This is a genomic window from Halorubrum kocurii JCM 14978, assembly GCF_000337355.1.
Lineage (GTDB): Archaea > Halobacteriota > Halobacteria > Halobacteriales > Haloferacaceae > Halorubrum > Halorubrum kocurii.
The window spans coordinates 1-43,861 of the sequence record NZ_AOJH01000081.1 but is presented as its reverse complement, the minus strand read 5'-3'; the positions used below and the strand labels follow the sequence as shown (position 1 = coordinate 43,861).

Sequence of the window (43,861 nt, the reverse complement as noted above, 5' to 3'; positions counted from 1 at the left end):
GTGGCTGTGCTGCTGTGTCGCTCATTGTCGTGGTGGTGTTCGGTGGTGCATCTCGCGGGTGTGAGAGTCGGTCGGTCCGAACGCCGGGTCGCCGGGCGAGAAACGGCTCGCCCGCGGGCGTTCGTCGATGCGTGGCGTCGGTGAGGAAGGGGTGGTGTAGGGGGTTATACCCCTACAATAATCGGCGCGACGGCTCCGGCGACGTCGGCTGTCGTCGGGACCGCGGTGTGCCGTCGCATCTCGGCTCGACCAACGCGACCGGGGTATAAATCCCTGTCGGGGAGCGGAACCGGCGACCCGATTCCGGGCGGCAGATCGGGTCGAGACCCCCCGCGGCGCCGCGTCAGACGGCGGTCGCTCGGCGGGCTCCCCGTCCAGGGAGGCGGCCATCAGATCCTGACCTCCTCCTCGTCCTCGCGGTCGATGTCCGCCTCCTCGGCGAACCGCTCGACGTCGCCGGCGGTCACCTGGCGCTTGCCGGAGCCGTACTCCTTGACGCGCTTAGTGATGCGCCGGACCTCGCTGTCCGTCGGGTCGAAGCCGGCCTCCACCAGGTGCTTGCGCACGCTGTGGGTGCCCGTGTGTTTGCCGAGGACGAACTCGCGTTCGGCCCCGACCATCTCCGGGGTCATCACGCCGGTCTCGAACGTGTCGGCGTTCTCGATGACGCCGGCCGCGTGGATGCCCGACTCGTGGGCGAACGCGTTCCGCCCGGTGACGGGCTTGTTCGCCGGCACCGGGATGTCCGAGGCCTCCTCGACGATCCGGGCCAGCTTGGTGATCTGGGTCGTGTCGATGCCGGTGTCGACGCCGTACACCGATTCGACCGCCATCACGACCTCCTCGTAGGCGGCGTTGCCGGCGCGCTCGCCGATCCCGTTGACCGACACCTGCGCCTGCTCTGCCCCGTTTTCGAAGCCGGTGACCGCGTTCGCCGCGGCCATGCCGAAGTCGTCGTGGGTGTGGACGTCGACGCGAGCGTCGGTGGCCTCGACGACGGCCTTCACCGTCTTCCCGAAGCTGGTCGGCATCGCCACGCCGCACGTGTCCGGGATGTTGATCCAGTCGGTGCCCGCGTCGCTGACCGCCTCGACGATCTCCCGCAGGTAGTCGGGGTCGGTCCGCGTCGCGTCCATCGGCGAGAACATGCACTCGACGCCGGCGTCTTTCACCTGCTCGACGGCGTCGACGGCGCGCTGTTTCGCCTCCTGCCGGGTCGCGTGCATCGAGTCCTCCAGCTGTACGTCGCTGGTGGAGACGAACACGTGGACCATCTCGACCCCGGAGTCGATGGCGGCGTCGATGTCGCCCTCGACGACCCGGGCCAGTCCGCAGACGGTGGTGTCCGTCGCGGCGGCGATGTCGCTTACCGCCTCGAACTCCGCGTCCGAGTTCACCGGGAACCCCGCCTCGATGACGTGGGTGTTCATGTCGTCCAGCGTCGCCGCTATGCGGCGTTTCTCGTCGTAGCTGAACGACGTGCGCGGTGACTGTTCACCGTCTCGTAACGTCGTGTCGAAGATCCGGACAGGACCGATATCGATGTTAGAAGCTATCGTGCCCTGGAAGAACTCGATCCGCCGGGGTGTCCGACGAAGCCTCCGTGATGTCTGTCATCGACTGTCGAAAGCACGGTCGAGAACTTAACACTTGTGCCGATCACAAAAACGACCCGCCGAGTGGACCTCACCGATCGAACGAAGAGTGCGAAAACCGCACGACACCAACGGGATGATATTACCTTAAACACATTATACACAAACCCAGACGATCGAGTGATGTGGTTTCGGAACCCGATTAATAAGGCTGATCGACGTTCGTTTCGTTCCGCTCGAGGGCGGCGCGCGGTCGCCGCGGGGTCTGCATGCGATCGAAGAACGCCGGTCGGCGCGGGATCCGCATGCGATCGAAGGCGCGAGTCGACGCGGGCGATCCGACCGGCTCTATCTCGGACTGCGCCTCAGTCGTCGTTCGTCCACGCGGAGAAGCCGCCCTCGATCAGCGTCTCGGACTGCCGGTCGATGTACTCGCGCTGGGTGTCGTGGACCGCAGTCTCGAAGTCGTCGCCGGCGTCGAGGCGCTCCCGGACGCGGTCCCGCTTCCAACTCGCCGGCGTCGTCCGGTTCGCCACCCGCCAGCGGAGCGGGGCGAGCCACGCCGCGGCCTCCTCGTCGGGACAGCCCGCCGTCCGCAGCCCCGCCTCCGCGTGGTCGAGGAGGTCGGTGTACAGCGCCTCGGTGTCGGTCGTCCGCTCGCCGTCGAGTCCGACCCACTCGATGTCGGCGTCGAGCCCGTCGGCGACCGCGGCGTAGAAGTTGTCTCGGGCGGTCTCCCAGTCGAGTCCGATGACGGGGTGCTCGCGCTGCGGGAGCGCCTGCATCAGCCCGGCGAACGCCCCCTGAAAGGCGATGGAGTCGCGGACGGTGGGCTGGCCGGGAATGGGGCGGAACTCGATCCGGGCGTTGGCGCTCGACCGGCTCGCGCCCTCGAAGACGGGGCGGACCCACCGCCAGTAGCTGCCGTGTTTCGTCCGGAACGTCGCGAACTCGTCGTCGAACCGGTCGGTGCCGTCGGGCTCGGGCATCGGGATGAGCGTCTCGTCGCCCGCGATCCGGTCGACCGCGGTCTCGACGTCGTGGAACTCCCGCGGGAACCGGACTTTGCCCTTCTCGGTCCGCGCGTTGAGAACGGACTCGAACACGTGGATCCGGTTCTCCGTCGCGCCCTCCGCGAGGACGCGCTCGCCGTCCCAGTCGTCGTCGTACAGCTCCGGCGGGAAGAAGGGGGAGTTGACCCCGAGCGCGAGCAGGGGGCCGGCGATCCGAAGCGCGTACCGGAAGTGCTCCGGAAGGGTCTCTGCCTGCCCGACCTGGTAGTGGGGCTGTATCGACGTGATGAGGCTCTCGGGCATCACCGTGTCCGCCTCGAGCGACACCCCCGGCGCCTCGACGACGGTCCCGCGCTGGCGGTCCTCGCCCGTGTTCGCCATCGCGTGGTACCGGACCGCGTCGCTCATGTTGACGGCGACGGTGATCCCGTCGACCTCGACGCTGTCGGTGAGGTACTCGCGCGCCGTCTCGCCCGCGGGCGGGATGGTCCAGAGGGCGTCCGAGACGAGCCGCATCCCCTCGACGCCGGCGGTGTTCTCCGCGGCCTCCAACCGCGCCCGGACCTCCGCGAGCTGCGCCCGGAGGCCGTGGTCAGAGAGCGGCTGGGGACTCGTCGACATCTCGGCGTTGTGGAGCCCGAGCTCCTTCTCGAACCCCATCAGCTCCAGCAGGCGACGGGGGACTCGCATCAGGGCGTACTCGCCGGCCCGGGACTCCTCGCTCCAGCGCCCGTCGGCGACCGCGTAGAACTCGTACTCGAAGCCGACGATCGACTGGTGGTTGTCGAAGGCGCCGTCGCGGAGCGCCTGCTTGACGACCTCCGCCTCCTCCTCGGTGCGGGCGTCGAACTCCTCGGGGTCGACCGCGAGTGCCTCGCGGACCCCGTCGGCGAGGGCGGACTCGGTGCTCATGGAACGGTCGACGACCCCGGCCGGTAAAAAGGCCTACGCCCGATCGGCGGCGTGGGAGCGGTCGGCACGCGGCGCGTCCGCGCCGATATCGACCCGTATCGGGGCGCTTTTGCCGAGCGACGGCCGACTGCGCGCATGGAGTTCGCAGCGTTCGCCGAGCGCGCGGAGCGACTGGCGGCCGAGCCCGGCGACATCGAGACGACTCGGCTCGTCGCGGACCTGCTCGCGGCCGCCGAGGGAGCCAGCGAAACCGACGACGACAGCGACGACAGCGACGAGCTCGCGACGGTAGCTCGGTTCCTGCTCGGCCGCGTCTTCCCGGCGCACGACACCCGGACGCTCGACGTGGGACCGGCCCTGTGTCGCGAGGCGATCGCCCGCGCCGCCGGGCCGAACGTGACCGCCGCCGACGTGGAGGAGCGGCTCGCCGAGGAGGGGGAGATCGGCGCGGTCGCCGCCGGGTTCGAGTTCGGCGGCCAGCGCGGGCTCGCCGCCTTCGGCGAGGGGCGCGATCGGCTCACCGTCGCCGCGGTCGACGCGGAGCTGCGCGAGCTGGCCGCCGCCGCCGGCGACGGCAGCGAGTCCCGCAAGCGAGACGCGCTGTTCGGGCTGTTCAATCGGTGCGAGGCCGCCGAGGCGAAGCTGCTCGCCCGCCTCGTCCTCGGCGAGATGCGACTCGGCGTCGGCGAGGGCGCCGTGCGCGACGCGATCGCGGAGGCCTTTCTCGCGGCCGACGGCGACGGTGAGGCCGGCGGCGACGAGGAGTGCGATGCCACCCCCGATAGCGACGCCGACGGCCCGACGCTCCGCGCAGGCGACGAAGCGGTCGGGGTCGTCGAACGCGCGCTGCAGGTGACCAACGACTACGGGCGCGTCGCGGTCCTCGCCCGCGACGAGGGCCTCGGCGGCCTGCGCGGTGAGGAGCTGGAGGTGGGTCGTCCGGTCCAGGCGATGCTCGCGCAGGCCGGATCGGCGACCGACGCGGTCGAGGCGTTCGGCGAGGTCGCCGTCGAGACGAAGTTCGACGGGGCGCGGGTGCAGGTCCACTACGTGCCCGAGTCCGGCGGCGAGGAAAGAGACAAGCTCGGCCCGCGGATCTACTCCCGGAACATGGACGACGTGACCGACGCGCTCCCGGAGGTCGCCGAGTACGTCGAGGCGCGCATCTCCGACCCGGTCATCCTCGACGCCGAGGTCGTCGCGGTCGACGACGACGGCGGTCCGCTCCCGTTTCAGGAGGTGTTGCGGCGCTTCCGGCGCAAACACGACGTGGACCGGATGCGCGAGGAGGTCGGGCTCCGGCTCCACGCGTTCGATTGCCTCCACGCGGACGGTAGGGACTTGCTCGACGAGCCGCTCCGCGCCCGCCACGACCGCCTCGTCGAGGCCCTCCCCGACGCGGCCGCAGGCGTCGAGTTCGCGGACGACCCGGCGGCGATCGAGGCGGCGGAGGCGGCCGCGCTCGACGCGGGGCACGAGGGCGTCATGCTGAAGAACCCCGAGTCGGCGTACACCCCCGGCGACCGCGGGCGGGACTGGCTCAAGCGCAAGCCCGACGTGGAGACCCTCGACGCCGTCGTGGTCGGCGCGGAGTGGGGCGAGGGGCGCCGCGCGGAGCTGTTCGGGACGTTCCTGCTCGCCGTGCGGGCGGGAGACGGCGAGTTCGCGACCATCGGGAAGGTTGCGACCGGACTCACCGACGAGGCGCTGGCCGACCTCACCGAGCGGCTCGAGCCCCACGTGGTGAGCGAGGACGGGACCGAGATCGGAATTCGCCCCGAGGTCGTCCTCGAGGTCGGCTACGAGGAGATCCAGACCTCGCCGACCTACTCGTCCGGCTACGCCCTCCGATTCCCCCGCTTCGTCGGTGTGCGCGAGGACAAGTCGGTCGACGGCGCCGACTCGCTGGAGCGCGTCGCCCGGCTCGCCGGCGACGGCGACGCGGAGTAGCCCCGCCGGAGCGTCGAGAGCCAGCCGGGGCAGACCGCGTCGGCCGAGCGCGGCTCCGCGCGCGAAACGGGCTTCACCGTCGGGCCCCTAGTGACGCTCATGCTAGGCCCGCTCGGGGACGCGGCGCGACGGCGGCTGACGGACGCGGCCGCGGCCCGGCTCGTCGAGGACGGGTACGAGGTCGAGTGTCCGGGGACGAGGGCTGAGCCGCCGGCGGTGGCGACCCGACGAGACGGCGATCCGCCGTTCGCGGTCGAGCCGCTCGCCCCGGACGACGCGACCGCGACAGTGATCGCCTCGCGGCTCGCTCACGCCATAGACCGCGACCGTCGCGCCTGTTTCGTGGTCGACGACGAGGCGACCGCAAAGACGGTCCGCTCGCTGCTCACCGACCCGCCGCTGCTCGTCGCCGAGCGCGGCGGTCGACGGACGTTCCACGCGGGTCCGGACCGGATCCCCGTCGCCGGCGGCGGATATGCCTGCGTCCGGTTCGACGGGCTCGGCGAGCCGACGTTCGCGTGGCGCGAGACCGACACACCGGCCGGACCGGTCCCCTCCGGCCCGGGCGTCGACACCGGCGGCGTCGACGAGGCGGGTCGGCCGGCCGTTCCCCGGCTGGTCTGCGAGGTCGACGGGCGGGTCGTCGCGGTCCTCGCGGGCGTCGAGAGCCTCCGGGAGCCCCCCACCGAGGCGTTCCCGTACGCCTACAGCCGACACGCCGACGACAAGCGGTTCCGGGTGCGGCGCGGCGACGACGGCGCGGTCACCGAGAGCGCTAGCGGCTTCGCGCCGATGCGGGCGGCGGGCTACGTGCCGATTCCGATGCCCATCGTTCCGGAACACGTCCTCGGCCCGGCGTTCGGACCCGATCGCGACGGCGGCGACACCGCCCGGTCCGACCTCGGCGACGCGTGGGACCTGCTCCGGGTCGACCCGGTCGACGCCGCATAGCCACCCTCAAGACGCCCGCCCCCGGATCGGGACCCATGACCGTTCGGTACGACGACTTCACTGTGGAGTGGCTCGGCTACGCGACGGCGCGACTGGAGCCGGAGGACGGCCCGGTAGCCTACACGGATCCGGGGCGATACGGCGTCCTCGACGACTACTGGGCGCGCGACGGCGACCTCGTCGTCGTCACCCACGACCACCACTACGACCCCGACGGAATCCGGTCGGTCGCGCGCGAGGACGCGACGCTCGTGATCTACGAGGCGGTCGACCCCGCGGGGATCGACCGCGACGTGGAGTCGATCGCGTCGCTCGCCGACGACTACGACGTGATCCGCGTGGACGACGAGGCCCGCGTCGACGTGTCGACCTCGGCCGGCGAGGTCACCGTCTGGTCGGTCGCCGCGTACAACGACCCCGAGGGGCCGAACGCCGGGCCGGACGGCTCGGTGACGCACCCGCGGGGACTCGGCTGCGGGTTCCTCCTCGGGCTCGGCGACCGCACCGTCTTCTGGCCCGGCGACTCCGACGCGCTCGACGGGTTCGCGGAGCTCGACGTCTCGGTCTTCCTCGCGAACATCGGCGGCGGGGGGATCGTCTCCGACCGCCACGCGAGCGCGGAGCTGGCGGAGGCGATGGACCCGGAGCTCGTCGTCCCGATCCACTACGACACCTTCGAACAGCTGGAGGCGGACGGCGAGGCGTTCGCGGGCGACGTGGCCGCGCGCTCGATCCCGGTCGCGCTCGACGCGCGCTCGGCGAACCAGTAGCGCTCCGAGGCGGCCCCACGGCGATCGCCGCTCGTCTGAGGGTGCGAAAAATTCGAGCGAAAGCCTCCCGCTTCGGCGCGGGAAGAGCGTCGAGGCGGGTCTAGGGCCGCCGCGCGATCAGTGTCGCCGCGAGCGCCGCGATCAGGGCGGCCACGACGCCGAAGCCGGGCGCTTGGCTCTCCGATCCGTTGTCACTGTCCGTCGTCCCATCTTCGCCGTCCGTTGTGCCGTCATCACCGTCGCTCGTCCCGTCATCACCGTCGCTCGTCCCGTCATCACCGTCGCTCGTCCCGTCATCACCGTCGCTCGTCCCGTCATAGCCGTCCGTCGTCTCCTCGCCGTCCGTCTGCAGCTCTTCGACCGCGGTCGACAGCGTCTCCGTCGACTCGATCACGCTGCGCGGGGCGGGCTGGTTGAGGTAGTTCACGTTCATCACGGCGTAGTTCCCCTCGGTGCCCGCGGTCGTGCTGGCGTACGGCTCCTCCTCGAGGATCCGCGCCTCCGGGTCGGTGACGAGGATGAGCTCGGGGTCGGTCTGGAGAATGACCTCGCTCGAGAGCTGCGGGTAGCCGTCGCCCTCCGAGGCCGCGACGTTGTTCACGCCGCCGATCTCCATGATCGAGTCGATGAAGGTGTTGTTCGCTGCGACGTAGCCGTCGCCGAGCGGGTACAGCGCGTTCGGGCGGTCGAGGTCGGCGGTCCGGCTCTCGGCGTCCGCGACCGCCTCGTTCATCTCCGCGTTCGTCTCGGCGGCGCCCTCGCAGTTCCCGACGAGCCGCCCGGTCGTCTCCGTCTTCTCAGCGATGTCCTCGACCGACGTCGCCGCGTCGAAGTGGTACACCGTGAGGTTCTGCGCGCGGAGGTTCTCGGCCACGCTCGCGGAGGACGCGTTCGGGACGAGCACGAGGTCCGGCTCGGTGTCGACGACGCGCTCGACGCTGACGCCGAACCCCTCGGCCGAGACGTTCGCCCGCTCGTCGGCCCCGTCGAGGTAGGCGGCGTACTGCGTCACGCCGACGACGCGGTCGCGCGCGCCGATCTCCCAGAGCGTCTGCGCCGCCGACGGGTTCGTCGTCGTGATCCGTTCGGGACGCTCGTCGAGGGTGACCGTCGTCCCTGTGGCGTCGGTCAGTTCGACGGGGAACTCGCACGCGTCGTCCGTCTGGCGGACGTCCGACCCGTCGGTCGGGCCCTCGATCGTCGGCGACTGGACCGTCGGCGACTGGACCGTCGGCGACTCCGTCGTCGGCTGTACACCCGCGGCCGGACCCGCGACGCCGCCCACGAGGGCGGTCGTCACGAGCAGGGCCATCGCGATGACGTACCTGTCTCGCATCGCATCGACGACGGCGCTCGTCCAATAAGTATTTACCTACTACAAGTTTTGTTGGAGAACGAATGAGTGCTTGGGGTCGATCCGCGGGCTGGTCCGCCGCGTTGGCGGCGGCGCTTGTCGCCGTGGTGGTCGCGAGCGCCGCGATCGGGCCCGTTCGAATTCCGCCGATTGAGGTGGTGAAAGCAGTGTTGAACGCGGTCGTCGTCCCGGCCGGCGTCGAGACGACCCCGCAGTGGGTCGGGCCCCTGATGCTCCCGAGCGTCGACCTCGCGTATCGGTCCCCGTTCGCGTTTCCCGTCAACGGGGTGCACGAGCAGATCGTCGTCGGCGTCCGGCTCCCGCGGATCCTCATGGCCGCGCTCGTGGGGTTCGCGCTCGCGGCCGCCGGCACGGTGATGCAGGGGTTCTTCCGGAATCCGATGGCGGACCCGTCGATCATCGGGGTCTCTTCGGGCGCGGCGGTCGGCGCGGTCGCGTTCATCGTCTTCCCCGTCGCGCTGTCGGCGACCCTGACGCTCCCGGTCGTCGGCGCGGTCGACCTGGCCCTCTCGCACGGCGCCGGCGTGAGCCTCTTCGCGTTCGTCGGGGCCCTCGTCGCCGCCTTCGGCGTGTACGCCATCGCGACGCGGCACGGGCGGACCCCGGTCGCGACCCTGCTCCTCGCCGGCGTGGCCGTTCAGACGTTCCTCGGCGCGGTCATCTCGTACCTCCAGCTGCAGGCCGGCGAGTCGCTCCGCCGGATCGTCGCGTGGCTGATGGGCCACCTCTCCGGCGCCGCGTGGAGCGACGTCGCGGTCACCGCGGTCGTCGTGCCGCCGCTGTTCGGGGTTCTGTTGGTGTACGCTCGCGATCTCAACGTCATGCTGCTCGGCGAGGAGGAGGCGCGCGGCCTCGGCATCGCGGTCGAGCGCACCAAGCGGATCCTGCTCGGCGCCGCCGCGCTGATCACGGCCGCGGGCGTCGCCTTCGCCGGCGTCATCGGCTTCGTCGGCCTGATCGTTCCGCACATGCTCCGACTGGTCGTCGGTCCGGACCACCGCGTCCTGCTCCCGAGCGCCGCGCTCGCGGGCGGGTCATTCCTCGTCGCCGCCGACACGATCGCCCGCGCCGGGAGCACCGAGCTGCCGGTCGGGATCGTTACCGCGGCGGTGGGCGCACCGTTCTTCATCTACCTGCTCATGACTCGGGAGGTGCACGAGCTGTGACCGCCGAATCTCCGACCGTCAGCGGCTCGGAACGCTTCACGGGCGACGACCCGGCGCCCGGCACTGCCGACGACTCGGCGCCCGACACAGCCGACGACTCGGCGCCCGACACAGCCGACGACTCGGCGGCCTCCGCCGTCGACCCGGCCGGCGACACACCGCCGATCGAGGTCAGCGACCTGTCCGTCTCCTTCGGCGACGTCCCCGTTGTCTCGGGCGTCGACCTCCGAGTCGAACGCGGGTCGCTCGTGGGGCTCGTCGGGCCGAACGGCGCGGGGAAGACGACCGTCCTCCGGGCGATCAAGGGGACGCTCTCACCCGACGCCGGCGAGGTCCGGCTCGACGGCGACCCCGCGGAATCGCTGTCCCCGCGCGAGGCCGGGCGACGGGTCGCCAGCGTCCCGCAGGGGACGAACCTCGCGTTCGACTTCCGGGTGCGACAGATCGTCGAGATGGGCCGGACGCCGCACCTCGGCCGGTTCGACGGTCACGGTCCCGACGACGAGCGCGCGGTCCGCGAGGCGATGGACGCGGCGGACGTCGCTCGCTTCGCCGACCGGGCGATCACCGAGGTCTCCGGCGGCGAGCGCCAGCGCGTCCTGCTGGCGCGGGCGCTGGCGCAGGAGACCCCGTCGCTGCTGCTCGACGAGCCGACGGCGAGCCTCGACGTGAACCACGCGGTCCGGACCCTCGAACTCGTCAGGCGCCTCGTCGACGACGGGCGCGCCGCGCTCGCAGCCATCCACGACCTCGACGTGGCCGCGCGGTACTGCGACGAGATCGTCGTCCTCGCCAACGGCGGCGTCCGAGCCGCCGGCCCGCCCGAGGCGGTGTTGACGGCAGAGACGCTCCGGGACGCGTTCGGCGCCGAGACGTTCGTCGGCGAGAACCCGGCGACGGGGTCGCCGACGGTCACCGCGTTCGACGAGGCCGACGGTGAGGGGCCGAGAGGCTCGCTCGGCTCGCGCCGCGTCCACGTCGTCGGGACGGGGCGACCGGCGGCGCGGGTCGTCGCGCGGCTGTCCGCGGCGGACCACGCCGTTTCCGTCGGCGTGGTCCCCGAGGGCGACGCGGCCGCCGGTGTCGCGGTCGACGCGGACGCTCCCGCCGTGACGGCGCCCCCCTTCGCGGCGGTCCCGCCCGAGCGACGGGACGAGGCGACCGCCCTCGCGCGGGAAGCCGAGGTGACGGTCGCGGTCGGGAAAACCGGGGAAACCGGGGAAGCCGAGGCGGAGTCGGCGAGCGAAAGCGAGGCGAACGCGGCGGTACTGGCGGCCAGCGACCGGATCGTCCGTATTAGCGGCGACGCCGACCGCGGGGTCGACGAGGACGAGCTGCTCGGCGCGGTGCACGGGGGGAGCGGGGGTGACTTGACCGGCGAGGGCGATCTGGCCGGTGAAGGCGATCAGGTCGGCGAGGCCGGCGACATCGACCTGCCCGATCGACGAGACTGACCGGAAAACTCCGCCGAGACGGTACCCGTCGCTAGCGGCGGTGAAAACGAGTATGAATGGCGGACAGGCGGGATAGCCCGGCGTTCCGGCGCGGGGTATCCCGGTTGCCTTCTCCACCCCGCGACCCGACGAGCGACGGGCGTTCGGCGATGGGCTGCTCGCTTCCGCGCCTGACCCGGTGTCGCCGACGAACCGCGACGGACCGCTCCTGCGAGCGGGCGTCGCGGACCGCTGTCCCCGGCGGACGAGGCTTCCACGTTGGCTCTCGGGGCCCGCGCCGGTCAGACCGGACGCACCCGCTGTTCGGTCCCCGCTAAAGACTACCTCACGGGTGACGAGCGGGGCCTAACCGCCCGACCTAGTCCACTTCAGGATACACGTCACCAACTTAAGGGCCTTTCGTTCGGAAGACATCGGCACGCGTTCGGGGTTCACCGACGGGAAGCGACGGGGAGCGACGCTATGCCAACAGCCCGCGGGCGTACGCCGCGGCGGCCACCGGTATCGGGACGGAGAGCGCGACGACGACGCGGGCGTGCCACACCAGCCAGAGGTTGTCGCGGAACATCGGGCTGGGCTCGATCCCCAGCGCCCACGTCACCGCGCTCAGGGTCGTCGCGACGCCGAGGACGACCGCGGCGCCGGCGAGCGTTCCGGGGTCGAGGTTCCCGCGCTCGACGGAGGCGATGACGACGACGCTGAGCAGCGCGAAGAGGGCGATTCCGGCCGCGCCGACGATCCCCGAGGCGTAGTAGTCGGCGAGCTGTGACGCGTACGCTCCCCCCGACAGGACCGCGTACGGCGCGGCGAGCGCGAGGACGGTGACGACGCCGGCGGCGATCCCCACCCGACGGGAGATGTCGCGGAACTCCATGTGCGAGGCTCGGTGAGGGACGGCGGTAAAAGGACCGGATCGAGGCGAGGCGCGAGGGAGGCGTCGCTGAGGACCAGCGCGCTCCCGTACCGTTTTGAGTCGCCGGCGCGGAACGGGATCCATGACACTCGACGTCGATCCGCCGGAGCCGCCAGAACTCGCCGCCGTGGACCCGAACGAGTACGAGGACGCGGAGGTCGCCGGCGGCGAGTACCGCCGCGACGAGCTGGAGGCGTTCCTGCGCGAGGGCGCCTGGGAGGAGGCGTTCGCGGAGTGGGCCGCGGGCAGCGACATGGACGAGGCGGACTGGCGGATCGCGCTCGACCTGGAGTTGGTCTCCCGGTTCGACTTCTTCTGGGACGACTTCGCCGACCGCGTCGGCTATCACGCCCCCGGACTCCCCGAAGACTGGAAGGAGCGCGACCTCCACCCGGAGCTCGACTCGTGGGGCACCGTCTCCGCTATTAACGCGGGGCTCACGGAGCTCGGACAGATCGTCTGCGAGACGCTGAAGGAGGAGTACATCGATTGGGAGGCCGAGTTCGAGGCGCCCGACGACCTACCGGACTTCGAGACGTAGCGCGGGACGCCCGCGACGCACCGCGGTGGGACCGCCCGGTGCGTTCCTCGACCACTCAGTGCCCCCAGAGGTTCCCGTCCGGGTCGTACCGCGCGTCCATGATGCGGTCCCACTGCGCGTCGGACATCTCGAGGTCGGTCGCGGCGACGTTCTCGGCGAGCTGGTCCGTCGTGCGCGCGCCCACGATGGGGACGCAAGTGAACTCGTCCCACTCGGTGAGCCACGCGAGCGCGGTCTGTGCCGGCGTCGCGTCGAGCTCGTCGGCGACCTCGCGGACCGCGTCCAGCACCTTCCAGCCGCGCTCGGAGAGGTAGAAGCGCTCGAACCGGTCGTCGAAGCTGGCCCGCGAGCCGTCCGGCGCGATCACCTGCTCGGGGTCGTCCGGGTCGGCGCGCTCGTACTTGCCCGTGAGGAACCCGCCGGCCAGCGGGGAGTACGGGCAGACGGCGAGGTCCTGATCGGCACACACGTCGAGGTACCCCTCGACGTCCTCGTAGTAGCCGGCGTGGTGGAGCGGCTGGACCACGTCGAACCGGGTGTAGTCGTTCGCGTCGGCGGTCCACAGCGCCTTCGTCAGCTGCCACGCCGCCATCGTCGACGCGCCGAGGTAGTGTACCTTCCCCTCCGAGACCAGCTCGTCGAGGACGCGCATCGTCTCCTCGATCGGCGTCTCCTCGTCCCAGCGGTGGATGTAGTAGACGTCGAGGTAGTCGGTGTCGAGCCGGTCGAGCGTCCCCTCGACCTGCGCTCGGATGTGCTTGCGGCCGAGCCCCGAGTCGTTGGGACCGGGCTCGCCGCGCCCGTCGAACGGGAAGTACACCTTCGAGGCGATCACGTAGTCCTCGCGGTCGCGGTCCGCGAGCCACTCGCCGATGTACTCCTCGCTCGTCCCGTTCGGCGTCCCGTACACGTTGGCGGTGTCGATGAAGTTGACCCCGTGGTCGGCCGCCGCGTCGAGGAGATCGTGCGCCTCCTCGCGGCCCGTCTCGACGACGCCGTTCGTTTCCCGCCCGAAGCGCCACGTCCCGAAGCAGAGCTCCGAGACGGTGAGTCCCGTGTTGCCGAGCCGTCGGTAGTCCATACGGGCGGGTCTCGGCCGCGGTTTATAAAGCGTGGCGGCAGCGGCGGTCGGCGCGGTCGATCGGCTGACCGGTCGGGGGAATCACCGCCTCGCCAATCCGTGCCACACAGACGCGTAACTCCGTCGTATTCAAATATCCGCGTCAAGACCGATCCGTATGGACGATATCGACGACCAGTATACGCCCGCGGACGTCGAGTCCGGGGTCGACGAATACTGGGACGACACCGGCGCCTACGAGGCGGCGAAGGAGGCGCACGCCGACGACCCGCCCTTCTTCTTCGTGGACGGCCCGCCGTACACCTCCGGGCAGATGCACCTCGGCACGGCGTGGAACAAGACGCTGAAGGACGCGATCATCCGCCACAAACGGATGACCGGCCACCGCGTCACCGACCGCCCGGGATACGACATGCACGGGCTCCCGATCGAGGTGAAAGTCGAGGAGGAGCTCGGCTTCGAGAACAAGCGGGACATCGAGGAGTACGGGATGGAGCCGTTCATCCAGAAGTGCAAGGAGTTCGCCCTGGAAAACCGGGCGGCGATGGACGAGGACTTCAAGTCCATCGGCGTGTGGATGGACTGGGAGGACCCCTACGAGACGATCGACCCCGAGTACATGGAGGCCGCGTGGTGGGCGTTCTCCGAGGTCGCCGAGAACGGGCTCGTCGAACAGGGGAAACGATCGATCTCGCAGTGCCCGCGGTGTGAGACCGGGCTCGCCAACAACGAGGTCGAGTACGAGGACGTCGAGGACCCTTCCACCTACGTCAAGTTCCCGCTCGCGGACCGCGAGGGAAGCCTCGTCATCTGGACGACGACGCCGTGGACGATCCCCGCGAACACCTTCGTCGCCGTCGACGAGGACCTCACCTACAACGCGGTCCGCGCCGAGAAGGGCGGCGAGAGCGAGCTCATCTACGTCGCCGAGGAGTGCGTCGAGGACGTGCTCGGCGAGGGGCGCTACGAGGAGTACGAGGTCGAGGCCGAGCTGACGGGCGCCGACCTCGTCGGCTGGGCGTACGACCACCCGCTCGCCGACCGCGTCGCCGAGTACCCGGACTTCGAGGGCGCCGGGCAGGTGTACGCCGCCGACTACGTCGAGGCCGACCGCACCGGCCTCGTTCACTCCGCGCCGGGCCACGGGGAAGAGGACTTCCACCGCGGCACAGAGCTCGGACTCGACATCTACTGTCCCGTCGGTCCCAACGGCGAGTTCACCGAGGCCGCTGGGGAGTACGCCGGCCAGTTCGTGCGCGACGCCAACGACGACATCGTCGACGACCTGGTCGCCGACGACCACATGCTCGCGCACGGCACCGTGGACCACAGCTACGGCCACTGCTGGCGCTGTGACACCGGGATCATCCAGCTGGTCACCGACCAGTGGTTCATCTCGATCACGGACGTGAAAGACGAGCTCCTCGAGAACATGGAGGACTCGGAGTGGCACCCGCAGTGGGCCCGAGACAACCGGTTCCGCGACTTCATCGAGGACGCGCCCGACTGGAACGTCTCCCGGCAGCGCTACTGGGGCGTGCCGATCCCGATCTGGGTGCCGGAGGACGCCGAGGCCGGGAACCTCGACGAGGACATGATCGTCATCGGCACGCGCGAGGAGCTCGCCGAGCGCGTCGAGGAGTACATCGACCCCGAGTCGATCGACCTCCACCGCCCCTCCGTCGACGGCCTGAGTATCGTCGAGGATGGGACCACCTACCGCCGCGTCGAGGACGTGTTCGACGTGTGGCTCGACTCCTCGGTCGCCAGCTGGGGCACGCTCGGGTACCCGAGCGACGAGACCGCCCACGACGAGCTGTGGCCCGCCGACTTCATCGTCGAAGCGCACGACCAGACCCGCGGCTGGTTCTGGTCCCAGCTCGGGATGGGAACCGCCGCAGTCGGCGAGATCCCATACGAAGAGGTGCTGATGCACGGGTTCGCCAACGACGAGGACGGTCGCAAGATGTCCAAGTCCGTCGGCAACATCGTCACCCCGGAGGAGGCTATCGAGCGCGCCGGCCGCGACCCCCTCCGCACCTACCTGCTGAGCCACGACCAGCAGGGGGTCGACCTCGCGTTCGAGTGGGACGGGCTCGGAGAGATCCAGGGGAAGCTCAACATCCTCTGGAACGTGTTCCGCTTCCCGCTGGAGTACATGGAGCTCGACGGCTACGACCCCGCCGACGCCTCCCTCGACGACGGCGAGCTCGAACTCGTCGACGAGTGGGTGCTCTCCCGGCTCCAGTCCGTGGAGGCCGAGGTCGAGGAGGCGTGGGCCGACTACCGCGTCAGCGACGCCGTCAACCCGGTGATCGAGTTCGTCACGCAGGACGTCTCGCGGTTCTACGTGAAGGCGGTCCGCGACCGCATGTGGGAAGAAGCCGACTCCGCCTCGAAGCGCGGCGCCTACGCGACCCTGGCAACCGTTCTCGACGAGGTAATCCGACTGCTCGCGCCGATCGCGCCGTACCTGACCGAGCGCATGTACCAGACCCTCGACGGCGAGGCCACCACCGTGCACCAGCTCGACTACCCCGAGCTGGACGAGGACCTTCGGGACTCCGAGCTGGAGCGCGACGTGGCCGTCCTCCGCGACGTGGAGGAGGCCGCGGCGAACGCCCGCCAGCAGGCCGGCCGCAAGCTCCGCTGGCCCGTGCCGCGCGTGATCGTCGAGAGCGACGACGACGAGGTGACCGCCGCTGTCGAGCGCCTCGCCGACCTGATCGGCGAGCGCGTCAACGCCCGCGCGGTGACCGTCACCGACGCGTTCGACGAACTGGTCGAGACCGCCGAGCCGCAGATGGGCGCGATCGGTCCGGCCTTCGGCGCGGACGCACAGAAAGTGATGAACGCGGTGCAGGGCGCGACCCGCGCCGCGGTCGAGGGCGGCGAGGTGACCGTCGACGGCGAGCCGGTCGAACTCGGCGACGAGATGGTCGAGTACGTCGCGGAGCCGCCGGAACACGTCTCCGGCGCCGACTTCGACGGCGGCGCCGTCTACGTCGACACCTCACTGACGCCCGAGATCGAGTCCGAGGGGTACGCTCGCGACGTGATCCGCCGAGTTCAGGAGATGCGCAAGGAGCTCGACCTGGACGTGGAGGCCCGGATCCGCGTGGGCGTCGCGGTCGACGACGACCGGGTCACCGGGTTCGTCGACGAGCACACCGACCTGATCGCCGGCGAGGTGCGCGCCGACGCGTGGCTTGACGACCCGCGCGACGCCGCAGACGGCGAGGGCGGACTCGTCGAGGAGTGGGAGGTCGAAGACGTCACGGTCACGATCGGTATCGAACCGGTCGCGTGACGACTTGAACAGCGGTTCACGCGACCGATAGCACGCTACGCGCAGGATCACACGATCACCGTCCGCCGATCCGACCGATAACTGATCGGGCTACGTGTTCTCGCCGCTGTCGTGCGAAACGTTGCCATCCCGAAACCTATAGGTGACTTCTTTACTCACGGTCGTACATGCATGTCCGGGCGGCCCGGCCCGACGATGCGGAAGCGCTGCGGACGGCAGTCTCGCGGGCCCGCGAGGCGACCGTCTTCGACGACATTGGAGCCCCCCTTCTCGACGTGTCCGCCGCGGGCGTCCGCGAGGCCGCCGCGGAGGCCGAGTGGTCGTTCCTGATGGAGGACGACAACGGGCCGGTAGGCGTCGCCATCGCCCATCCGGACCCGACGGAGGCGACCGACGGACCGGGGGACGCAGGGGGGGACGGCCGGGAGGCCGAACTCCTCGCGCTGTGGGTCCACCCGACCCACGCGGGCGAGGGCGTCGCGGCCGAGCTGCTCTCCCGCGTCGCGTCGTCGGTGAGCGACAGCGGCGTCGAGACGCTTCGCGCGAGCGTTCCCACGGACAGCCCCGGCGCCACCGAGTTCTTCAGCGCGCACGGGTTCGCCCACCGAGGCACCCGTCGCGGCCCGGCCGGCGACGAGTCGCTCGTCGTCGCCGACGTCGACGCGCTCCGGTGACGAGCGCCGCGGCCCGGCGGCTCGGCGACGCGGGGGCTCCTTATCGCGCCCGTCTACCGAAAGGAAATATCCGTCTGGGCCGAACCGACCGTCCAGAGCTTACTTCAGTCGTTCTTGCAGGAAGGAGGGATGCGCGGCGGTGACGCCGTCCACGCCGAGGAGCTTCTCGGAGATGACGTTGCCGAGTTCGTCGCCGTCGCCGGCGCGGACCTCGGCCATCAGCATGTGGTCGCCGGAGGAGGTGTACAGCGCCTGCACCTCGTCGAGCTCCTTCAGCTCCCGCGTCGCCCCCACGTACTGTCCCGAGTCGACGTCCATCCCGACCATCGCGATCGACTGCGACGAGAGCTTCTTCGGGTCGATCTCCGCGGAGTAGCCGACGATCACGCCCTTCTCTTCGAGGCGGTCGATATACTTCCGCACCGTCGGCTTCGAGACGTCTGCCCGGTCGGCGATCTCCGCGCAGGACGCCTGCGCGTCCTCCTCTAACACCGACAGGATCCGTTCCTCCGTCGATACCGTACTCATGACTACTGCTTTGTCACCACGGAAAAAATACCTTGCGAACCGAAAAACGAGACGAACGGACGGCGAACCGCGGCGGGATCGGCGAGCGATCCCGGTCTACGCCGGCGTTAGGCGTGTTTGTCGAGGAACTTTTCGTGGGAGCGCTCCCACTCGTAGTCGTCGTCCCAGTAGCGCTCGGCCAGCGGCTCTTCGGGCATCTCGCCGATCGCCTGCTTCTCGGCGCCGTAGGACGGGCGGTCGTCGTCGACGTAGTAACGACCGGTGAGGACTTTCCCTTCGTGGAGCGCCTCCTCCGTCTCGCGCATCATCTCCGCGGCCTCGACCTTGTCGGTCGTGTCGAAGTCGTAGTCTTCCGACTCCTGCACGTCGATGTACGGGACGTACTGCCGCGCGTCCTTGTTCCAGGTCGGACACTGCGTGAGGAAGTCGACGTGCGCGAAGCCGTCGTGCTCGATCGCCTCGATGATGATCTCCTTCGCCTGGTTCGGGTTGACCGCGGCCGTGCGAGCGACGTACGAGGCGCCGGCGTTCAGCGACAGCGAGAGCGGCTTGAGCGGCTCCTTAGCGCTGCCGTGCGGCTGCGTCTTCGACTTGTGACCCTTGGGGCTCGTCGGGGAGGTCTGTCCCTTCGTGAGCCCGAAGATCTCGTTGTTGAAGACGATGTACGTCATGTCGTGGTTCTCCCGGGCCGTGTGCAGGAAGTGGTTCCCGCCGATCCCGTAGCCGTCGCCGTCACCGCCGGCGGCGATCACTTCGAGGTCGGGGTTCGCGAGCTTCGCGGCGCGGGCCACGGGCAGCGAGCGCCCGTGGATCGTGTGGAACCCGTACGTGTCGAGGTAGCTGTTCAGCTTGCCGGAACAGCCGATCCCGGTACACAGGAGCGTCTCCTCGGGCGAGCGGCCGACCTCGGGGAGCGCCTGCTTGAGCGCCTTCAGGACGCTGAAGTCACCACAGCCAGGACACCAGGTCGGCTGCGGCTCGACGTCGGGAGTGTACTCGTCGCGGTCGATCTCTCGCTCCTCTCCGATTGCTGAAAACGTGCTCATTGGTTAGTCACCTGCGGCTGGGACGAAGGTGGTCTGGTGGCCGGACGCGTCGCCGTCGCCCTCGATGATCGCGGCCTCGAACCCGTCGACGACCTCGGCGGGCTCGAACGGGTTCCCGTTGTACTTCAACAGGCTCGACAGCCTCTCGCCGTAGCGGCCGAGGTTCTTCTGAACGAGCCCGCGGAACTGTCCGGACGCCGTCATCTCGACGACGAGGACTTCGTCGACGCTCTCGATGAACGCCTCGACCTGTTCGGTCGGGAACGGCAGCATGTCGGAGACGCCGTACGACTTCACCGAGACGCCGGCGTCGTTGAGGCGACCGACCGCCTCCTCGACGGTGCCCTGCTGGCTGCCGAACGTGAGGATGCCGTACTGGGCGTCCTCGGGGCCGGCGTACGAGCCGGTGTCCTCGGTGTCGAGGTCGGCGCGGATCGCCTCCAGCTTCTGGGTCCGCCGGTCGATCTGCGCGACGCGGTTGTCCGGCGACTCCTCGATGTGGCCGGTCGGGCTGTGCTCGTTGCCAGTCGCGAGGAAGCGACCGCCCTTCTGGCCGGGGATCGAGCGCGGGGAGACGCCGTCCTCGACGTCGTGCTGGAACCGGTGGAACTTCCCGTCGGTCGAGTGGGGCTCGTCGGCGAGCGCGTCCTCGGAGAGCGTCTTCCCGAGCGTCGGGTTGGGCTCGCGGTCGAAGTGGCTCTTCGGGACGTTGGTCATCTCGCCGCCGAGCTTCTGGTCGTACAGCAGGATCGCCGGGATCTGGTACTCGTAGGCCAGCCGGAAGGCGATCCGCGACTGCTCGTACGCTTCCTCGACGGTCCCGGGCGCCAGAACGACGCGCTGGGAGTCGCCCTGCGAGGTGTACAGGACGTGTTCGAGGTCGGACTGCTCCGGCTTCGTCGGCATTCCGGTCGACGGACCGGCGCGCATGGCCTCGACGAGGACGACGGGCGTCTCCGTCATCTCCGCGAGCCCGAGCGGCTCCGACATCAGCGCGAAGCCGCCGCCGGAGGAGCCGGACATGGCCTTCACGCCGGCGTGGGAGGCCCCGACCGCGAGCGCGGCCGCGGCGATCTCGTCTTCGACCTGCTCGGAGATCCCGCCGAGCTCCGGCAGGTTCTGGGTCATGATGGTGAACACTTCGGTCCACGGCGTCATGGGGTAGCCGGCGATGAAGCGGCATCCCTCGTCGATGGCGCCGTAGGAGATGGCGTCCGAGCCCGACATGAGCAGCTGCGTCTCGTCGTGCTCGCCGGTCGGTACCGACACGTCCGGAGCGTCCACGTCGTACTCCTCGCGAACCTGGTCGTAGGCGGTTTCGAGGATCTCCAGGTTCGGTTCGAGGATCTTCTCCGGCATCGCGTCGCGCATCAGGTCCTCGACGTGGTTGAGGTCCATGCCCGTCAGGGCGCAGGTCGCGCCGACGCCCGCGGTGTTGCGCATGACCTCACGACCCATGTCGCGGGCGAGCCCGCGGAGGTCGAGGGGGAACACGTGCCAGTCGTTCTCCTCGGCGCGCTCCTCGAAGTCCGGGATCTCGGATGCGTCGAGAAGCCCCTCGTCGTACACGATGACCCCGCCCTCGCGGAGTTCGTCTAGGTTCTCCGAGAGCGGCTTGATCTCCTCGTTCCCGTAGACGGATTTCTCCTGCGGGTTGCGGGCGAACGAGTCGCCGAGTGCGAGCAGGAAGTTGTACCCGTCTCCCCGGGATTCCACCGGGTCCGCAGAGGCCCGGACCTCGGTGTAGGTGTGACCCCCGCGGATGCGGGACGGATAGTGGCGATGCGTGAACACGTTGAGCCCCGATCGCATCAAGGCCTTTGCGAAGTTCTGGCTCGTCGAAGCGATCCCGTCGCCGGATCCCCCCGATATCCGCCAGATGAGTTCGTCGTCAGTCATAGTGGTATGTGAGCCCGTGAGGGCCTAGTAGGTTGACTTTGTGTTGGTTACCTCTTAGGGCTTGCTATGGAATCACAAGAGACGATCATGAAGGACCTTTAATATTCGGCGTCACGCCCCCGAGAACCATCAGTATCGACCGTTTGGTTTGCTCGTCTCAGCGGGGGCGCGTCGGCGTTCCGCGCCCTTTTACTCGCCGCCGGTCCGAAGGCTTGTATGCTCACGTTTATCGGACTCGGCCTCTACGACGAGCGCTCGATCACCGTCGAGGGGCGCGAGGCGCTCCGGTCAGCGGACCGGGTGTTCGCGGAGTTCTACACCAGCCGACTTGTCGGCGCTGAGGTCGACGACCTGGAGGCGTACCACGACACGGCGATCGAAGTCCGGACGCGCGAGGGCGTCGAGCGGGACCCAGAGGCGATTCTCGCCGCCGCAGAAGACGGTCACGCGGCGTTCCTCACCGCGGGCGACACGATGATCTCGACGACGCACACCGACCTCCGGCTACGGGCCGAGGAGCGCGGGATCGACACCCGAGTGGTCCACGGCGTGACCGCCCAGTCTGCGGCGTCGAGTCTGACGGGCCTCCAGAACTACCGGTTCGGCAAGGCGACGACGCTCCCGTTCCCGTACGCCCACGGCGGCGACGACGTGCCCGGGAGCGTGATCGACACGATCGAGGCGAACCGCGAGCGCGGGCTCCACACCGTCGTCTACCTCGACATCAAGGTCGGGACCGGACCGACCGGACCCGACCCGGACCACGAGGAGTACATGACCTGTCTCTTATACACATCTCTGATNGGTGGTCGCCGCCGACAGCCTGAGCGCGCTCGCGGATCGCGAGTTCGGTGCCCCGCTGCACCTGCTCGTGATCCCCGGGGACTTGCACCACGTCGAGGCCGACGCGCTGGCCGGGCTGGCGGGCGCGCCGGCGGACCTCGTCGAGGAGTGAGCGCGGAGGCGGTCGGGTCGCCGACCGGATGTTTGATATCCCTGTCTCGCGTTATCACAGTTCATGACAGACGTCCCCGTCGAGCGACTGATGTCGACCGAACTCGTCACGATCGAACCGGGAGCGGCGGCCGCGGACGCGGCGAAGCGCATGCTGGAGACCGGTGTGAGTTCGGTCCTCGTCGTCGACGGGGACAGGCGCCTGACGGGGCTGATCACCGCGACCGATTTCGTCTCGCTCGTCCGGCGGAACGAGCCCGAAGACGAGACCCCCGTCGAGGCGTTCATGACGACGGACGTCGTCACCGTGTCTCCAGACGACTCGGTCGAAGACCTCGCGGAGCCGACCGACCGGGGGTACACGCACCTGCCGGTGGTCGCGGCGGGCGGGGAACTGGTCGGGATGGTCTCGACGACCGACCTCACCGCGTACGCCTCGGAGAAGCGGTAGCCGGCCGGTAGACGCGGTGCGCCGGCGACCGGGGGCCGGCGGTCGGAGACGAGTCCGTGAGCCCGTCTCGTTGCGCCAGCCGGAAGAGTCATCTGATATGATAACACACGGCAGTGTATGGATCTGAACGACCGGACCAGGGTCAGCGATGTCATGTCGACGCCGCTCGAGACGATCGGAGTCAGCGAACCGCTCCGCGAGGCGGCGCGGCGGATGAGCGACGGCGACATCAGCGCGCTCGTCGTGACGACCGGGGGCGGCTGTATCGTCACTCAGAGCGACATCGTCAGCGCCGTCGCCGAGGGGAAGAACCCCGAGGAAACGACGGTTCGCGACGTGATGACCGAGAACGTCGAAACGGTGACGCCGGACCTCATGATGGAGGAGGTCGCGGCGATGATGACGATGTACGGGGTGAAACACCTGCCCGTCGTCAACGACGACTACGTCGGGATGGTCTCTTCGACCGACGTGGCCGAGCACCTCTCCTGAGTCGACACGTCGCCGCCGACCACCTCGCCCGAGTCGACACGTCGCGGCCGTTCCCCTGTCTGCCCGTCAGAAGAGGAGCAGCGGCGCGCCGGCCGCGATCCCCACCGCGATCAATACGAGGTTCCAGAACAGCACCGGCCGGACCAGTTCCCGCGCGATGCTCGCGGCGAACGCGGTCTTAACGAGGACGCTCGCGGCCGTCCCCGCGACGACGCCCGCGACTGCTGTGTCGACGGTTATCTGTCCGGTCCCGAGGAGCGAGACGGCCGTGGTCGTCGCCGTCCCCGAGGAGACGAGCCCGGCGAGGAACGACGTGGCGACGAACCCGCCCGCGCCGAACGCCCGCTCGGCGCCCGCCGAGACGAGCAGCACGGCGAGGAACAGCGCGCCGAACGTTAGGGCGTTCCGGAGGCTGAACGGCGAGGTCAGCTCCGCCCCCATCGTCGTCCGCCAGTCGCTGCGCCACACCGCGACGAGGACGCCCGCGACCGTGATCGCGCCCAGCGGCGCGCCGACGACCACGGCGGCCTCGGGGACGAACGCGGCGACGACCGCCGCGTTCCGGAGGGCCATCGCGGCGTTCGCCAGTAGGATCGAACCGACCGCGATGTCCTGTAAGTCCGCACGACCCTTCGCGCGTTTCGCCATCTCCGCGACGACGGCGGTGGAGTTCACGAGTCCGCCGAAGAAGCCGGTGACTGCGTAGCCGCGCCCCTGGTACCGCTTCACGAGCACGTAGTTGACGAAGCCGATGGCACTGACGGCGACGACCAGCGACCAGATGAGCCGCGGCTGGACCGCGCCCCACGGGTCGATCGTCTCGGCCGGGAGAAGCGGGAAGACGACGAACGCGAGGATCGTGAACTCGACCGCGCTGCGGACCTCCTCGCGCGAGAGCCCCCAGGCGAACTGGTGGAGCTCGCGTTTCAACACGAGCAGGAGCGAGGAGAGCACAGCCACCGTCACCGCCTCGATAAAGAACTCCTCGGCGACGAGCGTGCCGACCCCGTACGTGACGAGCATCGACACCGACGTGGTCAGCGAGAGCCCGTCGACGTCCTCCTCAACGAAGCTCCGGACCGCGAGCAGCACCGCGATGGCGACGATCAACACGCCTCCGACGATCAGGAGCCCGTCGTCGTCGAGCAGCGAGAAGACGGCCGCCGCGAGGCCGATCAGCGCGAAGGTCCGGATCCCCGCGGACTTCTGGGACCACTCCCGTTCCAGTCCGAGGAACATCCCCAGCACGGTCGCCAAGACCAGTTTCGCGACGTTCGTCTGGAGGTACACCAGCGGGTCGATGGCGCTTAACACGGGGCGTCACCTCGTCGGCGCCGCCGCCAGAGCCGCCGGAGCGTCCCCGCCGACCGAGTCAGCGCGACCATACACCGAGCAATCGACAGCGACGCCTATAGCTTACTATACATTATATACCCTCGACACGGGCCACCCGCGCGGCGTCGGGTCAGCGGTTGGTCGGCTCCCGTGGGAGGTCGAGGGTCTGCGTCAGATCGTGTTCCTCGCCGGTGAGCAGGTAGAGCACGTCCTCGAGGATGACCACGAGCTCCGGGAGCTCTCGCACGACCAGGAAGGTGATCCCGATCAGCGCCACGACGGCGAGCAGCTGGCTCATGATCCGGTCGGATATCAGGAACGACACGCGGTACGGGTCGCTCGCGCCGAACATCAGCAACACGACGTCCGGGTACCAGTGCATGTACTGGTTGCCCGCGGCGACCGAGATGAACGTGGTCCGGAGGATGTTGAGGACGTAGATGAGCGAGACCGACACCGCGAGCCCGCGGAGCTTCCGCCGCAGGGGCGCCTCGACGGCCGCGACGAGCCCGCCGAAGATCGCCATGCTGCCGAGGCCCGTACAGGCGAGCACGATGTCGATCCGGTAGGTGTGACCGTCGTCGAGCGTCCACAGGTAGGCCGCGTCGTACCCTTCGCTGCTCGCCACCCGCTCCGGCGCGTAGCCGAGCAGGTCGATGAGCATCCCGGTCTGCGTCGCGACGACCTCGATGAGGATCCGGCGCGGCTCGGGGAACGCGACCCCCGCGATCGAGAACGCCGGGATCGTCTCGAACGGCAGGTAGATGAACAGCATGATCGCGATCGCCCGCGTGAGGGTGAACAGCGACGCCCGCCCGTCGTACAGGAGATAGCCCGCGTACATGCAGGCGGGGACCCCGACGAGGGCGAGGATCGACTCGACGTAGCTCTGGTGTTCGAACGCGAAGTACGGCACCGTCGACAGCCAGAAGAGCCCGAACAGCGCCCACGTGCCGGCCGCGAGCGACCGGCCCGCCGCGAGCCCGCGGCTGTCGAGCAGCCACGAGACGCCGAAGAGGATCGCGACGATCCACGCGAACGTGAACGTGTCCGGCAAGAGAGTCAGAACCGCCGGTACGCCGGAACCGAACATGTCCGAAGCGTCAGTCGGCGTCAGATAAAGCCCTTGTCGTTGCCGACGAATCCTCGGGTAGTTTCGACGGACGCGCGAAACCGGCTGACTCCTGCAGAGATGCCCAACCCGATCAGCGCTCGTCCGAGTCGAGCACGCGGATCTGGTCGCCGCGGACCGTCACCGGAATCGGGACGGTCGCCTCGTACAGCTCGACGGTCACCTGGTCTTTCCCCTCGTCGATCCGCTGGACGCGGGCCTTCTCGCCTTTAAACGGCCCGGCGATCAGCTCGACGATGTCGCCCTCGGCGATCCCCTCCACGTCGGGGGTGGGCGAGAGGAAGTGCTCGACCTCGGAGAAGGGGCTCTGCGCCGGTCCCTCGGAGCCCTGAATCACGCCGCGTGCGTGGGGGATCTCGTCGAGGATCCGGGCGAAGACGCTCCCGTCGGAGGCCTCGACCATCACGTAGCTCGTGAGCTGGTCGGGGGCGATGACCGCCTGTATCTCCGGCATCTCCTTCTCCGCGAGCATGTCGGCGACGGTCCGCTCCTGGCTCGCGGTGGTCTTGACCGAGAAGATCGGCATTACGCGCCGACCCCCGGCAGGAGGCTCATGAGCGCGAACATCAGGAAGCCGATGAAGCCGATGAGGAGGATCCCGGCCCCGGCGATCTTCGACACCTGGAGAAACTCGCCAGTGCCCGGCGTGCTCGCCAGTTTCAGCACCCGAATGTAGCTGTTGAGGTCGTACGGAACGTCCATGTTAGGAAGCGGTTGGAGTCGATCCGGTTTTTACCTTTTGATGCGAGGCGCTCGGATCGGGAACGACGGGCGATGGCAAAAACGGGTGGAGATCGGTCGAGACGGGCGGAAACAGACACGGAACGACGGAAACAGAGACGAACTGGCGGAAAGAGGCTTGAGCCGGCGGAGACAGACACGGAACGGCAGGGGTAGCGCTCGATCCGAAACTGACCGGGCTCCGCCGTCGACGAAGCGGTTATTCGACGTAGTCGATGTCTTCCATCTCGGGAGCCGCCTCCCCCTCGGGAGCCTCACCGTTGCGGCCGTAGATCTGCGGGGACTCGACGCCGGTCACCACGATCATGGTCCGCATCTCGCCTTCCAGCTCCTCGTCGACCGAGGTGCCCCAGATGATCCGGGCGTCGGGGTCGATCCGGTCGTAGATCTCCTCGACGACGCCTTCGGCCTCCTCGATGGACATGTCGGTGCCGCCGGTGACGTTGACTAGGGCGGAGTTCGCGCCGGAGATGTCGACGTCAAGCAGCGGCGAGCGGAGCGCGGACTTCACCGAGTCCTGCGCCTTCGAGTCGGAGTCGGACTCGCCGAGCCCGATCATCGCGACGCCGCCCTTCTCCATGACGGTGCGAACGTCGGCGAAGTCGAGGTTGACGAGCCCGGGCATCGTGATGAGCTCCGTGATCCCCTTCACCGAGCGCATCAGGACCTCGTCGGACACCTTGAACGCCTGGCGGACGGGGAGCTTCCCGACCGCGTCGAGCAGGCGGTCGTTGGGGACGACGATGACAGTGTCGCTCACGTCGCGGAGGCGTTCGAGCCCGGCCTCGGCGTTCGTCCGTCGGACCTCGCCCTCGGCCGTGAAGGGGGTCGTGACGATGGCGATAGTGAGCGCGCCCGACTCGCGGGCGGCCTTCGCGACGACCGGCGCCGACCCGGTCCCGGTGCCGCCGCCGAGGCCGGCGGTGACGAACACCATGTCGGAGCCGTCGATGGCGTCCTGGATCTCCTCTTGGGACTCGATGGCGGCCTCCTCGCCGACCTGCGGGAGGGAGCCCGCGCCGCGGCCCTGCGTCTTCTGCTGGCCCATGAGGATCTTCGTGTCGGCCTCGATGTTGACGAGGTGCTGAACGTCGGTGTTGGCGGCGACCAGCTTCGCGCCGTGGATCCCCTCCTCGGTCATCCGGTTGACCGTGTTGCCGCCGGCGCCCCCACAGCCGACGACGGTGATGTTCGTCTGGAGGTCTTGGAGGACGTCCTGCAGCTCCTCGTCGGTCATCGTTCCGGTCTGTGGCGGGGCGCCGGCGGCCGCGTCGTTCGCGCCGGCGCCGGCCTCCCCGGCGTCGTCCGCCGGAGATTCCTCGGCTTCGTCGATGGCGTCCTCTACGATAGAGTCCATTATATGGTGTGGTTGCGACCCGGACGTATTTATTTTTGCCCGATCGTCTGACGCGGGTCAGACGGCCGATGACGGTCCCCAGAGCCGCCAAAACCCGCGTGTCACCGATCAAAAACGAACAATCGGACCGACGATCGCGCTGCCGCCGCGTCGGCGTGGCGTCACTCTCGCTGACGCGGTCGAGTCGACGTCGCCCCCGCACCGCGATCGGGAACGCTACTCGATCGGGAACCGGTCGGTCCGCGCCCGCGACACGTCTCCCGGCGCGACCGTCTCGCCGTCGATTTCGACCGGCTCCCCGTCTGCGAGCCGCCCGAACGCCGGTCCCTCCGGGACTCCCCGCTCGGCGGCGAGCCCGGGATCAAACGCGGTCTCGCGGGCGATCACGGCGTCGTCGGTGACTTCGACCGCGTCGTAGCCGCGCTCCAGCACACCCGCCAACCCCGCGACGAGGTCGCCGTACCCGGGCGACGCCGCGTCGGCGGCGAACGCGACCCGCCCCGCCGCTCGCGTTCCGGCCTGCTCGGTGTCGAAGGCGACGGCGTTCGCTTCGACGGCCGCGCGGGTCGCCTCCGGATCGACGCCCTGCGCCCGCGAGAGCAGGTCCGTCGGAAGGGGCGTGATCCGGACCGCGTCGGCCGACGCGGGAACGACCTCGCCGAACCGGAGCCCCTCGTCGACCGTCGCGAGGTCGGCCTCCAGTCGCTCGACCAGCGGCAGGGGGCGATCGCCGACCTCTCGCACCCACGTTTCGCTCACGACCCGGTGACCGAGGTCCTCGACCGTCGCCGCGAGGTCGGGCTTGTCGCCCTCGATGACCGCCAGGTCCGCGCGGCTCCGCGCGAACGCCTGCTCGATCACCGCCCGGTTCGCGTCGGGCGCGCCCATGTCGCCAAGCGCCCAGTCCGCGCCGACGTGCCCCACGGCCCACTCGGTCTCGCGGACGATCCGGGTGAACCGCGGGGCGTAGTGGCCGCCGCCGAAGCCGACGACGTGGCGGGGGTGCGGTTGGGGGCGTGGATCGCCGCCCGCGTTCGCTTCGTCGATCAGGTCCGCGCCGGTCCCGCGCAGGTCGAGCACCGCCCGCGCGACCGCCCGGGCCGCTTCCGGGTCGGTCCACTGCGGCTCGTCGGACCCGAGCTCGACGAACAGCGACGGGACTGAAGTCGCCGTCGGCCCGTGGTGGGTGCACTCGATGCCCACGTCGTACCCCTCGGGGGCGTGCGCGGCCAGCGCCTCGACGACTCGCTTCTCGGCGCCCGGCGCGGCCCGCGCCAGCGTCTCCGGCTCGCCCCCGTACGGCGCGGGGCCGAAGTTCCCGGTGACGTGGGCGGTCAGCAGCGCCCCCGTCTCGCCGGAGTGACGGGAGACGAACGCGAGGAACTCGGGGGTGTCGTCGGCGTCGGTCTCCTCTGCGTTGTCCGTCGACTCGTCGCCGCCGAACGCGGCCGCGGGGTCCGCCAAGTCGATGTGGAGGTCGTCGAACGCCCGCAGTTCGAACCCGTCGGTCCGGTAGTACGTCCCGCCGCCGTCGGCGTCGGGGCGGCTCGGGTCGTCGCGACGCTCCCAGTCACCGAGGTCGAGCAGGTGCTCGCCGATGTGTTCCGAGGCGCTGTCGGCCCGGCTGACGACGATCGCTATCACGGATCTCGGTCGGGGCGGGGCGACCGAATAGCCGTCGATACGACGTCGACGGGGCGGTGACGGGTTCGTCCGACTGCCCGGTCGATTGTTTATAAGTGGTTGGTGACGGCGGATCGACGACGAAGGCCACCTCGCGACTGCCCCTTTGTCTCCCGCCCCCACCGCACGGCACCGCACCTCACGCCTCCCCAGCCTCGCGCGTGCTCTCGCCGGCGGCTTCGCCGCCGGCTGTCAGAGGGACCTTCGGTCCATCGCTACTCGTAACCTATCGGCCACTCGGAGGCACGCGCCACCGCAGTTACCGAGTTTCTATTTATAAACACGTTCGTCGTCGACGCATCGACCCGGTACGTCCACCGAGCGCTCACGGCAGTAGCAGATAGATGAACGCGACGTAGCCGACGACGAGGACGCCGCCGTCGAGCCGGGAGATGCGGTCGCCGCGGTACATCAGTCCGACCAGCAGGGCGGTGAACGCGAGCAGCGCGGGGAACTCGAAGCCGCGCACGCTGGGGGCCACGCTGATCGGCGTGATGACGGCGACGATGCCGATGACCGCGAGGATGTTGTAGATGTTCGACCCGACGACGTTGCCCACACTGAACTCGGCCTCACCGCGGATCGCCGCGACGACGCTGGCGGCCAACTCCGGCAGCGATGTCCCCAGCGCTAGCACCGTGAGCCCGATGAAGATGTCCGAGAAGCCGGCCTCCGAGAGGAGCGACTGGCCCCCCTGAACCAGCCAGCGAGAGCCGAGGACCAGCGCGACGATTCCGCCGATGACCATGGCCGCGTCGCGGGCCCGCGCCTCCGGCATCTCCGCGCGTTCGGCGGCGGAGATCCCCGACTGGGTCTGCTGGACCCGGCGCATGACGACGACGGTGAAGGCGACGAGGACGGCGAGCAGGAGGATTCCGTCGAAGGCGCCGATCTCTCCGTCCCAGCCGAGACCGACGAGCAGCAGCGCAGCGAGCACCATGAAGGGGACGTCGCGTTTGAGTACGGTTGGTGAGATGTCGAGCGGGCGGATCAGCGCGGAGGCGCCCAACACGAGCCCGATGTTGGCGACGTTCGAGCCGACGATCGCGCCCAGTCCGGTGTCCGTCGACACCGTGATCGCGCCGAGGAGGGAGACGAACAGCTCGGGGGCCGTGGTCGCGAACGCGACGACGGTGACGCCGACCGTCGCCGCCTTCAGCCCGATCGCGAGCGCGAGATCGCTGGCGCCCTTCACGAGCAGCTCGGCGCCGGCGTACAGGAGGGCCGCGCCGCCGGCGAGCAACAGGAGTTCGGTGAGCGGCGACCCGAGTAGCACGGCTCCGGGTTGTCGTCGCCGTTTTAAAAAGCGTCGTGGTTCCGGGGCGTCGCGGACCCGCGGAGCGTCGTCGGTTGGCGACGGGTTTCGGGCGCGCGTCGGTCGGTCCGTGGACTCCGACGAGCTCGGCCTCCGGCGTCGCCGTCGCCGAGACGGAGCGCGTCCCGTCCGCACGTCGGCGCGGCGTTACGCCTCGATGATCTCGTCGTCGTCTTCGGCCGGCACCCGCAGGTCGCCGTCCATCGAGACGATCGCTCGACCGCCGACGCGAACCGAGTCGCCGGAGACCCGGACGCGGACGTGACCGGGTCGGTCGAGGAAGTGGCCCTGCTCGAAGCGCAGCTCGTCGGGGAAGTCGCCGTCGAAGGCGCCGACCTCGCGGAGGTAGGCCCCGACCGCGCCGCTCGCGGTCCCCGTCACGGGGTCTTCGGGCACGCCGACGGCCGGGGCGAACGCCCGGCCGTGGAGCGTCGACTCGGCGTCAAGGGCGTCGAACGTGAACGCGTACACGCCGGCCACGCCGTGCGCCTCGGAGAGCGCCTCGATCGCCGCCGTGTCGGGTTCGGCCTCGCCGAGCCGTTCGAGGAAGTTCACGGGGACGACGAGCCACGGGAGCCCCGTGGAGGCGACGGCGACCGGCAGGTCGGCGCCCACGTCGCGCAGAGCCGCGGGATCGATCCCCAGTGCGTCGCCGAGGCGGTCCGCGTCGAGGTCGGCGCCCGGCGCGCCGTCACCGCCGTCGCCGCCCTCCGACGTCCCGATCACGTCGACCGTCGGAGGGTTCTGCCGCATCCAGACGGTCCCGTCCTCGTCGACCGCGATCTCGAGGTCGCCGACGTCGGTCCGGAGGGTGCGGTCGCCGGCGTCGATCGCGCCCTCGGCGAACAGGGCGCCGTAGGTCGCGATCGTGGCGTGGCCGCACAGGTCGACCTCGGTCGTGGGAGTGAAGTACCGGAGCCGCTCGTCCGGAGCGTCGCCGGGAGCGTTTGCCACGTCGGACTCGGTCGCGTCGTCACCGCCCCCGGAGCCGTCGAACAGGAACGCGGTCTCGGAGGCGCCGATCTCCGCGGCGATTCGCTGCATTCGGTCGTCGCTCAGTCCCGCCGCGTCCGGCACGACGCCGGCGACGTTTCCGGCCAGCGGCTCGTCCGCGAACGCGTCGACGAGAAGCGTGCGTCGCGTCTCCATGCGCCACCGTCACGGCGAGCCTTCAAAAGGCTCCCGAGAGGGCGGGACTCCGGTCAGACGACGTCAGCCGAACGGGACGTTACTGTTCGCGAAGCGATGTCAACCCTTTTGCCCTCGACGGCGGATGTACCCCTATGGGCCTCTTCGACCGGCTGCGAGGGAACGACACGCCCCGCGTGGCGTTCATCGGGATCGACGGGCTCCCCTACCGCCTCGTCGCCGACAATCCGGACGCGTTTCCGACGCTGTCGGCGATTGCCGACAAGGGCGACGGGGGACCGATCGATAGCGCCGTGCCGCCGGAATCGAGCGCGTGCTGGCCGGTGCTCACGAGCGGCGTGAACCCCGGTGAGACCGGCGTATACGGCTTTCAGGACCGTGAGGTCGGCTCGTACGACACCTACGTCCCTATGGGCCGAGACGTGCAGGCGACGCGGGTGTGGGACCGCGCGACCGAGGCGGGCCTCGACGCGACGGTGATGAACGTCCCCGTCACGTTCCCGCCGCAGCGAACGGTCCAGCGCATGGTCTCCGGTTACCTCTCACCCGACGTTGACAAGGCCGCTCACCCGGAGGAGCTTCGGAAATACCTCACCGAGAGCGACTACAGGCTCTCGGTCAACGCGAAGCTCGGCCACCGAGCGGACAAGACGGAGTTCATCGAACAGGCCCGGCAGACCCTCGACGCCCGCGCGGAGGCGTTCACGCGCTACGTCGAGATGGACGACTGGGACCTGTTCGTCGGCGTGTTCTCCAGCCCGGACCGGATCAACCACTTCCTGTGGGGCGACTACGAGGACGACGGCACCTACCGCGAGGACGCGCTGGAGTTCTACGGCGCCCTCGACGAACACATCGGGACCATCCGGAGGGCTCTTCCGGACGACGTCCGACTCGTCGTCGGCTCCACGCACGGGTTCACGCGGCTTCGGTACGACGTGTACTGCAACGAGTGGCTCGAACGCAAGGGCTGGCTCTCGTATCAAGACGACGACCACGGCTCGCTCTCCGACATCGACGGCGACGCCCGCGCGTACTCGCTCGTCCCCGGTCGCTTCTACCTCAACGTGGAGGGGCGCGAGCCCGACGGAGCCGTCCCCGAGTCGGAGTACGAAGCGGTCCGCGAGGAGCTCCGGGCCGAGCTCGAGGCGTGGGAGGGGCCGGACGGGACCCCCGTCGCGAAGCGGGTCGTCGAGCGCGAGACGGTGTTCCGCGGGGACCACGACGCCATCGCGCCAGACCTCGTGGTGATCCCCAACGAGGGGTTCGACCTCAAGGCCGGCTTCCGGTCGCACGACGCCGTGTTCGACCCGGACGGTCCCCGGACCGGCATGCACTCCTTCGAGGACGCCGCCCTGTTCATCGACCACCCGGACGCGAAGGTCGAGGACGCAGACTTGCTCGACATCGCGCCGACGCTCCTGCGGCTGCTCGACGTCGACTACGGGCGGACCGACCTCGACGGCGCGAGCCTCATCTGAGGTGGGACCGGGATGGAACGCACCCCCGACGGGACTCCGGTCGGCGCCGACGACCCGTACGCGGTCGCCGGCGTCTGCGACCACCTCACCGACGATGGCCGCTGTCGGTTCGCGCTGACCCGGGCGGGCGACGACCCCGAGTTCGCCGCCGACCGACGCCGTGACGGCTACGCCTGCCACGTCGGTGCGGACGGCGCGTGGCACGCCTGCCCCCACTACCGGTCGACGACCGACGGGCGGGAGTGCTACCGGTGCGGACTGCCGGAGGTCCGGCTGGCGCACGACGACGCCCGTCCGCTGGTGGAGGAACACCACCTGTCGTACGGGGACGCCGCTTCCTCCGCATCCGATACCGCAGATGCTGACCGGGCCGGTCCCCACGAGATCACCGTTGCGCTGTGTCGCTGGTGTCACACGAAGGTCCACAAGTCGTTCGCCCGGATCGACGACGACGCCAGTCCCGACCCCGAGGCGATCGCGGCGCGGGAGAACAGGCGGAGCAGGGAGCAGTCGGAATCCGCGTTCGAGACAGCGAGCGAGCGGTTCGACCGTGACGAGTAGCGGCGAACCGAACGAGCCGACGGCAAAAACAGCACCGCGATCGGAGAGGGACCAGTCGAGCGTCGCGTCAGGCGTCCGGCTTCGGCCGGATGAGGTTCGCCAGCGCGACAAGCAGTCCGAGGAACCAGCCGAGCGGGACGGAGATACCGACCCACATCAGCACGTACCCGAGCCCGGCAGCGCCCCACTGCTCCCCGAACGTCTCCAGGTCGAACGCGGCGCGGAGCGTCTCGTTGATCCCGCCGACGGCGAGGAACGTGTCGAGTATCCACCGCGCGAGCTCGTAGCTCGGGTCGAGGACTACGTTCGAGATCGAGGGGGTGAGTAGCCCGGCGACGACCGGCGGGAGAAAGATCGCCGTCATCGCGAACGGGTACGCGAGGAGGACGCTGACGAACCGCCCCCCGACCTTCGAGAACCCGGCCGCGAGCCCGGCGGAGACGACGGCGACGACGCTGGCGCCGGCGATGCCGAGCATCACCTCGGTCGGGAGTTGGAAGTGCGCGAGGAGGGTGAGCGAGCCCCAGACGACCGTCGCGACGATCACCGCGCCCAGCACGCCGAACCGCGCGACCGCAGAGTCGAGCTTCGCCGCGTAGTACCGGGTGGCGAACCCGACGAGGAGGAGGGGGTACGTCACCGCCACGAGCGGCGCTCCGAGGACCGCCCAGAGGTAGTACCCGACCGTTTGGACGCCGGTCTCCGGTTTCCACTTTCCCAACACCGCGCTCGGGTCGAGCTGCCTTGGGAAGACGACCTCCATCCACGTCTCGTGGAGGCGGACGACGTCAAGGAGGAGCGCTTCCACCAGTCCAGTTTGTCCTCGGCGTTCCATTTGGCTCACCTCGCAGGCGACACACCGTGAACTTTGTGCCTTGGATCGGTCCACGGAATTTGCGGCAGGTTCGACGTGACCGCTCCGCCGGCCAACCGGCCGCAATCCGCCAGAACGACCTCGAACAGCGCGATTATCAGATCGGCGTGTCCACGGCGATACGCTTAACCCTCCCAGTGGACCTATTCACCGTATGCACAGACGCGGACTACTGGCGGCGATCGCCGCATCGACATCCGTCGCGGTCGCCGGCTGCGCCGGTGCCGGCGGCGAGAACGGCAGCTACGAGTTCGACGCCGAACCGGCCAGGGTCCCGGACGAGGTCGCGTCCGAAGCGGGGTACGAGGGAGAAGAACCGGAGTCGTTCCCCATCGAACAGGAGTTCGACGTGGCCGGCGTCAACGCGCAGGTGTCCGCAACGACGTGGACCGCCGGATACAGGAACTCCGACAACGGGTCCGCGCTGTTCGTGGCGAGTACACCGGACGCGTCCGTGGGCGGGCAGTCGGTCAATCCGCTGGTTCGCGCCGACAACACGGAACTGATTCGCCGGTTGTTAGAACAGGTCGATCAGCGCGGTATCGGCGGCGAAGGAACAGATATCGAAGCGAGCAGCATCGAAGACCGCGGATCAGTGACCCGCACCATCCTCGGGACGGAGGTGGAGATCGCGAAGCTCGAAACGACCCTCGACGCCGAGGTCAACGCCGGCGACGGACAGAGCGACGAGGTCGAAGACGTCCCGGTGTTCCTGTACGTGGGGACCGTCCAGCACAGGGATGACGTGATCGCGCTCGTCGGCGTCCACCCCACGGCCGTCGACGCCTCCGAGTCGATCCTGTCCCTGATGGAGCAGGTCGAACACTAGTCGCTCGATCGCACTCCGGGTTATAAAACGACTTTTCCGTAGACGCCGTTTTCCACGTCGAACGGGACGATCATAATCGCATGACTACGTCGCCGTAGGCGACGATGTTTCCGTAGGCAGAAGCTTCGCGGTCCGCAACCCATTTATAACTAATCAGCCCGAATGCCTACTACCTCGGGTTGCGAGACTGCGGTGCGGGCTCGTGCCGTCGCGATCTGCGGTCTGAGAGTCTGATAGCCGCCGCTCTTGCGCCCTCAGACACGATATGGCTCGGAGATCAACTATCCGGCGGGCGGCGATCTGTATCCTCGTTCTCTCAGTGGGTGTGCTTTCGGTTATTAGTGTAATACCAGCAAGCGGAGCGATCTGGAATGTAGGGAGTGCAGATAATGTTGATATCGGACATAATGAAAGTCAAACAATTAGAGACATTGAAACACGCCGTGGAAATGAGGATATCAAGATTCGAGTGGGTGATTTAATTAACAAAGGCGCTGAGCTAGATGGAGCAAATTCGTCATATACGGTAGCGGATCGAAAAGATGTGCCTGAGTCCGGAGTGTACATTAAAAACCAACATGGGGAGAACGCAACAATTGTTGTTGATGAGTCAATTCCGGACGGATCTGAATTTGATATAAAAATATCGAATATCGACACAAGCAATGTGAGTTTGTATAATAACAAGATACAAGAGTCAAAAAGAGATATAGAATACAGTATAGAACAGGGATATTCCAAAAAATACGTCCATTTTAGTATAGAATCTACTGCGGAAGTCAGTTTTGAAGAGAATACCTACGATAATGATACAGGGGCCGTATATCTTGAAAATTTAGAACTCATCAACAGCACAGATTATGTGGTAATCTGGAAGAGATCTAAAGATGGAGAATTAGGTCAACAACTCGGGACTTCTCAAGGACAAAATAAGAGAATAAATATTACTACAGAAAATATAAGTGGGGAAATAGAACTTGCAGCAACAATTCATCCAGGAAAATCAGAACCGAGTACAGAAGTCATATATGCAGTAGATAACCGCTCTGTTCGATTACCAATTCCAATAAAAGTAGTTCAAAGACCAATACATCATTTTAACACTTCCTCATTGGAGAATGGGACTAACTCTGTCCTATCCCTCCGATTTAATACTGAAATAGGAACAGAACAGGGAGAGTTCTCTATAAAATTTTTTGATCAGCCTGAGTTGACAATTGATCTTAGGGAAGACACTGAGAAATATAAGATTGATAATAACCGAGTGGATATTTTACTGAATAACACAAGTACAGGAATTAGTAATAACTCACCATACATAAAGAGGGTATCTGCCAATAATCTTGGATCAAAACATTACAAAAGCACATATTCTAATAGGAGTTACTCTCCACACCGGATTGTCCGCACGATAGAAAATCAGACAAACATTACGGCGACTCGGGGTATGTATATCGGGTTAAACGCAAATAAGACTTCAATTTCACGATCTTCAGAGGAACAAACTATGAAACAGACTCCAATTGAGGACAGGAGTAATGTAAATATAATCAACACAACAATGCTTTCAGAAGGGGAGTATGTGATTCAGTCAGAAACAAAAATCAATCAAACGCAAATCCAGGTCGTCAACTCGTCCCTATCTCCAGAGATACCCACGACATCAGTGAAAAAAGGAATACTCACTAGGTTCGGATCTGCTCAAAAAGAACGCGATGTGGCTGCTACTGTTCACAAAGATTCGGATATAATCTCTAAATCAGTTATTTCAGATAGTACAGAAATGGCAAGCAAAATAATTGATGTTCCGGTGAGTGGGAAGTATAAAATAGAATTCGAAGATATCAATTCTAGAGATACAAGTAACAAAACAGTGACCGTATTGAGAGATAAAAATCTGGAATCAGATCTTCCGGAATCAGGGGGATCAGCGCTCTCCGGACAGATACTTCCCATAAAAATATCAAATACATATAATAATACATTTATTGATATAATAGATTCTAGTAGCAACACCACAGTCGCTACCGTCGAACTCGAAACGCCGGACAAAGGCGAGACGACCGTCGAACTCAACACATACGTGGCGGCGAACGGCTCTCTCAACGAGAGCATCAGCGTCACGGGCTCGGGGGCGTCGATCAAATCGGTCACCGGCTCGGAAGCGAACGAGACGCTTCCGCCGGGAGACTACGAGATCGCGGTCCGCTCGGAACAGGGGATCGCGACGACGAGCGACGACGCGAACGTGACGCTCGCGCGACGGTCGACGAACGGACTCACCACCTACACGGGGACGGAAGCGAACCAGTCCGAGTTCGAAAGCGCGGCGGCGGTACGAGACGCGATCGAGAACAGGACCCTGTCGCGGTCAGAGCGCGTGGCCGCGAACGACACCGTTGTCTACGCGGTGAACGCGACCGGACTGACCGGACTCTCCGCGGCGAGGAACGCGACGCCCGAGACGGGCGCCGAACTCGACCGCCTCGAGGGTCTCGCGTTCGGCGTTCGGTCGGCGGGAGACGGGGACGAGTTGACCACGAGCGACGCGCTCGGGGAGACCCCGCGCGACGCGACCGTTCACGTCGACGAGACCGGACTCTACGTGGTCGCCGACGGTGACGACGCGCTCCCCACCAACGGGGGCCCGGAGCCCGGCGAGGAGTTCACCGCCGAGTTCCGCGTGACCGACGACCACCTCCGCGAGGCCGCGTCGGACCCGCCAGACGGCCACCGCGTGACGTCGATGGTGACGTTCGACGGGGCCGGCCGTGACGGGTCGACGAGCGACGATCCCGAGCAGATCGGGTCCGGAGACCCGACGGGAAACGGGAGCAGCAGAGCGGACGGCAGCACAGGAAGTGGAGCGGGTGCCGGCAGCGAAGGTGAAGCGGACGGCGGCACCGAAGGCGGAGCGGACGGCGGCGCGGGAGGAGGAACGGGCGGCAGTACGGAAGGAGGAGCGGGCGGCGGTACGGGAGGCGAAGCAGGCGGCATCGAAAGCGGAACGGGCGGCGGCACGGGAGGCGGAGCGGGCAACTCACCTTCACCCGACCAGGCGGGGGGCGGTCCCCAAGGCGCACCGAACGCAGACGGCGCACCGGGGGCGGACGAGAACGCGGACGGGACCGACCCCTTCCGCGGGGACGGATTCGGCCCTCCCCCGAGCGCGGAGCGGCGGACGCCGCTTCTGGACGGGCCGGTCGCCGTGTCGGCGCCGGCGGCCGCGGAGGGCGAGGGGCCTGGGGCCGCCGACGCGAGTCAGGGAGAGGCGTCGTCGATCGACGGGGAGGCGGCCGGCGCGAGCGACGACGAAACGGGCACCGCGAGCGGCGAGACCGACGGCGCAGAGTCGAGCGCTACCGGCGCTGGGGACGCGGAGCGAGCGACGCCGACCTACGAGAACGCGCCGGTCCGGGCGACCGCCGAAGACGTTCCCGGATTCGGTCCGCTGCAGTCGCTTGCGGCCCTCGCGGCGGCGCTGCTGACCGCGGCTCGGGGGCGACGCCCCCGCTGAGTGGCGATCAATCGTTGGATCGTGACGGTGTCAGCGGTATCCTTTTGCTGGACCACACCCTCCGTTTGCGTATGAGCGTCACCATCACCCCACCAGAGGAGCGCAAATGCGAGTTGTGCGGCCGCGAGGAGCGGTGGGACGACGACGCCGACGGCTGGCGGATTACGGACGATCCCGGGAACGTCTACTGCATCCACGAGTGGGACATCAACGGGACGTTCACCCCGCTGAGCGAGTGACGCCGGCTCGGGAACGCGGCCCGCCGTTCGACGAGATCGGTCCCCCGTTCGGCGATGCCGTCCCCACGTTCGCGCCGTCTCGCCGCTGTTGTTATCCGCTCGCTCGCACCGCCCTCCCGCTCGCACGTCCCCCTTCTCTTACCGCCCCCTGCTCGCACCGGCTTCGATCGGTCGTCGCCCACGTCCGAGGTCGCCTCCGAGAGGTCCCGCAGCATCGAGTTAACGTTCGGTGAATTGCGGACGGAATTCGACCGGTAACGTCTCGAAGAAACCCGAAGCCCAGCAGGTTGTTTACTCAGAACCGGGTATATTCTGATCGAACAGAAATTGGATCATTGGTACACACCCCTGATGAATAATTACCTTATATTCCCTAATGTGTGTACGATGGATCCTACCCCTATCAGGGTCATACCTTTAAGCGACGGATCCAGAGTGAGTAGTATGACCGAGCCACGTAGTAACACCCGGGAGGTATCAGAGCGGGATCTCTCGGGCCGCGGTGGGGGGCTTGCGACGGTAACGGACGAGCGTTCGAACTGCGGGATCGGCGGCATCGTCGACCTCGACAACGACCCGAGCCACGGGACGGTCACCGACGCCGTCGAACTGCTCGAGAATCTCGAACATCGCGGCACGACGGGCGCCGAGGAGGACACCGGCGACGGCGCCGGCATCATGGTCGCGCGCCCGGACGGCTTCTTCCGCGAGGTCGTCGACGCCGACCTCCCCGAGGAGTACGCGGTCGGTTCCGTGTTCATGCCGACCGAACCGAGCGTCCAGGCCGAGATCCACGACGTCATCGCGGAGGTGTTCTCCGTGTACGGACTGGAGGTCTTGGAGTGGCGCTCCGTTCCGACGGACAACGCGGACCTGGGGGCGACGGCGCTGGACTCGGAGCCGGAAGTCGCCCAGTTGTTCGCCGCGCCGGTCGAGGGCGCCGGCCTCGCAGAGCGGTTCACCAGCGGGGAAACGCGCCCCGACGACGTCGACCCGGATATCCTCGGGTTCGACCGCGCGCTGTACGCCGCGCGCCGCGAGATCGAGAACGCGGTGTCGGACGTCGACGGCGCCGGCCGGTTCTACGTCTGCTCGCTCGACCGCCAGCGCGTCGTGTACAAGGGGCTCCTCAAGGGCTCGCAGCTCGCCGGCTACTTCCCGGACCTGACCGACGAGCGGTTCGCGAGCCACGTCGCTCTGGTCCACGCCCGGTTCTCGACGAACACGCTGGGCGCGTGGCACCTGGCCCACCCGTACCGCAACATCGTCCACAACGGCGAGTTCAACACGATCCGCGGGAACGTCAACTGGATGCGCGCCCGCGAGAACGACCTGGACCACCCGGCGTTCGGCGCGGAGCTCGACACGATCAAGCCGGTGATCGACGACCCGAACCAGTCGGACACCGCGAGCGTCGACAACGCGGTCGAACTCCTCCTGCAGGCCGGCCGCGACCTCCCGCACACCCTCCGGATGCTGATCCCGGAGGCGTTCCGCGACGACGACCTGATGGAGCAGGCCCGCGCGGACTTCTACGACTACCACGCCTCGCTCGTCGAGCCGTGGGACGGCCCCGCCCTCGTCATCGGCTTCGACGGCGACCGCGTCGCCGGCGTCTTGGACCGAAACGGGCTCCGCCCGTGCCGGTACGAGGTGACCGAGGACAACCGACTGATCGTCGGCAGCGAGGTCGGCGCGCTCCCGACCGAGCCGGCGGACGTACGGCGCCGCGGCCGGCTCCAGCCCGGGGAGATCTTCGTCGCCGACCCCGAGCAGGGGCGGATCGTCCCCGACGACGAGGTGTTCGAGGACCTCACCGACGAGAAGTACGGCGAGTGGGTGGCCGAGCGGCAGGTCGACCTCGACGACCTCGTCGCGGAGGACGGCGTCGCCGCCGGGATCGACCCGCTTCCCGACGACGCCGACGGCGATGAACCGACCGTTCGCGCCCACCAGGCGGCGTTCGGCTACACGACCGACTCGCTGAACCACCTCGTCGAGCCGATGGCGAAAGACGGGAAGGACCCGGTCGGCTCGATGGGCGACGACACCCCGCTGTCGGTGCTCGCCGACGTCGACCGCCCGCTGTTCACCTACTTCAAACAGCTGTTCGCGCAGGTGTCGAACCCGCCGATCGACTACATCCGCGAGGAGCTCGTCACCTCGCTCGAGACCCGGATCGGCGACCAGCGCAACCTGCTGGACGAGACGCCCGAACACGCCGAGCAGATCGTCTCCGACAGCCCCGTGCTCACCGACGCGGAGACGGCCGCGCTGCGCGACCTCCCCGGTCCGGGCGAACGCGCGCCGGACGACGGAGACGGCGACGGACCGGGCGCGTCGTCGTTCACCTCCGTGACCGTCGACGTGACGTACGACCGCGACGGGTCGCTGGTCGACGCCGTGAACCGGATCCGCGAGGACGCCGCGACTGCCATCGAGGACGGCGCCGACGCCGTGGTCCTCTCGGACCGGGCGGTCGGCCAGGACCGGCTGGCAGTCCCGAGCCTGCTCGCGACCGGGGCGGTCCACCACCACCTCGTGCGCAACGGGCTGCGCAACCGCGCGGGGCTCGTCGTCGAGTCCGGCGAGCCGCACGAGGTCCACCACCTCGCGACGCTGGTCGGCTACGGCGCGGACGCGGTCGACCCGTACCTCGCGTACGCGTCCATCGCCGACGTGGTCGCCGGCCCGGACGGCGCCGACGAGGGCGAGGCGCTGGCCGCCTACCGCCACGCGCTGGAGGACGGCCTCCTCAAGACGATGGCCAAGATGGGCATCTCGACGATGGAGTCGTACCAGGGCGCCCAGATCTTCGAGGCCGTCGGGCTCGCCTCCGAGTTCGTCGCCGAGTACTTCGAGGGGACCGAGATCCGCACTGAGGGGATCGGGATCGCGGAGATCGAGGGGGACCTCCGGACGCGCCACGCGATGGCGTTCGGCGCGGACCCCGAGCTGGAGACGATCGGCGAGTACGAACACCGCTCCTCGGGCGTGAAGCACGGCTGGAACCCCCAGACGGTGGGGACGCTCCAGCAGGCGGTCCGGGGCGGCGACTACGAGCAGTACCGCGAGTTCGCGGAGCTGGTCAACGACCAGACCAAAGAGCTCCAGACGCTTCGAGGGCTCTTGGAGTTCGAGTCCGACCGCGACCCGGTGCCGGTCGAGGAGGTCGAGCCGGTCGAGTCGATCGTCGAGCGCTTCTCGACGGCCGCGATGAGCCTCGGGAGCATCTCGCCGGAGGCGCACGAGAACAACGCGATCGCGATGAACCGGATCGGCGCGAAGTCGAACACCGGCGAGGGCGGCGAGCCGCCGGAGCGGTTCGGCACCGAGAAGGAGTGCTCGGTCAAGCAGGTCGCCTCCGGCCGGTTCGGCGTCACCGCCGACTACCTCGCGAGCGCGGACGAGCTGCAGATCAAGATGGCGCAGGGGTCGAAGCCCGGCGAGGGCGGCCACCTCCCCGGGAAGAAGGTCAACGAGATGATCGCGCACGTCCGGTGTTCGACCCCCGGCGTCGGGCTCATCTCGCCGCCGCCGCAACACGACATCTACTCGATCGAGGACCTCAAGCAGCTGATATTCGACCTGAAGGCCGCGAGCCCCGACGCCGACGTCAACGTGAAGCTGGTCTCCGAGGCCGGCATCGGCACCATTGCGGCGGGCGTCGCGAAGGCGAACGCCGACGTCGTCCACGTCTCCGGCCACTCCGGCGGCACGGGCGCGTCGCCGAAGACGTCGATCAAGAACGCGGGGCTGCCGTGGGAGCTCGGGCTCGCCGAGGCGAACCAGATGCTCCGCGCGACCGGCCTCCGCGACCGCATCCGCGTGACTGCCGACGGCGGCCTGAAGACCGGCCGCGACGTGGCCGTCGCCGCCGCGCTCGGCGCCGAGGAGTACGTGTTCGGGACGGCCTCGCTCGTCACCGCCGGCTGCGTGATGGCGCGACAGTGCCACGAGAACACCTGTCCGGTCGGCGTCGCCACCCAGCGCGAGGACCTCCGCCAGCGCTTCCCCGGTCAGCCGGACCACGTCATCAACTACATGACGTTCATCGCACAGGAGCTCCGTGAGCTCATGGCCGAGCTCGGCTACACGGAAGTCGAGGAGTTCATCGGCCGCCCCGAGCTCCTCTCCCAGCGCGAGACCGACCACGAGAAGGCCAAACACCTCGACTTGTCGGCGGTCATCGCCGAGCCTGCGGGCGACGCGCGCACGAAGACCCGCGAGCAGGAGGACGCCGACATCGACGAGCTGCTCGACTGGGACCTCATCGAGGAGGCCAGCCCGGCCATCGAGGACGGCGCCCCCGTCGCGCTCACCCGCGACGTGGAGAACGTTGACCGGGCGGTCGGCGCGACCCTCTCGAACCGGATCGTCTCCGAACACGGCGGCGACGGCCTCCCGGACGACACCGTCACCTGCCGGTTCGACGGCTACGCGGGACAGAGCTTCGGCGCGTTCCTCGCGTCGGGGATCACCATGGAGCTGTCCGGCGCCGCCAACGACTACGTCGGCAAGGGGCTCTCCGGCGGTCGGATCGTGATCAACACGCCCGAGGAGGCCGGCTACG

At 68.2% G+C, this 43,861-nt stretch carries 33 protein-coding genes, 1 other RNA gene and 2 pseudogenes; 18 read left to right on the top strand and 18 right to left on the bottom strand.

Annotation, left to right across the window (positions count from 1 at the left end; genetic code table 11):
* Window positions 1-389: 389 nt before the first annotated feature.
* Together C468_RS12995 and C468_RS12990 are read right to left on the bottom strand one after the other, a co-directional pair.
* Window positions 390-1,577: a LeuA family protein gene (locus tag C468_RS12995; protein ID WP_449272021.1), complete on the bottom strand. Its 1,188-nt coding sequence runs from the start codon at window positions 1,575-1,577 to the stop codon at window positions 390-392.
* 383 nt (window positions 1,578-1,960) lie between these two features.
* Entirely contained in the window at window positions 1,961-3,520 is a 1,560-nt protein-coding gene (locus C468_RS12990; RefSeq protein WP_008849359.1) for a hypothetical protein, read from the bottom strand.
* Window positions 3,521-3,655: 135 nt separating this feature from the next.
* On the opposite strand from C468_RS12990, the gene ligA reads away from it, so the two are divergent.
* The 3 genes from ligA (at window position 3,656) to C468_RS12975 (ending at window position 7,191) form a co-directional block, all read left to right on the top strand.
* Complete coding sequence (ligA, locus tag C468_RS12985) at window positions 3,656-5,470, top strand: ATP-dependent DNA ligase LigA (RefSeq protein WP_008849358.1); 1,815 nt, start codon at window positions 3,656-3,658, stop codon at window positions 5,468-5,470.
* 99 nt (window positions 5,471-5,569) lie between these two features.
* Complete coding sequence (locus tag C468_RS12980) at window positions 5,570-6,421, top strand: hypothetical protein (protein ID WP_008849357.1); 852 nt, start codon at window positions 5,570-5,572, stop codon at window positions 6,419-6,421.
* Window positions 6,422-6,456: 35 nt separating this feature from the next.
* Window positions 6,457-7,191: an MBL fold metallo-hydrolase gene (locus tag C468_RS12975; protein ID WP_008849356.1), complete on the top strand. Its 735-nt coding sequence runs from the start codon at window positions 6,457-6,459 to the stop codon at window positions 7,189-7,191.
* A gap of 100 nt (window positions 7,192-7,291) precedes the next feature.
* On the opposite strand, the gene C468_RS12970 is transcribed toward C468_RS12975, so the two are convergent.
* Window positions 7,292-8,527, bottom strand: coding sequence for a PGF-CTERM-anchored ABC transporter substrate-binding protein (locus C468_RS12970; RefSeq protein ID WP_008849355.1), 1,236 nt, complete (start codon window positions 8,525-8,527; stop codon window positions 7,292-7,294).
* Between the two features lie 62 nt (window positions 8,528-8,589).
* On the opposite strand from C468_RS12970, the gene btuC reads away from it, so the two are divergent.
* Complete coding sequence (gene btuC / locus C468_RS12965; RefSeq protein ID WP_049912219.1) at window positions 8,590-9,732, top strand: vitamin B12 ABC transporter permease BtuC; 1,143 nt, start codon at window positions 8,590-8,592, stop codon at window positions 9,730-9,732.
* Window positions 9,729-11,186 (top strand): ATP-binding cassette domain-containing protein, encoded by a 1,458-nt coding sequence (locus C468_RS12960; protein WP_008849353.1) that lies wholly within the window; start codon window positions 9,729-9,731, stop codon window positions 11,184-11,186. Before btuC ends, C468_RS12960 begins: the two co-directional genes overlap by 4 nt.
* 57 nt (window positions 11,187-11,243) lie before the next feature.
* Here the strand turns inward: C468_RS12960 and ffs are convergent.
* Window positions 11,244-11,555: signal recognition particle sRNA (gene ffs, locus C468_RS17600), an RNA gene on the bottom strand.
* 91 nt (window positions 11,556-11,646) lie between these two features.
* A complete protein-coding gene (locus C468_RS12955) occupies window positions 11,647-12,060 on the bottom strand; it encodes a DUF7548 family protein (protein WP_008849352.1) in 414 nt (137 codons plus the stop codon).
* A 121-nt stretch (window positions 12,061-12,181) separates the two neighbouring features.
* On the opposite strand from C468_RS12955, the gene C468_RS12950 reads away from it, so the two are divergent.
* Window positions 12,182-12,640 (top strand): hypothetical protein, encoded by a 459-nt coding sequence (locus C468_RS12950; protein ID WP_008849351.1) that lies wholly within the window; start codon window positions 12,182-12,184, stop codon window positions 12,638-12,640.
* Between the two features lie 55 nt (window positions 12,641-12,695).
* Here C468_RS12950 and C468_RS12945 read toward each other — a convergent pair whose 3' ends face one another.
* A complete protein-coding gene (locus C468_RS12945; RefSeq protein ID WP_008849350.1) occupies window positions 12,696-13,721 on the bottom strand; it encodes an aldo/keto reductase in 1,026 nt (341 codons plus the stop codon).
* Window positions 13,722-13,878: 157 nt separating this feature from the next.
* On the opposite strand from C468_RS12945, the gene ileS reads away from it, so the two are divergent.
* Together ileS and C468_RS12935 are read left to right on the top strand one after the other, a co-directional pair.
* Window positions 13,879-17,031: an isoleucine--tRNA ligase gene (gene ileS, locus C468_RS12940; protein ID WP_008849349.1), complete on the top strand. Its 3,153-nt coding sequence runs from the start codon at window positions 13,879-13,881 to the stop codon at window positions 17,029-17,031.
* A 167-nt stretch (window positions 17,032-17,198) separates the two neighbouring features.
* Complete coding sequence (locus C468_RS12935; protein ID WP_008849348.1) at window positions 17,199-17,705, top strand: GNAT family N-acetyltransferase; 507 nt, start codon at window positions 17,199-17,201, stop codon at window positions 17,703-17,705.
* Between the two features lie 99 nt (window positions 17,706-17,804).
* Here C468_RS12935 and lrpA1 read toward each other — a convergent pair whose 3' ends face one another.
* The 3 genes from lrpA1 to C468_RS12920 form a co-directional block, all read right to left on the bottom strand.
* Window positions 17,805-18,233: an HTH-type transcriptional regulator LrpA1 gene (lrpA1, locus tag C468_RS12930; RefSeq protein ID WP_008849347.1), complete on the bottom strand. Its 429-nt coding sequence runs from the start codon at window positions 18,231-18,233 to the stop codon at window positions 17,805-17,807.
* 107 nt (window positions 18,234-18,340) lie between these two features.
* The gene (locus C468_RS12925) at window positions 18,341-19,279 is read right to left on the bottom strand and encodes a thiamine pyrophosphate-dependent enzyme (protein WP_008849346.1); all 939 of its coding nucleotides are present in this window, start codon (window positions 19,277-19,279) and stop codon (window positions 18,341-18,343) included.
* Window positions 19,280-19,282: 3 nt separating this feature from the next.
* Window positions 19,283-21,178: a 2-oxoacid:acceptor oxidoreductase subunit alpha gene (locus tag C468_RS12920; protein ID WP_008849345.1), complete on the bottom strand. Its 1,896-nt coding sequence runs from the start codon at window positions 21,176-21,178 to the stop codon at window positions 19,283-19,285.
* Between the two features lie 216 nt (window positions 21,179-21,394).
* Between C468_RS12920 and dph5 the strand changes: the two are divergent.
* From dph5 to C468_RS12905, 4 genes and pseudogenes are all read left to right on the top strand, one after another.
* Window positions 21,395-21,958, top strand: a pseudogene (gene dph5, locus C468_RS12915) (diphthine synthase); the annotation flags it as partial.
* Between the two features lie 22 nt (window positions 21,959-21,980).
* A pseudogene (locus C468_RS19340) lies at window positions 21,981-22,133 on the top strand (diphthine synthase); the annotation flags it as partial.
* Window positions 22,134-22,196: 63 nt separating this feature from the next.
* Window positions 22,197-22,583 (top strand): CBS domain-containing protein, encoded by a 387-nt coding sequence (locus C468_RS12910; protein WP_008849343.1) that lies wholly within the window; start codon window positions 22,197-22,199, stop codon window positions 22,581-22,583.
* A gap of 117 nt (window positions 22,584-22,700) precedes the next feature.
* A complete protein-coding gene (locus tag C468_RS12905) occupies window positions 22,701-23,075 on the top strand; it encodes a CBS domain-containing protein (RefSeq protein ID WP_008849342.1) in 375 nt (124 codons plus the stop codon).
* Window positions 23,076-23,141: 66 nt separating this feature from the next.
* On the opposite strand, the gene C468_RS12900 is transcribed toward C468_RS12905, so the two are convergent.
* The 8 genes from C468_RS12900 to C468_RS12865 all read right to left on the bottom strand — a co-directional run bounded on the left by C468_RS12900 (window position 23,142) and on the right by C468_RS12865 (window position 31,787).
* On the bottom strand, window positions 23,142-24,389 hold the full coding sequence (locus tag C468_RS12900; RefSeq protein ID WP_008849341.1) for an MgtC/SapB family protein: 1,248 nt from the start codon (window positions 24,387-24,389) through the stop codon (window positions 23,142-23,144).
* 151 nt (window positions 24,390-24,540) lie between these two features.
* Entirely contained in the window at window positions 24,541-25,503 is a 963-nt protein-coding gene (gene artA / locus C468_RS12895) for an archaeosortase A (protein ID WP_008849340.1), read from the bottom strand.
* Between the two features lie 112 nt (window positions 25,504-25,615).
* Window positions 25,616-26,068 carry a transcription elongation factor Spt5 gene (locus tag C468_RS12890; RefSeq protein WP_008849339.1) on the bottom strand — a complete coding sequence of 151 codons (453 nt, stop codon included), beginning with the start codon at window positions 26,066-26,068 and terminating at the stop codon, window positions 25,616-25,618.
* Window positions 26,068-26,244 (bottom strand): protein translocase SEC61 complex subunit gamma, encoded by a 177-nt coding sequence (locus C468_RS12885; RefSeq protein WP_008849338.1) that lies wholly within the window; start codon window positions 26,242-26,244, stop codon window positions 26,068-26,070. Before C468_RS12885 ends, C468_RS12890 begins: the two co-directional genes overlap by 1 nt.
* 238 nt (window positions 26,245-26,482) lie before the next feature.
* Window positions 26,483-27,640, bottom strand: coding sequence for a cell division protein FtsZ (ftsZ, locus tag C468_RS12880; protein ID WP_008849337.1), 1,158 nt, complete (start codon window positions 27,638-27,640; stop codon window positions 26,483-26,485).
* A gap of 216 nt (window positions 27,641-27,856) precedes the next feature.
* Complete coding sequence (locus tag C468_RS12875) at window positions 27,857-29,284, bottom strand: D-aminoacyl-tRNA deacylase (RefSeq protein ID WP_008849336.1); 1,428 nt, start codon at window positions 29,282-29,284, stop codon at window positions 27,857-27,859.
* Window positions 29,285-29,648: 364 nt separating this feature from the next.
* On the bottom strand, window positions 29,649-30,599 hold the full coding sequence (locus C468_RS12870) for a calcium/sodium antiporter (RefSeq protein ID WP_008849335.1): 951 nt from the start codon (window positions 30,597-30,599) through the stop codon (window positions 29,649-29,651).
* Between the two features lie 186 nt (window positions 30,600-30,785).
* Window positions 30,786-31,787: a PhzF family phenazine biosynthesis protein gene (locus C468_RS12865; RefSeq protein ID WP_008849334.1), complete on the bottom strand. Its 1,002-nt coding sequence runs from the start codon at window positions 31,785-31,787 to the stop codon at window positions 30,786-30,788.
* 134 nt (window positions 31,788-31,921) lie between these two features.
* Here C468_RS12865 and C468_RS12860 point away from each other — a divergent pair, with 134 nt between their 5' ends.
* Window positions 31,922-33,268, top strand: a complete 1,347-nt coding sequence (locus C468_RS12860) for an alkaline phosphatase family protein (protein ID WP_008849333.1) — start codon at window positions 31,922-31,924, stop codon at window positions 33,266-33,268.
* A gap of 12 nt (window positions 33,269-33,280) precedes the next feature.
* Complete coding sequence (locus tag C468_RS12855; RefSeq protein WP_008849332.1) at window positions 33,281-33,829, top strand: DUF7097 family protein; 549 nt, start codon at window positions 33,281-33,283, stop codon at window positions 33,827-33,829.
* A gap of 67 nt (window positions 33,830-33,896) precedes the next feature.
* Here the strand turns inward: C468_RS12855 and C468_RS12850 are convergent, their stop codons facing one another.
* On the bottom strand, window positions 33,897-34,637 hold the full coding sequence (locus C468_RS12850; RefSeq protein ID WP_008849331.1) for a hypothetical protein: 741 nt from the start codon (window positions 34,635-34,637) through the stop codon (window positions 33,897-33,899).
* Window positions 34,638-34,857: 220 nt separating this feature from the next.
* On the opposite strand from C468_RS12850, the gene C468_RS12845 reads away from it, so the two are divergent.
* The 4 genes from C468_RS12845 to gltB all read left to right on the top strand — a co-directional run.
* Entirely contained in the window at window positions 34,858-35,532 is a 675-nt protein-coding gene (locus C468_RS12845) for a DUF6517 family protein (protein WP_008849330.1), read from the top strand.
* 265 nt (window positions 35,533-35,797) lie between these two features.
* Window positions 35,798-39,049: a hypothetical protein gene (locus tag C468_RS19020; protein ID WP_241431011.1), complete on the top strand. Its 3,252-nt coding sequence runs from the start codon at window positions 35,798-35,800 to the stop codon at window positions 39,047-39,049.
* Window positions 39,050-39,120: 71 nt separating this feature from the next.
* Window positions 39,121-39,288: an HEWD family protein gene (locus C468_RS18700; protein ID WP_008849328.1), complete on the top strand. Its 168-nt coding sequence runs from the start codon at window positions 39,121-39,123 to the stop codon at window positions 39,286-39,288.
* A gap of 444 nt (window positions 39,289-39,732) precedes the next feature.
* On the top strand, window positions 39,733-43,861 hold a 4,129-nt coding region (gene gltB / locus C468_RS12835), incomplete at its 3' end, for a glutamate synthase large subunit (RefSeq protein WP_008849327.1).

Excerpts from the sequence above, each read along its gene's own strand:
- C468_RS12935 (WP_008849348.1), top strand. The coding sequence starts at position 17,199 with ATGCATGTCCGGGCGGCCCGGCCCGACGATGCGGAAGCGCTGCGGACG.
- artA (WP_008849340.1), bottom strand. The coding sequence starts at position 25,503 with ATGTTCGGTTCCGGCGTACCGGCGGTTCTGACTCTCTTGCCGGACACG.
- C468_RS12990 (WP_008849359.1), bottom strand. The coding sequence starts at position 3,520 with ATGAGCACCGAGTCCGCCCTCGCCGACGGGGTCCGCGAGGCACTCGCG.
- C468_RS12865 (WP_008849334.1), bottom strand. The coding sequence starts at position 31,787 with ATGGAGACGCGACGCACGCTTCTCGTCGACGCGTTCGCGGACGAGCCG.
- C468_RS12890 (WP_008849339.1), bottom strand. The coding sequence starts at position 26,068 with ATGCCGATCTTCTCGGTCAAGACCACCGCGAGCCAGGAGCGGACCGTC.
- C468_RS12980 (WP_008849357.1), top strand. The coding sequence starts at position 5,570 with ATGCTAGGCCCGCTCGGGGACGCGGCGCGACGGCGGCTGACGGACGCG.
- C468_RS12905 (WP_008849342.1), top strand. The coding sequence starts at position 22,701 with ATGGATCTGAACGACCGGACCAGGGTCAGCGATGTCATGTCGACGCCG.
- C468_RS12950 (WP_008849351.1), top strand. The coding sequence starts at position 12,182 with ATGACACTCGACGTCGATCCGCCGGAGCCGCCAGAACTCGCCGCCGTG.
- ileS (WP_008849349.1), top strand. The coding sequence starts at position 13,879 with ATGGACGATATCGACGACCAGTATACGCCCGCGGACGTCGAGTCCGGG.
- ligA (WP_008849358.1), top strand. The coding sequence starts at position 3,656 with ATGGAGTTCGCAGCGTTCGCCGAGCGCGCGGAGCGACTGGCGGCCGAG.
- C468_RS12885 (WP_008849338.1), bottom strand. The coding sequence starts at position 26,244 with ATGGACGTTCCGTACGACCTCAACAGCTACATTCGGGTGCTGAAACTG.
- C468_RS12855 (WP_008849332.1), top strand. The coding sequence starts at position 33,281 with ATGGAACGCACCCCCGACGGGACTCCGGTCGGCGCCGACGACCCGTAC.
- C468_RS12945 (WP_008849350.1), bottom strand. The coding sequence starts at position 13,721 with ATGGACTACCGACGGCTCGGCAACACGGGACTCACCGTCTCGGAGCTC.
- btuC (WP_049912219.1), top strand. The coding sequence starts at position 8,590 with ATGAGTGCTTGGGGTCGATCCGCGGGCTGGTCCGCCGCGTTGGCGGCG.
- C468_RS18700 (WP_008849328.1), top strand. The coding sequence starts at position 39,121 with ATGAGCGTCACCATCACCCCACCAGAGGAGCGCAAATGCGAGTTGTGC.
- C468_RS12910 (WP_008849343.1), top strand. The coding sequence starts at position 22,197 with ATGACAGACGTCCCCGTCGAGCGACTGATGTCGACCGAACTCGTCACG.
- C468_RS12845 (WP_008849330.1), top strand. The coding sequence starts at position 34,858 with ATGCACAGACGCGGACTACTGGCGGCGATCGCCGCATCGACATCCGTC.
- C468_RS12925 (WP_008849346.1), bottom strand. The coding sequence starts at position 19,279 with ATGAGCACGTTTTCAGCAATCGGAGAGGAGCGAGAGATCGACCGCGAC.
- C468_RS19020 (WP_241431011.1), top strand. The coding sequence starts at position 35,798 with ATGGCTCGGAGATCAACTATCCGGCGGGCGGCGATCTGTATCCTCGTT.
- C468_RS12970 (WP_008849355.1), bottom strand. The coding sequence starts at position 8,527 with ATGCGAGACAGGTACGTCATCGCGATGGCCCTGCTCGTGACGACCGCC.
- C468_RS12975 (WP_008849356.1), top strand. The coding sequence starts at position 6,457 with ATGACCGTTCGGTACGACGACTTCACTGTGGAGTGGCTCGGCTACGCG.
- lrpA1 (WP_008849347.1), bottom strand. The coding sequence starts at position 18,233 with ATGAGTACGGTATCGACGGAGGAACGGATCCTGTCGGTGTTAGAGGAG.
- C468_RS12920 (WP_008849345.1), bottom strand. The coding sequence starts at position 21,178 with ATGACTGACGACGAACTCATCTGGCGGATATCGGGGGGATCCGGCGAC.
- C468_RS12860 (WP_008849333.1), top strand. The coding sequence starts at position 31,922 with ATGGGCCTCTTCGACCGGCTGCGAGGGAACGACACGCCCCGCGTGGCG.
- ftsZ (WP_008849337.1), bottom strand. The coding sequence starts at position 27,640 with ATGGACTCTATCGTAGAGGACGCCATCGACGAAGCCGAGGAATCTCCG.
- C468_RS12955 (WP_008849352.1), bottom strand. The coding sequence starts at position 12,060 with ATGGAGTTCCGCGACATCTCCCGTCGGGTGGGGATCGCCGCCGGCGTC.